This is a genomic window from Amycolatopsis sp. NPDC051061, assembly GCF_040682935.1.
Taxonomy (GTDB): Bacteria; Actinomycetota; Actinomycetes; order Mycobacteriales; family Pseudonocardiaceae; genus Amycolatopsis.
The window spans coordinates 1-55,128 of sequence record NZ_JBFBBZ010000005.1 but is presented as its reverse complement, the minus strand read 5'-3'; the positions used below and the strand labels follow the sequence as shown (position 1 = coordinate 55,128).

The following is a 55,128-nucleotide window of genomic DNA, read 5'->3' as shown; positions in this document are numbered from 1 at the left end:
TGGCCAGCGAGTCGTGTTCGATGAGCGTCTCGGCATCGACGCCGATGAACCCCCGAATCCACGGCGGCACCTGTTCACCGACGAGGAAGATGTTCAGCGCGAGCTCGACGTCCCGCTCGCCGGCCGCGGTGGTGATCTCCTCGACGTAGCCGGCCATCTCATCGCGAGTGGTCAGCACCCCACCGGCAAGGGTGACGATGTCGGCTTTCGCCCCGGCGAGCCGCCGCGCCTTGGGCCCACCGGCGGCGATCATGACGGGGGTGTGCGCGTCGCCGTCGAGCCGGCGCACGTGGTCGATGGTCTCGGAGATCGAGTCGAGCCGCTCCTGGCCGGAGCCGTAGGGCAGGCCGAGTTCTTCGGCCTGCTGCCGCATGCTGGGCAGCCCGGTCCCGAGCCCGAGCTCGAACCGGTTGCCGGTGACAACGGCGAGGCTGTGCGACTCCCAGGCCGCGGCCCGCGCGGTCCGCAGCGGGCTGGCCAGGACGAAGGAGCCGACTTTGAGCTCGGTGGTCACGGCAGCGGCAGCCGCGAGCGCGGCGGTCGGGGTGGGCAGGTTGAGGTTGTCGGGGCAGAGCAGGGTGGAGTAGCCGAGCTCCTCGGCGCGCCGGGCGGTCTGCAGCCATTTCGCGCCCCCTTCGGTCGCGCCGGCGACCACACCGAACCGGAACGCCTTCTTGGTCATCGGAGTACCCCCTGGTTGGATTGGTACTTCGATCAAACCACCGCGGAGCCCGGCAGTGCCACCGCGGCCGGCCGCGGACCGTGAGCCCGACCACGACAGCAGGTCGGATTCGCGAGCTTCGGTCGATTCGGACTCGCCGGGGCCGGCACGCGCGCAGTGGCGCCACGAGCTTGTCGGGCAGGCGGTGGAAGCGTTGAGGTTTGACAGCGCCATGGTGCGGTAGCCATGGCGGACTTGGGGCGTGGGTGTAGGCCCGTAGCCGGTGGCTGCGGGCCTTTCCCATGCGCGATTGTCTACGCCGCGAACGGCAACGGTTGGTGCAGGTTGTTGCGCCTGGGTTTTCGGCGCTTGTCGAGGAACACCGGTGGTAGAAATTCGGGGAGGCCGTCGGCGGCGATGCGGACCTGCCAGCCGGAGCGGTGCAACAGCCGGTGGTGATGCGCGCACATCAGCACCAGGTTGCCCAGCTCGGTGGGACCGCCATCAGCCCAATGCCGGATGTGGTGACCCTGACAGTGCCGGGGTGGACGATGACAGCCGGGGAAGGCACAGCCGCGGTCGCGCAGGTACAACGCGCGGCGGATTCCGGGCGGGACCAGGCGGCGTAGGCGTCCGAGACCGAGGGGTTCGCTCTTGCCGCCCAGCACCGTGGGGATGAGCATGCAGTCACACGCGTGGATCCGGGCTTCGGCCGCCGACATCGTGCCGGTGTCGCCGAGGATGGCCCGGCCAACACCCGTCTTCAGGTCCTCCAGCGAGACCGCGACCATCACGTGGGCTCGCTCGCCGGCCTGCATCGGCAAGTCCGGGGAGTTCAACGCCATGTCCACAGCGTCGGAGAAGGCATCGCCGTAGCGTTCCAGCGGGGAACGCAAGTCCGGACCCTCATCGCCGGTGCGGCGTTCGGCGAGGGAGTCCAGGAGGGCGCTGGCTCTCGCGCCGGTCTCGTCGTCGAACCTACCGTTCAGCTCCCACCCCCCGGTTCTCTTGCGCCGCAACGACAGCTCGCGGTTGGGAGTAGCAGGTTCGGCGGTCTCCGGCTCGGCGCCGTCGGGGTCCAGGTGAGCCAAGATCCGCGCACCCAACGCTGCCACCTGCTTGTGCCCGGCGTCCTCGGCGAACGTAAGCAGATGCTGCTCGGCCTCTTCGCGATGCTCGAGCGGGACCTGCGTCATCACCCCGACGATCGTGTCGATCATCGGCGTGCTCAACCGCCCATTCGAGGCAGCAGCGCCGGTAGCGGGAGCGACAGCGGGGATCGGAGTGCCGTCGAGGTTGTGGCCGGGCGTGAGGGCGCGGGCTCGTTTGACCACGGTCTCGGCGGCGGCTTTGGGGACATCGGCGAGATGCTCGAAAAGCCGTGCCACAGAACGATATCCGAAGAGTTCCATCACACCACGAGACTCAATTTCTATGAGCAGCGCACCGATCTCAGCCTCGGCAGACCGCACAACAGTGAGCAGTGCGGAGATGCGGTCGGCCAAGGCCACCGCATCCGCTCGAACTACCGCTTCGCTGTCCACACACCAAGATTACCGGCACACGAACGCATGTTCATCACACGATCAGGTGGAAGCAAGAGAGCGGCAGGGGCACCGCAGCGTGGGGAATCGGCGCTCTCGCACCGAGCGAGAAGCAACCACAAGAAGCGCCGATTTCCCACGCCCCGGCGAAGCCGTATCTTGAAAACTCAGCCCCGCTGATACTCCTCCCAAGTAACCTTGGCCACCGAAGGACCATCATCAGCCCCACGCCCGGCAAGCCCGTTCATACCCAGGTAATAGTCCCCGGTCTGATGCTGAGCACCCGAAGAAAGATCCGGATCCGAGATGGCCTCAGCATGGACGTGGTAAGCGAACCCCTGCGCCGGCGTCCGGTACCAAGCAGCGAAACCGACCTGCCGCAGCGCCTTGATGAAGTTCGTGCGGGTCGTCGACGACATGCCGGACACCGAGATGTCCATCGCGCCGCCGCCGTCGTGCGTTCCCGCCGACGCGTCGACGCCGCCGGGGTTGTACGAACCCTGCGTCAGGCTGACCGTGGTGCCGGTGAGCCTCTCGGCCTCCAGCAGCATCGCCTTGGTGCGGGTGTTGATCGTGACGCCGCGGTAGGAGACGCGGCTCCCGGCCGAAATCGGTGAGGTGACCGTGTACCGGCCTTCACCCAGCTTCTCCAGCGACGTCTTGCCCGGCAGGCCGGAAGCGTCGATCCCGGTGTACCCCAACGACTTCTGGTACTGCGAGTACGCCGTGATCGTCGTGGTACCGAAGTACCCGTCGACGTACGTCGCGGCCAGCAGCCCCTTGGCCTGCAGAGCCTGCTCGACGAGCAGCACGCTGTCGTGCGCGCCGGGCGTCTGGGTGTCGTCGGCTCGGCGCGGGTCGATCTGGGCCGCCTTCAGCACGGCCTCCATGTTCGCCGTGGGCAGCGCCGTCGTGGCCGCGGGCTCGGCCTGAGCCGGCGCGGCCACGGCGAACGCCGCTGCGGTGAGTGCCGTCAGCACGGCGGCCTTCGTGAACATCCCTGTCCTCCACTGGTCGGAATCCTTGCTCCACCAGCATCACCCGGCCCGATACAAGGACCGTACAAATCACCCGGCCCGGAAGCCGCGCAGACGCAGGCTGTTCGTGACGACGAAGACCGAGCTGACCGCCATCGCCGCCCCCGCGAGCATCGGGTTCAGCAGGTCCGCGGCGGCCAGCGGCAGCGCGGCGACGTTGTACGCGAAGCCCAGAACAGGTTGCCTTGATCGTGCGCAGCGTCCGGCGGGACAGCCGGATCGCGTCGGCCGCCGCACGCAGGTCGCCGCGCACGAGCGTGAGGTCGGCCGCTTCGATCGCGACGTCGGTGCCCGTGCCCATGGCCAGGCCCAGGTCGGCTTGGGCGAGCGCGGCCGCGTCGTTGACGCCGTCGCCGACCATCGCGACGACCTTGCCGTCCTCCTGAAGCCCGCGTACGACATCGGCCTTGTCCTTGGGCAGCACGCGGATTTCCTCTTCGACCGAGCGGGCGCAGTGGCCGCACGTCATGCCGGTAACGGTGTAGGTCGTATCTGCCATGCCCACGTATACCCTAGGGGGGTAAGGTAAGCGAGACCGGTCACGACATGTAATCCCGGTCACACCCGATCCGGTAGCCACTGGTCCAGGCGTGTTTCTTGTCGTCACGGAGAGTTCTCAGAGGGGCGCCCTGGACGTTGCCGTGCTCGTTTCGTAACCTGTTCGAGATCTCGCGGCCCCCGGTCGTCGATGAGACGGCGACGCGAGATCGCCGCCGATACCCCCTGCGGGGTACCGGACCCCATCGCGTGCTCTCCCTGTTGCGGTCGAGCACGCGCCGGACACGGGCGAGGCCCCCGACTCGCCCCGGTACCCCACGGCGGCCGATCAGCAAAGGAGACCCGCGCGAGAATGCGTTCGCATCCCGTCAAGCGCGTGGTGTCAGGTGCCCTCGCCGCAGCCTCGGTGATCACTGTCATCACCATGGCCCAGCCGACGGCCACCGCCGCCCCCATCCCCGTCCTCCAGGCCCCGCCCACCGGGTCCGACGCCCTGGCCAAGTACCGCGACCTCTCGGCCCAGGCCGAGAAGCTCAACGAAGACCTGCTCAAGGCGAAGGACGACCTGACCGCGAAGCAGGGAGAGCTCGACAAGGCCAACACCGACGTCACCGCCGCCAAGGACGCCGGTTCCCAGGCGACCGAGGCCAAGCAGAAGTACCAGACGCAGGTCGACAAGTTCGCCGGTGCGTCGTTCACCAGCGGCGTCCAGCTGAACAAGCTGTCGGCGCTGCTGGCCGGCACGTCGACGCAGGACTTCCTGGACCGCTCGGCGGCCCTCGAGGTCATCGCGACCGACAAGAACTCCGCGATGGACAACCTCAGCGGCGCGGCCGAGAAGGCCACCGCGGCGGAGAAGGCGGCGACGGACGCGGCGAAGCGGGCGACGGACGCCCGGGACGCGGCGGCGAAGCTGGCCTCGGACATCGAGGGCAAGAAGAAGAACCTCCAGGCGCAGATCGACCAGATCGAGGCCCAGAGCAAGACCCTCAGCACCGCCGACAAGACCGCCCAGAAGGACACCGGCGGCAAGGCCCCGGTGGTCAAGGCGGCCACCGCGTCCGCGCAGAAGGCGGTCGACGCGGCGCTGAGCAAGCTCGGCAGCGCGTACGTCTACGGTGCCACCGGACCGAGCACGTTCGACTGCTCCGGCCTGATGCAGTGGGCCTACAAGCAGGCCGGGATCACGCTGCCCCGGACGTCGTCGGCGCAGGCGGGCTTCGGCACGTCGGTGCCGCGCGACCAGCTGCAGCCGGGCGACCTGGTCGCGTACTACTCCCCCGTGTCCCACATCGGGATGTACATCGGCGACGGCAAGATGGTGCACGCGCCGACGAGCGGCGACGTCGTCAAGATCTCGCCGCTGCTGAAGGAGTACGCGGGAGCGACGCGGCCGACGGCCTGAGTTCGTCCGGGGATGCCCCGTTCCGGGAGGTGTAGAAATCCCGGGACGGGGCATCTTCCGTCCATGGTCGACGATTACGACGCCGCCACGGTCTCGGCGGTCGGCAAGGTCACCGAAGCGCTCGAGACGATCGAGCGGGCGCGTGGGCACCTCTATTCGTTCCACCAGCTGACGGGCAGCGCGGACCTGGCGCTGGGCGAGGCGGTGGACGCGCTGGAGAAGGCGGGCCACGAGGAGTGGGCGCGGCGGATCTCCGAGGAGCTGATCGGGCTCAACGTGGTACCCGATCGATGGACGTTCCAGCTCGTCGAGGAGTACGACGACGGCTACTACAAGGCGTGCCGTGACCTCGAGCGCTCGCTGCTGGAGTCCTTGACCGGCGGGCGCCGCCACCTGCACGAACAGCAGATGAAGGACGACCGCCGCACGCACGGCCGGGCGGGCCACGAGGCCGGCTCGCCGAGCACCCCACCGGCCGGCTCGTGACCGGCGATTGTCGGACCCTTGCGCTAGTGTGGGTTTCAAGCGAACAGGTGTTCGATTGGAGGGTGTCATGACCGATCAGGTGGAACCGAACCCGGAGAAGGACCCGAGCGACTGGACGACCGGCGATGAGCCGATGACCGGGCCGCAGAAGTCCTACCTGCAGACGCTGGCCCAGGAGGCTGGTGAAGAGGTGCCGGAGGGGCTGACGAAGGCGGAGGCGTCGGCGCGGATCGATGAGCTGCAGCAGGCCACCGGGCGGGGTAGCTGAGGGCGGCGCGTACCGGCTGGGGTCACCGATTGGGCTGCGTGAGCTGTGCCCGGCGCCACGGCTTGCTGCCGGTCTGCGTGGGTAATCCAAGACGAGATGCCCGACTCCCCCGAAGGAGGACATCCCGTGTACCTGACCGTGCTGCTCGTGACCGTCGCCGGGCTTCTCGTGCTCGGCGCGGTCGCCCTCCGCGAACTGCCGAAGCCCTATCCCCTCACCGCGAAGCGCACCGTCGTCGCGGCTTGGATGGTGGCCGCCGGTGGGGTCGGGTGGTGGGCCGCCGCCCCTGGGGCCGCACCGCTCGTCGTCATCGTTGCCGGGCTCGGTTTTCTCGCCGCCGCCCTGAATCGGGGGCCCGAACGGACTTCCTACCCGGCCGAAACTCCCTATCAGCCGCCCCGGTGAAGGAGCAGCCGATGTCAGAACCGAACGAGCAACCCGAGATCGCGCGGCCCGGCACCCCGGACCCCGGCCGGGCGGACGACAATCTTTACGGGCCCGGCGAAGGCGATCCGCCCGACAGCGCCGAAGAAACGCAGGGCTTAGGGCAAAAGGTGATCGGCGAACTCCGGGAGCGGCGCGAAAGCTGAGTCACGCCGCGGCAGGCAGCGCCGCACCGGTCACGCGGAGCAGGAACTCGGCGTTGGAACCGGTCTTGCGGAGCTGGTCGAGCAGCTGCTCGATCGCGTGCGGGCCCGGCAACGCGCGGCGAACCTCGCGCATCGCGGCCAGTTCGCCCGGGGTGACCAAGAGTTCTTCGCGCCGGGTGCCGGACGCGGCGACGTCGATCGCCGGGAAGATGCGGCGCTCGGCCGTCTTGCGGTCGAGTTTCAGCTCCGCGTTGCCCGTGCTCTTCAGCTCTTCGAAGAACACCGTGTCGGCCAGCGAACCGGTTTCCACCAGCGCCGACGCGACGATCGTGAGCGATCCGCCGCCTTCGAGGTTGCGGGCCGCGCCGAGGATGCGCTTCATCGGCTGCAACGCGGCCGCGTCGACGCCGCCGGACAGCGTGCGGCCCGACGGGCGGGCCGAAAGGTTGTACGCGCGGCCGAGGCGGGTCAGCGAGTCGAGCAGCAGCACGACGTCTTCGCCGCGCTCCACCAGGCGTTTCGCGCGCTCGACGGCGAGTTCCGCCACCGCGACGTGTTCGGCGGGCGGACGGTCGAAAGTGGACGCGATCACCTCCCCGCGCACGGTCCGGCGCAACTCGGTGACCTCCTCCGGCCGCTCGTCGGCGAGCAGCACCATCAGCCGGCATTCCGGGTGGTTGACCGAGATTCCGTGCCCGATGTCCCGCAACACCGTCGTCTTCCCGGCTTTGGGCGGGGAAACGACCAGCGCGCGCTGCCCCTTGCCCAGCGGGGTGACGAGGTCGATGACGCGCGGCAGCAGGTGCGCCGGCGTGGTTTCGAGCAGCAGTCGCTGGTCCGGGTGCACCGGGACCAGGTCGGCGAAGTGCGGGCGCGGCCGCGCCGGGTCGGCGCCGTTGACACTGGTGATTTCCTCGCCTGCGCCGGTGATTTCGTCGCCGGGACGCAGCTTGTGCTTGCGGACGACCGAAAGCGGGAGCGCGTCGTCGTCCGGAGCCGGCCGGTAGCCGGTGCGGACGAAGGGCGTTTTTCCTGACAGGTCAAGCATTCCGTGAAAAGACATGAGGGTTCTCCTGATGAAGGTCCGGCCCGCGCGGACGGCGGAGCCGGAATGAGGAAGGAGGCCGAGCGGCCTGATCCGGGGAGCTTCCTCCGGGCGGCCGAGGGGCCGACATCCGCGAGGAGCACGTCTACGTTAGCGCGACGTCACGGAAAGCACAACGGGTAAGACCCCATCGCGGTGGGTAGCTCTCCAGAGAAGCCCGAAGCACGGGGAACCGAGGCTGACGATGGGAGCGGATCGTGTATCGACATATCCCGGAACCTGACGTCGACATGGGCGAGAGCACCGACGCCGACCGACCCGGGACCACGTCCCCGGTGCGCACCGGTGCCGTGGTCACCTCGACCTTCGAAGAGCTGGCGCCGGCGCTGCCGAACGAGATGGCGGACCTGCGCCGCAAGCTGACCCGCTGGCTGGGCGAGCTCCCGCTCGACCCGGAGAGCACGCACGACATCACGCTGGCCACCTACGAGGCGCTGGCGAACGCGGCGGCCCACGCCTACCCGGACGGCCACGGCTGGGCTCGCCTCCAGGCGGCCCGCACTGGCGACGCGGTGACGGTCACGGTGACGGACACGGGCTGCGGCATCCCGGCCACGCGCCCGCGCCAGGCCGGCCGGCGCACCTCGGGCGGCCGCGGACTGGCGCTGATCGACAAGGTGACGGACCAGTCCGACGTCGAGACGAGTGGCGACGGGACGACGGTCCGCATGACCTGGCGCCCGGCGGCCCTGCGGGACGAGAACCCGTCCTGATTCGAGGCCACAGCAGACTTGCTCGAACCCTGGGGGCGCCGCCCGGCGAAGAGATGCCTACGCAGCAGGCGTTGCAGGCAGAGAGCCTTGCATGACAGCTTGCGCCGGGCGGGCGGCTGCGCAGCGGAAGTCACCTCGGCGCGACTGCCGAGGCTCACTCCCCGAAGTGCCCTACCTCACACCGCCGGAACAATCCCTCAGGCTGCTCCGGCCAGCCGAACCAGCCGGTTCCGCGGGTAGGAAACCAGCTCCCTCTCCTGATCCGTGGTGAAGATCTCGACGGAGTCTTCCAGCAACTCCGCCGAGGTCACCTGCAATTGCCACGCGGGCAGGCCCGGCGCCGGCTCGTGCCAGAACCACTGGCCCTTGGTCAGCTGGTCCGCCGGGACCGTCGCGTCGTCCGTGTTCATGTCATGAGGTTAGCCGTCACCACCGACAGTTTTCGCACTGCCTCTAGCCGTGCGCCGCGTTGATCGTGATCGTCAGCACCTGCGGGTCGCCCGCGAAGACCGCTCCACTGAAATCCGGGCCCGGGCTCACGTCGTCGTACGGGAACGCGTAGCCGCGGTTGTCCGGGAGTTTCGAATGGACGATGCGCGCGTAGTGGTTGGTCACGTCGCCGCTGTAGAAGCGTGCCGGGTCCTCCGCCGTGGGCTGGTTCGCGTTGTCCAGCAACGTCGTCCGGTTCAGGGCCGCCGCCAGGCGGGGGACGATCGCCTTGCGCACGTCGCTCGCTCCGGCAGCCAACGCGAACGGGCCGCTGTCGCAGCTCCACACGTCCGCCGTCGCCGGCTTGGCGAACGATTCGGACCCGAACACCAGCTGGTCGCCCGATACACGGCCCGTGAACGTTCCCAACCCGGGGTTCTGCGAGTCGACGACCAGGTCCGTGCCCGCGTACTTCTGCCACACCTGGTCGATGTAGCCGTCGAGGTACCCGCCGAACTGCGACGCGTGATGGTGCGGTGACAGCACGCGCAGGTTCCCGCCACCACCGGTCTGCACCAAGCCCGGCCACTCGCCGCCCAGCGCTGTCAGCGACGACGCGATCTGGTCGAGCGCACCGGCCGGCAGCCCGTCGACCGTCGACGTACCGGACCCGGACGTCAGCGAAAGACCCATCGGGATGCCCACGAAGTCGACGTAGCTGATGTTCGCGAACAGCTGCGTGTCGTTGAAGGTGAACTCGCTGAACGACCAGTTCTTGCCGAAGTTCGCGTCACCGGAGTTGAGGAAGCTCGGGTGCACCAGGTTCGGCCCCGGGTCGAGGAAGAAGTCCAGCTTCGCGTCCGTGACGACGTAGATGCGCGCGCCGCCCATCTTGGGCACCGAAACCTGTGCCCCCGAGGCGATCGGGATGGCGCAGTCCTCGGGCAGCGGGGTCGTCGGCGCCGACGGCGAGTCCGGGTAGTACGGCGTGCCGTCGGCGCGCAGCAGGACCAGGCGCCCGTCCGGCGTCGTGCCGGTGACGTACGCGTACACGGTTCCGGAGCCCGAGTTGTTCACCAGCTTGAGGCCGAACGTGTCCGGCGTCGCGGCGTAAGCGGACCGCGCGAGGGGCAGCGCGGTGGCCGTGGCGAGCGTCGCCGCCGTGAGGCTGAGGAACGAGCGACGGGAGATCATGGCGTCCTCCACGTTGAGGAGACGGATGGCAGAGTCCATAATGGACATCCGGGGACGGTTCGCAGGTATTCGTTGTGGACGTCAACAAACTATGACTCCGGTTTCGTTACCTGGCAACCCTTCGAAAGAAGGTCCAGACCACCGCCTCACCCGGCCCGCGCGCTGCCCCGGCCGGACGAATTCCAAACGGGACTCCTCCGGGACTGCCCCCGCGTACCGGGTGCCGGGGTACTTCCGGGCACATCCCTTGACTCGGGCGCGCGCGAAGAGTGACAGTGGATGGCCTCGCAGGTCGTGGACGACCCATTCCCCTCAGGAAGCGAGACCCCATGCGCACCGTCAAGCGGCTCACCGCCGTGCTCGCCACGCTGTCGTTCGTCCTGACCGCCGCCCCGGCGCACGCCGAAGCCGGGTGGACCACCGTGTTCCAGGACGACTTCGACGGCACCGCCGGCACCGGCCTCAGTGCCCAGGACTGGCTCTACGACACGGGAACCGGCTACCCCGGCGGCGCGGCGAACTGGGGCACCGGCGAGCTCGAGACGGCCACGAACTCGACGGACAACGTCTACCACGACGGCGCCGGCCACCTGGCGATCAAGCCGCTGCGCGACGCCGCCGGAAACTGGACGTCGGGCCGGATCGAAACGCAACGGACCGACTTCGCCGCTCCCGAAGGCGGCCAGCTGGAGATCAGCGCGACGCTCAAGCAGCCCTCCCCCGCGAGCGGCCTCGGCTACTGGCCGGCGTTCTGGGCGATGGGCGCCGACGCCCGCCCGGTCGGCGCGACCAACTGGCCGAGCATCGGCGAGCTGGACATCATGGAGGACGTCAACGCGCTGAGCAAGCACTCCACCACCTTCCACTGTGGACAGTGGCAGGGCGAGTGCCACGACCCGGACGGCATCACCAGCGATCTCCAGGAGTGCGCCGGCTGCCAGGACGGCTACCACACCTACTCCGTCGTCGTGGACCGCCGCGACGCCGCGGCCGAGGAGCTGCGCTTCTCCCTCGACGGCACCCAGACGTTCGCGGTGAAGCAGAACCAGGTGTCCGACGCGACCTGGAAGGCCGCCGTCGACCACGGGTTCTTCGTCATCTTCGACGTCGCGATCGGCGGCTCCTACCCGAACAAGGTGTGCGGCTGCACCTCTCCGGGTGTCGACATCACGCCCGGTGCCGAGATGAGCGTCGACTCGCTCTCGGTGAAGACCAGCGTGGGCTGACCCGTAGGCTGGGCGCCATGAAGCACGCCGTCATCGCGTCACCGATCGGACCGCTGACCCTGGTCGGCGACGGCGAGGCGCTGGCCGGGCTCTACTTCGACGGCCACCTCCGGACACCCCGCCTCACCGACCTCGGCCCCCGGGACGACGACGGCTTCGAGACGGCGAAGCGGCAGCTCGGCGAGTACTTCGCCGGCACGCGGCGCGAGTTCGACCTCGAGCTCGCGCCGCGCGGCTCGGCGTTCGAGAAGCAGGTCTGGGCGCTGCTGACGAAGATCCCGTACGGCGAGACGCGCACGTACGGGCAGCTGGCCGCCGAGCTGGGCGACCCCGGCGCCGCGCAGGCGGTCGGGAACGCCAACGGCTGGAACCCGATCAGCGTCATCGTGCCCTGCCACCGCGTGGTCGGCACCAGCGGCGGCCTGACCGGGTACGCCGGCGGCCTCACCCGCAAGCGGTTCCTCCTCGGCCTGGAGGAACCGCCCGCGGACGAGGTCGGCCGGCTGTTCTGACGACTCGCTAGCCGGCCGAGCAGGTCACGGTCGGCGCCGTCAGGTTCCCGCCGTGCTCGACGGTGAACCCGATGACGTTGCCGCTCCCGTTGGGCCGCGCGGTCAGCACGTACCCGGTGCTGTCCCAGGTCCCGGTGTAATTCCAGCTTCCGATGACCTTCTGGGGCGAGTGGAAGGTGATCGTGAGGGCCCAGTTGCTGCTCCCGGTCACCGTCACCTGGCCGTTGAAGCCGACGTTCCACTCCGCCGTCTTGGCGTAGGTCCCGGTGCACCCGCCCGGCGTCGGGGTGGTGGTCGTCGGGGTGGTGGGCGTGGTCGGCGTGGTGGTCGGCGTCGGAGTCGTACCGCCGTTCAGCGCGTCGAGCACCGCGGTGTAGGCGGCCTTCTTCTGGCCGTTGCCGTCGAACAGCAGCGGCGTGGCGGACGCCCGCCACGAGTCCGTGTCGCGGATGCCCCACACGGTCATTCCGTTGCAGCGCGCGACCGCGAGGCACGCCTGAGTGACCGTGCGGTAGTTGTTCGCCTGCGCGGTGCCCGACCCTTCGACGTCCAGCTCGGTGATCTGCACGTCCACGCCCAGGTCGGCGAAGTTCTGCAGCGTCGTCTGGTAGTTCGACGGCACCGGGCTGTTGCTGTTGAAGTGCGACTGGAAGCCGACGCAGTCGATCGGCACGCCGCGGGACTTGAAGTCCTGGACCATGCGGTACACGGCCTGGGTCTTCGCCTGGTTCCAGTCGTCGGTGTTGTAGTCGTTGTAGCAGAGCTTCGCGTTCGCGTCGGCCGCCCGCGCGGCGCGGAACGCCGCCTCGATCCAGTCGTTGCCGGTGCGCTGCAGGTTCGAGTCGCGCCGGGCACCCGAGCTGCCGTCGGCGAAGGCCTCGTTGACGACGTCCCAGGCGTAGATCTTGCCCTGGTAGTGGGTCGCGACCTGGGTGACGTGGTTCAGCATCGCCGACCGCAGCGCGGAACCCTCCATGCTCTGCATCCAGCCGGGCTGCTGCGAGTGCCAGGCCAGCGTGTGCCCGCGCAGCCGGGCGCCCTGGCTCGTCGCCTGAGCGACGATCCGGTCGGCGTTGCCGTAGCTGAACTGGTTCTGCGAGGGCTCGGTGGCGTCGATCTTCATCTCGTTCTCCGGGGTGATCATGGAGAACTCGCGGCTCAGGATGCCGGTGTAGACGCTGTCCGAGAGCTTGCTCGCCGAGACCGCGGTGCCGAAGTAGCGTCCGGTCCCGCTCGCCGCGCTGCCCAGCGTCGTGCCGGCGTCCGGCGAAGAAGACGTGGTCGACGTCGAGCCGCTGTTCAGGCCGAGGAACGCGATCGCGTACGCCACCATCCCGTTCTGCGGCAGGGCGTGCCCGGCGCCCTGGACGCTGATCCCTTCGACCGGTGCCTGTGCGCCGGTGCTGCCGTAACGCGTGCGCGTCCAGCCGGACTGCGGTGCGTCACTGGACGACGGCGTCTGGCTCACCCCGCGCAGGTTCGTCCACTGCTTGATCTCCTCCCCGAAGTTCGGGTAGCGCAGCGTGTCGTCGGCGGTGCCGTGCCACAGCTGCATCCGCGGGTACGGGCCGCTGCGCCCGCCGCTCATCTGGCGGGCCTGGTCGCCCCACTGCTGCGCGGTCTTGATGAGCTGGCCGCCCGAGCACTGGCTGTTCCAGCTCGACCCGTCGGTGGTGGCGAAGCAGCCGGCGGGCACGCCCATGAACGCCGAACCGGCGGCGAACACGTCCGGGTACTCCGCGGCGAGGACGTTCGTCATCATCGCGCCGGAGGAAAACCCGGTGACGAACACCCGCGCGGGATCGACGTTGTAGTGCTGCTTGGCGTAGTCGACCATCGACAGGATGCCGACCGGGTCGCTGCCGCCGCCGCGGGTGAGGGCCTGCGGCGAGGAGACGTCGAAGCACTGCCCGCTGCGCGTGGCTTCGGGGAACACGATGACGTACCCGTACTGATCGGCCGCGGTGACGTAGTCGCGCGCGTAGCCGTTGAACACCGCCGAGGCCGAGCCGGTGCAGTAGTGGAGGGCGACCAGCAGCGCCGGCTTGGCGGCGACGTGGTCCGGGACGTAGGCGTACATGTTCAGGTTGCTGGGGTTGGTGCCGAAGCCGGTGACGCGGGTCAGCGTGGCGGCCGACGCGGGCTGCGCCGTGACCACCAGCACGATGGCGGCGGCGATCGACAACACGGCGGCGAGGAGGGCGGTGAAGAGTCTTCGCTCTCGAGTCAATCCTTTCCGGGAGCAGGGCGCAGCTGCGACGATCGTTCGTTCGCCACCCGGGACCGGTCAATGATTTTCGGAAAGTTTCGGACCGTTCGAACTGCCGGCCAGGCGTACTGCTGAAAGGATCCGGGGATGACCGAGCTCCTCCTGGGACCGCTGCTCCGGCACGTCGACGCCACCTCGGCGACGATCTGGGTCGAGACCGACGGTCCGTGTGAAGTCCTTGTCGCGGAAGCGAAAGCGCGGACGTTCGAGGTCTCCGGCCACCACTACGCCCTCGTCGTGCTCAGCGGGCTGGAACCCGGGCGCGCCACGCCCTACGAAGTCCGGCTCGACGGCGAGCTCGTCTGGCCCGCGCCGGACAGCGACCTGCCGCCCAGCCGGATCCGGACGCTGACCCCGGGTGATCCGCGGTTCCGGCTGGTCTTCGGGTCGTGCCGCAAGCCGCGGGAGCAGGACGCCCTCGGCCCGGACGCGCTCGCCGCCTACGCCCACCGGATGGCCCGGCTCGACGAAGCCGAGTGGCCCGAGTCGCTGCTGCTGCTCGGCGACCAGGTCTACGCCGACGAAACCACCGACGCGACGCAGGAGTGGCTCGCCGCCCGGCGCGACCCGAGGGAGCCACCCGGCACCGAGGTCGCCGACTTCGAGGAGTACTGCCACCTGTACTTCGAGGCGTGGTGCGAACCGGCGGTGCGCTGGCTGCTGTCCACCGTGCCGACGTCGATGATCTTCGACGACCACGACGTCCGCGACGACTGGAACACCTCGCAGGCCTGGCGGCAGGAGATGACCGGCACGTCGTGGTGGCCGGAGCGGATCCGCGGCGCGCTCGTGTCGTACTGGGTCTACCAGCACCTGGGCAACCTCGGGCCGCGCGAGCTGGCCGAAGACGACCTCTTCCAGCGGGTCAGCACGTCCGGGGCGGACAACGCGCAGGTGCTGCGCGAGTTCGCCGACCGAGCCGACCGCGAGGCCGACGGTGCCAAGGGCACCCGCTGGTCCTACCGGCGCGACTTCGGCCCGGTCCGGCTGCTGGTCATCGACTCGCGCGCCGGGCGGATCCTCGCCGGCGGCGAACGCTCGATGGTCGGCGAGGAGGAGTTCCGGTGGATCGAGGACCAGGCCACCGGCGAGTTCGACCACCTGCTGATCGGGACGTCACTGCCGTGGCTGATGCCCACCGCGCTCTCGGCGGCGCAGTCGGTCAACGAGCGCCTCTGCGCGAGACCGGGGCTCGTCGGGCGGGTGTCCGAGTGGTTCCGGCAGTTCGCCGACCTCGAGCACTGGCCGGCGTTCCGCGAGTCGTTCGACCGGCTGACCCGGCTGATCGCCCGGGTCGCCGACGAGGACCGGGCGTCGGTGAGCGTGCTCTCGGGCGACGTCCACCACGCGTACGTCGCGCGCGCCGACCTCCCGGGGGCGCCGGTCCACCAGCTCACCTGCTCGCCGATGCACAACACCGTGCCCTGGTACATGAACCGCCTGTTCCGCGCCGGCTGGTCGCGGGGGCTGACCCGGCTGAGCGACGCGCTGGCGCGCCGGGCCGGGGTCCCGCCCGCGCCGCTGACCTGGGGTTGCGTCTCGGGGCCGCACTTCGGGAACGCCGTGATGACTTTCGACGTCGACGGGCGGCAAGCCACCGCGACGCTGCTGCGACCGGAGCACGACGGCGAGCCGATCCGGCTCACGTGAGCGTGAAGGGGGGTGCGGCGCGGCCACCCTGCCCGGCTTGATCGGCGTTAGCCTCGGATCATGACCAGGGAGAACGTGCTCGGGGAGTTCCTCCGGGCCCGCCGCGAACAGGTGGGGCCGGAAGACCTCGGCCTGCCCGCCGGCGGGGCGCGCCGGGTCACGGGGCTGCGCCGCGAGGAGGTCGCCGTGCTGGCCGGCGTCAGCACCGACTACTACGTCCGGCTCGAGCAGGGCCGGGAGCGGAACCCGTCGGCGCAGGTCCTCGACGCCCTGGCCCACGGGCTGGCCCTCGACGAGGACGCCACCGCCCACCTGCACCGGCTGGCTCAGCCGGCTCCGAGACGCCGTCGCGCGCGACGGCGGGAGCAGGTCAGCCCCAACCTCCGGCGGTTGCTGGACGGCTGGCCGGACACGCCCGCGCTCGTGCTCGGCCGCTGCCTCGAAGTGCTCGCGCACAACGCGCTGGGCGAGGCGTTGTTCGGCGGGCACACCCACAGCGGTGACCTGGTCCGGCTGGTGTTCCTCGACCCGGACGCGCGCGAGTTCTACCCGGACTGGGAGCGCGTCGCGGTGAACACCGTCGGCGGCCTGCGCGCGGCCGCCGGCATCGATCCGGACGATCCCCGGCTCATCGAGACGGTCGGCGAGCTGTCGGTCAAGAGCGCGGACTTCCGCCGGCTGTGGGCCCGGCACGACATCCGGCAGAAGACGCACGAGACCAAGCGGTTCCACCACCGGCTGGTCGGCGAGCTCGTGCTGAGCTACGAGGCGCTGACCGTGAACAGCGCGCCCGGCCAGCAGCTGGTGGTCTACCAAGCCGAGCCCGGCAGCCCGTCGGAAGCCGGGCTCGCCCTGCTCGGCAGTCTCGCCGCCGGCTGAAATACCCTTTTCTGTCATTCCACAATGGACGGAGTAGTTCGTCATGCCCGGAAAGATCGTCCTCATCACCGGGGCCAGCAGTGGCATCGGCCACGCCACCGCGCTGCGGCTGGCCCGCGAAGGCCACCACGTCGTGCTCGGTGCCCGGCGGGAAGACCGGCTGGCCGCGCTGGCCAAGGAGATCCACGACGCCGGGGGCACCGCCGACGTGCACCGCCTCGACGTCACCGACCGCGCGGACGTCGCCGCTTTCGCCGACGCCGCCGTGGCCGCGCACGGCCGGCTCGACGTGTTCGTCGCCAACGCCGGCGTGATGCCGTTGTCGCGCCTGGATTCCCTGCTCGTCGACGAGTGGGACCGGATGCTCGACGTCAACGTCCGCGGCCTGCTCCACGGGATCGCGGCCGCCCTGCCGCACTTCCGGCGCCAAGGCGGCGGGCACTTCGTGACGATCGCCTCGACCGGCGCGCACGAAGTCGTGCCGACGGCCGCGGTCTACTGCGCCACGAAGTACGCCGCGCGGGCGATCACCGAAGGCCTGCGCTTGGAGGCCGATCCCGACATCCGCGTCACGACCGTGTCGCCGGGTGTCGTCGACTCCGAACTGGCGGACACGATCACCGAACCCGGTGCGCGGGAAGCGATGCGCACCTACCGCGCGGTGACGCTCCCGCCGGACACCATCGCCGGGGCGATCTCCTACGCGATCGGGCAGCCGGCCGGCGTCGACGTCAACGAGCTCGTCGTGCGGCCGACCGCCCAGCGGTGACGGCTCAGCGTTCCAGCTCCGCGATCACCCGGGGGATCTCGGCCACCAGCTCCCGCGCCAGCAGGCCGGTGGTCCCGGTGTCCGGGATCAGCCGCTGCCCCGCCACGGCGTGGACGTGCGTCGCCCAGCAGGCCGCCTGGTCGAGGTCCGCGCCGCGGGCGAGGAAACCGCCGGTCAGGCCGGCCAGGACGTCGCCGCTGCCGGAGGTCGCCAGGCCGATGTGGCCGCTGCCGTCCCGCCAGGTACGCCCACCCGGCTCGGCGACCACGCCGAAGAGCAGCACGACACCTTCGTAGCGCTCGGCGATCCGGACCGCGGTCTCGAGGTCGTCGACGTCTTCTTCGGAGCAGCCGTCGAGGAACGCGGCCTCGGTCCGGTTCGGGGTCAGCACGAGCCGTCCCGAAAGCGGCTTCGCCAGTTCAGGCGCCCGGCTCAGCGCGCCGAGCGCGAAGGCATCGAGCACCACCCGGGCGTCCGGGGCGATGGCGGGGATCAGGCGCCGCAACAGGTCTTCGGTTTCTTCGGCGCCGGTGAGCCCGGGGCCGACCACGACGGTGCCGGCGCCCGGGAGCACGTCGGTCAGGCGGTCGACGGCGTCCCCGGCGATCGCACCCGACTCGGTCTCCGGCAACCCGAACACCGACGACTCGGGCACCGACACACCGAGCGCCCCCGCGTGCCGTTCGCTGACCGCGAGCTGCAGCGTGCCGGCCCCGGCGCGCAGGGCGGCGGTGCCGGACAACGCGGGCGCGCCCGGCACGGTCCGGGCGCCCCCGACGACGAGCACGGTTCCACGGTTGCCGGTGCCGATCCGCCTGTCCCGCAACAGGGCCGGGCTGATCGGCGCCGGGTCAGGAGAGCTGTTCGGCGGCATCGTCGTCCGTCGTCGGCGGGGTGTCGGTGGCGTGCAGGTGGCCGACCTCCTGGGCCAGCACCATCGTGAAGGCGCCGTCGCGGTCGCGCTCCCAGGACGTCACCGAGCCGTTCGGGACCTCGGTGCTGTTGGCGACACGCAGCAGGTCGGGCTCCGGCAGCCCTTCGAGGAGGTAGCGCAGCCCGAAGACGGTCATCTCGTGCGCGGCCAGCAGAACGCGCTTTCCGGAGTGCTCCGCGCTCAGCTCGTTCAGCAGGGATCGCAGCCGCAGCACGACGTCCGCCCACGACTCCCCACCCGGCGGCCGGTAGTAGAACTTGCCCAGCCGCCGCTTGCGCCGCAGCTCGTCGGGCCACCGCTCGCGGACACCGTGCGAGGTCAGCAGGTCCAGCACGCCGAGCTCGCGGTCGCGCAGCCGTTCGTCCGGGACGATCGGGACGCCGTCGGGCGCGGCCAGGCGCGCGGTGTCCCAGGCGCGGCGGTAGGTCGAGGTGACCACGAGGTCCGGCGGGCGCTCGGCGAAGAGCTCACCCGCGGCCTTCGCCTGCTCCTCCCCCAAGTCGGTCAGCGGGACGTCGGCGTCGCGTTCGGCGACGTCGATCACGTCCGCCCCCGCCGACTCCGCCTCTTCCCGGGCCACGTTCCCCGTGCTCTGGCCGTGCCGCAGCACGGCCACCCACTTCAAGTCGACACTCACGCCCGGCTGATTACCCGCGCGGACCCGCCGACGAAACCCGGGATGGTTGGGGGCGCAAAGGACTGGCGGCTAGGGTCGTTCCATGTCGCGAAGTCTCGACGCCCACGACCGGCTGCAACAGCTGGAAACGATCCTCGGCGTGCCCGCCGAGCACCTCGGCCTGGCCGAGCTGCTGGCCGAGACCCTGCAGCGGCTGCGCGAGGTCATGGAGGTCGACACCGCTACCGTGCTGCGGTACCAGCCCAGTGGCCGTCAGCTGGTGGCCTTCGCGGCGGCGGGCATCGAAGAGGAAGTCCACCAGGGCGTGCGGGTGCCGGTCGGCAGCGGGTTCGCCGGCCGGGTGGCGCTCGAGCGCGCGCCCGTCGTCCTCGACCACGTCGACGAAACCACCGTCGTGAACTCCCTGCTCTGGGAACGGGGCCTGCACTCCATGCTCGGCGTCCCGATGGTCGCCGGGCCCGAGCTCGTCGGGGTGCTGCACGTCGGATCCGTCGCGCTCCGGCAGTTCACCGAGGCCGATGTCGGCACCATGCAGCTGCTCGCGGACCGCTTGGCCATGACCATCCAGGTCGAGGCGCTCGAGGAGAACCGCACCGCCACCATGGCGCTGCAGCGCAGCCTGCTGCCCAACAGCCTCCCCGACCTGCCCGGCCTCGCCTTCGGCGCCCGGTACGTGCCCGGCGCGGAAACCGGCCTCGGCGGCGACTGGTACGACCTGTTTTCGCTCCCCGGCGACCGCGTCGGCGTCGTGATGGGCGACGTCTCCGGCCACGGGCTCGAGGCCGCCGTGATCATGGGACGGCTGCGCAGTGCCTTGCGCGCCTACGCCCTCGACTGCGAGAGCCCCGCCGACGTCCTCGCCAAGCTCGACCGTAAAGCCAACCACTTCGAGCACGGCGCGATGGCCACCGTCGCCTACGGGATCATCGAACCGGGCCGCGAGACCATGGCGCTGTCCCTCGCCGGACACCTGCCGCCCGTGCAGGCCGAACCGGACAGCGCGGGACGGCTGCTGGACGTCCCACCGGATCCCCCGATCGGGTTGACCATCGGGCAGCCCCGGCGGCGCACGACGGTGGTCGACCTGACCCCGGCCGGTGTGCTGGCCTTCTACACCGACGGCCTGGTCGAGCGCCGGGACCGGCCGGTGGACACCGGGATGGAACAGCTGGCGCGAACCCTGCGCGCGGGCGACCCGGACCGGGTCTGCGCGCAGGTGATGGCCGCGATGATCGGCAACCGGGCGGCCCAGGACGACGTCGCCCTGCTGGCCATCCGGCGCCGGGCCGTCCCGGCCGGCTGAGCCGGCCGGGACGACGCGGTCAGGACGCGGTCAGCGCCGCCTCCCGGGTCGGGAACAGGGAAAGGCTGTCCTCGAGCCCGGTCAGCTGGATCGGGCGCAACGTCGCCCGGCCGGCCGCGACGATCCGCACCGCGGTGCCGGAACCGGCGTTGCGGTGGATGGTCAGCAACGCCGTCAGGCCGGGGGAGGCCAGGAACTCCACCCGGGTCAGGTCGACCACCAGCAGCGGCGGAGCCGAGGCCAGTGCCTCTTCCGCGGCCTGCACCAGAGCCGGCGCGGTGGTCGTGTCCACGTCGCCGGCGACCTCGACGACGACCGCCCCGTCCTGCTCCGTTCGGGCGATCCTGAATTCGCCGAATGGCACAGCGGTGGCCGAGCCCTCACTGTGGATGTGCTCCGTCATCGTGTTCTTCTCCTCGCCCTCGCAGTGCCACCGGAGTGTCCGGCGGGCACGCGTCATCACGAAGGCTGTCTGCTCAACCGGGATCAATCATGCCCGCCCCCGCCGCACGCCGCCGTCTCAGCGCTCGTTCCGCTTTGCGCACCGACCGGGAACAGGGAGGATGTCGTCATGGCCGAAACGGACGCGACCGGGAAATCCCTCGGTGACGCCGCAAGCTCAGCGGGCCGGGTGGCGCTGGAAAACCGGGACGGCACGGCCGTGCTCCGGGTCGACGGCGCGCTCGACCTCGCGCTGGCACCGAAGCTGCGGCAGCTGGCCGAGCGCGCCGCGCGCTTGGCGCCCGCGGTCCTCGTCATCGACCTGACCGGGGTCACCTTCCTCGCCTCCGCCGGCATGGCCGAGCTCGTGCGTGCGCACCGCGGGCGGACGGTGTCCGCGCCGCTGCGGGTGGTGGCCACCGGGCGGATCACCCTGCGGCCGCTGGAACTGACCCGGCTGACCGACGAGTTCGCCGTCTACCCGTCGCTGTCCGAGGCGCTGGCCACCGGATGACGGCCCCGGGGTCCGACGACCTGCTCGGCGCCGTGCGCCGGGCGTTCGTCGACGGCCGCGGAGCTCCCGTCACCACCGACGTCCGTCCCCTCGAACCCGCCGAAGCGCGCGCGGTGCTCGGCGACCACGTCGCGGCCGCCGTGACGGACCGGGCGGTCCTGGCGGGCCTGGTGCCGGGCCGGGAGATCACCGGCGCGATCGCCGTTGCCGGCACCGGGCCCGCCACTTTGGTCTATACCACTGAGGAGATCGGCGGGACACTGCCGGCCGTCGCCGGTGCCGTCGACGCCGCGACCGCCCACCTGGCGGGCACCGTGCGGCGGCTGCAGGGCGAAGCCGCCGTGCTCGACGCGCTGCACGCCACCGGCCGCGAGCTGACCGCGCAGCTCGACATCGACCGGCTCGTGCAGGACGCGACCGACGCGGCCACCCAGGCGACCGCCGCCGAGTTCGGTGCTTTCTTCTACAACCTGGTCGACGAGCTCGGCGAGTCATACACGCTGTACACGATTTCGGGGGTGCCGCGGGAGGCGTTCGCGCGGTTCCCCATGCCGCGCAACACCGAGGTGTTCGCGCCGACCTTCGACGGCGCCGGCACCGTCCGCAGCCCCGACATCACGCGGGACCCGCGGTTCGGGAAGAACGCGCCCCACCACGGGATGCCGGACGGGCACCTGCCCGTCCGCAGCTACCTGGCGGTGTCGGTGCTCAGCCCGACCACCGGAGAGGTACTGGGCGGATTCTTCTTCGGCCACCCGGAACCGGACCGGTTCACGGCGCGCCACGAGTACCTCGCCGAGGGCATCGCCGCCTATTCGGCCATCGCACTGGACAACGCCCGCCTGTACGAGCGCGAGCGCACCCTCGCCTCCGAGTTGTCGCGCAGCATGCTGCCGGTCGCGCCCCCGACCCCCGGCCTCGACGTGCTCACCCGGTACCTGCCCGCGGCGACCGGGAGCAAGGTGGGCGGCGACTGGTTCGACATCATCGCGCTTCCGTCCGGCGCGACCGCGTTCGTCATCGGCGACGTCGTCGGCCACGGCGTCACGGCCGCGACCGTGATGGGCCAGGTCCGCACCGCCGTCCGCTGCTACGCGCTGCTCGAGCTGCCGCCGTCGGAGGTGCTGCGCAACGTCTCCGCGCTGACCGGCGGGCTGTTCGGCGAAAGCTTCGTGACGTGCTTCTACGCGGTCCACTCGCCCGGTGACGGCACGCTGACCTACGCCAACGCCGGCCACCTGCCGGCGATCCTGGTCCGCCCGGGCGCCGAGCCGGCGGAAATCGGCGAGGCGCTGGCGCAGCCGCTGGGCGTCGGCTCCGACTTCCCCCAGCGCGGCACCGGGTTCCCGCCCGGTGCGGATCTGGTGCTCTACACCGACGGCTTGGTCGAAAGCCGCACGCGTGACCTCACCCTGGGTGTGGAATGGCTCCTGGCGGGCATTCCCGAGGTGCTGGCCTCGGCCGACCACGGTCCGGCGTGGGACAAGCTCGTCGACGAGCTGACCCACGGCCGGCACGACGACGACATCGCGCTGATCCACGTGCGCCACCGAGGAGAGGACGGATCATGACGGACCCCCTCTCCCCGGGCGCGCCCGGGCCCCCGGCGACGTTCCACCGGCGCATGGCCGCCGTGGCGGACCGGCTGCCGGAGCTGCGCGGAGCGCTGGCGGACTGGCTGAGCACGCTCGGCCTGAGCGAAGAACGCCAGGAGGACGTGGTCCTCGCGGGCTACGAAGCGATGGCCAACTCCGCCGAGCACGCCTACCGCGACGGCGAAGCGGGCCAGGTCGACGTCCGGGCCGAGGCGCAGAACGGGCGGCTGACGGTGACGGTCACCGACTTCGGCGCCTGGCGCGCCCCGGCCTCGACGAACGGGTTGCGGGGCCGCGGCCTGCTGCTCATCGACCACCTCGCCGACCACAGCGCGCAGGTGCACCGCGAGGACGGCACGACGGTCACGATGACCTGGCTCTCCGGCGGCGCGAGCTGAAGCCTCGAGCCGGCGCCGCGTCACCCGGTCGGGTCCGGCCCGCGTACGCGGCGGCTCCCACCCCGGGCAGGTAGGCTCGACCGGGGTTCGCGTCAACTGGAGGGTGATGAGCGTCGGCGAGGAATCCGGCCAGCGCGCCGTTTTCCCGGGAACCAGCCGGATGGCGGCCCGGATGCGGGAGTTCGGCTGGGCGTCGTCCCCGCTGGGCGAACCGTCGGGCTGGCCGGCCAGCCTGACGACGGCCGTGCGGATCTGCCTCACCTCGCGCTTCCCCATGATCGTCTGGTGGGGACCGGATCTGCGGTTCCTCTACAACGACGCCTACCTGCCGCTGCTCGGCACCAAGCACCCGGCGCTGGACAAGCCGGGCGCGCAGGTCTGGAGCGAGATCTGGCACATCATCGGCCCGATGCTCGAGAGCGTGATGACCACCGGCGAAGCGACCTGGTCGGAGGACCTGCTGCTGCCGATGAACCGGCACGGCTACTGGGAAGAGACCTACTGGACCTACTCCTACAGCCCGGTGCACGACGACGAAGGCGCTGTCCGGGCCGTGTTCACCGCGGTCAGCGACACCACCGAGCGCGTGATCGGCGAACGCCGGATGGCAACCCTGCGCGAGCTCGGCGCCCGGGCCGGCATCGCCCGCACCGCCGGTGAGGCCTGCGAGCTGGTCGCCCGCGTGCTCGATCGGGCCGGCGCCGACGTCCCCTACTACGCGATCCACGTCCGCGAAGACGACGGCGAGCTCGCCCTCGCGGCCCTCACCCCCGGCAGTGCCGGGCACGCGGACGACTGGCCGCTCCGGGAAGTGCTCTCCGACGGCGTCCCGCGCACCCTGTCCGACCTGACGACGACCTTCGGCGAGCTGCCGGCGGGCACCTGGTCCACGCCTCCCGCCGAAGCGATGGTGCTGCCCCTGCTCGGCGACCGCGCCACCGCGGCCACCGGCGTGATCGTGCTCGCGGCGAGCGCCGGGCGCGCGCTCGACGAGTCCTACCGGACGTTCCTCGGGCTGGTCGCCCAGCAGACCGCGGCGCTGGTCAACGGCGCGCTCGCCTACCAGGCCCAGCAGCAGCGCGCCGAGGAGCTGACCGCGCTGGACGCGGCGAAGACCACCTTCTTCGCCAACATCAGCCACGAGTTCCGGACCCCGCTCACCCTGATCCTGGGGCCGGTCGCCGAGCTGGGAAAGACGCTCGGCGACGCGGACGAGCGCGTCCGCGAAGAGGTCGCGGTCATCCACCGCAACGCGCTGCGGCTGGGGCGGCTGGTGAACAACCTGCTCGACTTCTCCCGGATCGAGGCGGGCCGGATGCAGGCCCGCTTCGAACCGGTGGACCTCGCCGCGTTCACCGCGGAGCTGGCGAGCCTGTTCCGCGCCGCCGTCGAGCGGGCCGGGCTGCGGTTCGAGGTCGACTGCCCGCCGCTGGCCGCACCGGTGCACGTCGACCGCGCGATGTGGGAGAAGGTCGTCCTCAACCTGCTGTCCAACGCGGTCAAGTACACCTTCGACGGCGAGATCCGGGTGCGCACCGCCCTGGACGGCGAGGACGCCGTGGTCACCGTGTCCGACACCGGGATCGGGATCGAAGCGGCCGAGCTGCCCAGGCTGTTCGAGCGGTTCCACCGGATCCCGTCGGTGCGGGCGCGCTCGAACGAGGGCAGCGGGATCGGCCTGGCGCTGGTGCGGGAGCTCGTCGGCATGCACGGCGGCGTCGTCGCCGCAGAGAGCACGCCCGGCGCCGGCACGACGTTCCGGATCCGGCTGCCGCTGGGCACCGGGCACCTGCCGGCCGAACACCTCGTCCCGGAGGCATCGGCGGACGGCGTCGCCGCGGACACCGCCGAGCCGTACGTGCAGGAAGCCCTGCGCTGGCTGCCGGACGGCGAACCCGCGCCCGGTGCCGCCTCCACCCCGGTCACCGGCGCTCGCGTGCTGGTCGCCGACGACAACGCCGACATGCGTGGCTACCTCGCCCGGCTGCTGCGCGAGGACTACGCGGTGACCGCGGTGCGTGACGGCGTCGAGGCGCTCGCCGCCGCGTCCGGCGAGCCGCCCGACCTGATCATCAGCGACGTGATGATGCCGCGCCTCGACGGCCTGGGCCTGCTCGCCGAATTGCGGCGCGAACCGCGCACCGCCGCCGTGCCCGTGCTGCTGCTGTCCGCCCGCGCCGGGCAGGAGGCCGCCGTCGACGGGCTGGCCGCCGGGGCCGACGACTACCTCGTGAAGCCGTTCTCCGCGCAGGAACTGCTCGCCCGCGTCCGCACGACCATCCGGCTGGCGCGGGTGCGGACGCAGCACTCCCGGTGGCGCGCGGCGATGATCGACTCCTTGCAGGAGGGCTTCTTCGTCTGTGACACCGACGGGCGGATCGTCGAGATGAACGCCGCGTGCACCGAGCTGCTCGGCTTCGGGCCCGACGGTTTGCCCTACGCGCAGCCGTTCCCCTGGTCGCCGGGGCCCGACGACGATCCGATCGCCTTCCGGCAGGTCGCCGACGCGCTGCGCCGGTCGCGGACCGAGCCGTCCGGCAGCTTCGTGCTGCCGCTGCGGCATCGGGACGGCCACCGGGTGTGGGCCGCGATCGCGTACAACGAACTGCACGACGACGAGGGCCGCCGCCGGCTCGTCGGCACGATCCGCGACGTCACCGCGGAGCGCTACGCGGTGCAGCGGGAAAACGCGCTCGCCGCGATCAACCAGCGGCTCGCCGGGGTCAGCGGGGTGCCGGACGTGCTCCGCACCGCGCTGGACCTGCTGCGCGAGCTGTGGCAGGCCGAGCGCGTGCTCGCGGTGACCTGGCCGCGCGACGGCGAGCCGGAGCTCACGTCCACCGGCCCCGGCGACCGGCGGTGGACGGACCTCGCCGCGCCGCTGCGCGAGACGCTCGACCGGATCCGCTCGCTCCCGGCGTTGCACGCGACGCCGGCGGAGGGCGGGGCCGGCACGACGCTGGACCACCCCGGCGGCCGGCTGACGCTCTGGGTGGAGCCGGACCCGCGCCGTCCGCTCGGCACCGAGGACCGGACCCTGCTGGCGCTGCTGGCCGGGACGCTCGCGCACGCCCTGCGCCGCGCCCACCGCGACGACCGGCAGCGCGAGGTCGCCATCGCGCTGCAGCGCTCGATCCTCGGCCCGGCCCTGCTGCCCGACGGTTTCGCGGTGCGCTACGAACCGGCGAACCCGCCCCTGGAGGTGGGCGGCGACTGGTACGACGTCGTCCCCTTGGCCGGCGACCGGATCGGCATCGTCGTCGGCGACTGCGTCGGCCGCGGGCTCACCGCGGCCGCGGTGATGGGCCAGCTGCGCAGCGCCTGCCGCGCGCTGCTGCTGGAGGCCAACGGCCCGGCGCACACCCTGACCACGCTCGACCGCTTCGCCGACCGGCTGCCGGGTGCGTTGTGCACCACCGTCTTCTGCGGCGTCCTCGACCCCGCGACCGGGACGCTCACCTACAGCAGCGCCGGGCACCCGCCGGCCACGCTGGTGCACAGCGACGGCTCGGCGGAGTTCCTCGACGCGGGCGGCAGCGTGCCCCTCGCGGTCCGCATCCCCGCCACGCGCCCGGAGGCCACGGCGGTCGTCCCGATCGGATCACTGCTGATGCTCTACACCGACGGCCTCGTCGAGCGCCGCCGCGAGTCGCTGGACGACGGCATCGACCGGGCCACCTCGGCCGCCCACGACGCGTGGGACGCCGACCTCGCCGACCTGGCGACCACGCTGATGGGCCGGCTCCGGCCGGCCGACGGGTACGAGGACGACGTCGCGCTGCTGCTCTACCGCCGGTCGGTGCCGCCGCTGGAGCTGGACTTCCCGGCGCACCCGGACAGCCTCGCCTCGACGCGCCGCTGGCTGCGCGCGTGGCTGGGCACCGCCTCGCTCGGGGACGACCTCGCGCAGGACGTGCTCGTCGCCGCGGGCGAGGCCTGCGCGAACGCCGTCGAGCACGCCTACCCCGAGGACGCCGGGGCCGCACACCTTTCGGCTCACTTCGCCGGTTCGCGCCTGGTCATCACGGTGACCGACCGGGGCCGGTGGAAGCAGCCACCCTCGGACAACCACGTGCTGCGTGGCCGCGGGACGCCGATGATGGAGGCGCTGGCCGACGCGGTCACGCTCCGGCACGACGCGGAGGGCACCACCGTCACCCTGGAATGGAGAATCGGTTCTTGACGACGGCACTCACGCTGATCACCTCCACCGGCGACGACGGAGACCGGATCCTGACCGTCTCCGGTGAGATCGACATGAGCAACGCGACCGACCTCGGCGTGGCCCTGGACCGCGAGCGGGCGGCCGGCACCGCCCTGACGGTCGACCTGACCGGCGTGACCTACGTCGACAGCGCGGGACTCGCGGTCCTGTTCGACCGGGCCGCTTCCGGCGACCTGCGCCTGACCGCGCCCCGCCTGCTCGACCGCGTCCTGCGCGTCTCCGGCTTGGCCGAAGTCGCGAAAGTGCTGATCCGCTGAGGGGTTGGGCGCCCCGCCACCGGGTAAGCGGCCTCCAGCGACGGTCGCCGGGTGGGTTGTGCTGCCGGCTGTCGCCAGGTGACCCCGGCGTCCAACCCACGACGTTCAGCAGCGAGCGACGAGCCGGGGCCACCGCACCTCCCTGGCGCACCGGCGGGGCGCGGGCCGCGGGTATGGTCGCCCACGAGCCGGGACGGAGGTGACCGCAGTGACGGGTGAGCCGATCCCGCCCGAGCACCTCGACGAGCTGACCGCGGCGCTGGCGGACCTCACGGGTGCCCTGGAGACCGAACCCTCCGAGCAGGAGATCCTCGAGGCCGTCTGCGCCGACGCCGTCCGGGCCGTGCCCGGGGCCGACCTGGCCAGCATCACCGCGATCCGCGACGGCGAACCGGAAACCGCCGCCTCGACCGACGACCGCGCCGTCGAGATCGACCGCGTCCAGTACGCGGCCGGCGAAGGCCCGTGCCTGCGCGCGGCCGAGACCGGCGAGATCGTCCGGCTGCCGCTCGCCACGGCCGGCGCGCAGTGGCCCGAGTTCACCAAGCACGCCCTGAGCCTCGGCGTCGGCAGCTACCTCGCCGCGCCGCTGCGCGTCGACGGCAGCCTCGGCGGCGCGCTCAACCTCTTCGGCTACGGCGACCACGGCTTCGCCGAGACCGACTCCCGGCTGCTGGCGCTGTACACCACGATCGTCTCGTTCGGGCTGCGCACCACGCGCCGCTACCGCCGGGCCCGGCAGCGCGCCACCGAGCTCGAGACGGCGATGAGCTCGCGGGCGGTGATCGAGCAGGCCAAGGGCATACTCATCGCCGTGCACGGGATCACCGCCGACGAGGCCATGAAACGGCTGATCGCGGAGTCGCAGCACAGCAACGTGAAGCTCCGCGACGTGGCCATCCGGTTCGTCGAAAGCCTGTCGGCCGGCTGACGCTCAGGCGGTGCGGCGGGCCGGGAACGGCCAGGTCAGCGTGATCACCGTGCCGTCGTCGGTCGAGCGGAGGTCCAGACCGTCGACCAGCGCCTGGATCAGGCGCAGGCCGCGGCCGCCGTCGGATCGCTCCGCGAGCGTGGCCCAGCGTCCCTGGTCGGCGACGGTGACGATCAGCACGTCCTCGTCGATCCGCGCCCGGATGTCGATCAGCCCGGGCCGGCCGCGGTAGGCGTGGTCCAGGACGTTCGCCATCGCTTCCCAGCAGGCCAGGACGACGTCGTCGGCCTGCCGGCCGACCTCGTCACCGGCGCGTCTGCGCAGCCACGACACGAGGTGCCGCCGCAGGCTCGGCAGCGTCCGTGGCGAAATCGTGCCGCGGTACCGCCAGCCGTCCGTTCCGTGCTCTTCCACGTTCACCTCCCCGGGGGACTGTGGGTTTGCTACCCACCGGTTCGCGTTCTCAATCACGGGTAACGGCTTTCCCTGCTGCGTTCGGCTCTGGTGCACCGCGGGCCGGCGTGATCGGATGTGCGGATGACTCGGTCGACGTCGTCCGTGGTGCTGTGCGCGGTGCTGGCCGCCGCCCTCCTCCCGGCACCCGCAGCCGCCGCTGCCCCGGCTCCGGGCCCCGGCGCCCTCTCGCACTTCGGCCTGGCCCGCAAGGACTGCCTGGGCACCGCGCGGAACACGACCAGCAAGGCGTGGTTCACGGTCGCGGGCGGCGTGCTGTCCGACGTCTACGCACCGGTGATCGACAACACGAACGTCGAGACGCTGCAGTTCGCCGTCACCGACGGCCGCACGTTCACCGACCTGCAGGCGCGGGACATGACCTACACGGTCCGCACCAGCGCGGGCGGGATGGCCTGCGAGGTGACGTCGACCCCTCGCAGCGGCAAGTACCGGCTGGTCACCGACTACCTGACCGACCCGGCCCGGACCGGCGTGCTCATCCGGACGCGCCTGGAACCACTGCGGGGATCCGGGAACGACCTCCAGGTCTACGTGCGGTTCGACGCGAGCGTCAACGGCAACGGCGGTGGTGGCCCGGCGAACGGCGGCGGGGACACCGCGACCGTCGACGCGGCGACGAGCGCGCTGGTCAGCGCCGACCCGAACACGGTGTCGAGCGCACCGGCCCGCGACTACGGCACCCCGCTGGCCGCCGCGCTGCGCGCCGACCGCCGGTTCCTCAGCACTTCCAGCGGGTTCGCCGGCACCGACGGCGACGGGCTGGCCCAGCTCGACCGCGACCACCGGCTGACCGACCGGACGCCGTCGGCGGTGAACGGCAACGTCGTGCAGACCGCGCAGCTGGACCTGCGGCCGCACCGGCCGGCCGTGCTGGCGCTGGGTTTCGGTGCGGACGCGCGCGCGGCGGTCCAGACCGCCGGGGCGAGCCTGCGGACGCCGTTCGACCAGAGCTACCGGGACTACGCGCGCGGCTGGCGCGACTACGACAACGGGCTGATCCCGTTGCGGGGCAAGGAGTCGGACGCTTACTACCAGTCGGCCAACGTCCTGAAGGCCAGTGAGGACAAGACGTTTCCCGGCGCGGTGGTCGCGTCGCTCGGTAGCCCGTGGGGGCAGGCGGTCTCCGCGGGCGACGCGCCCGGCGGCAAGCCGGTCTACTTCGGGTCCTACCGCGAGATCTTCGCCCGCGACCTCTACGAAAGCTTCTCGGGCCTGCTCGCCGCCGGTGACCGCGAAACGGCCCGGGCGAGCGTCCGGTGGTTGTTCGGCCGGCAACAGCAACCCGACGGCCGGTTCCCGCGCAACTCCATGCTGAACGGCAAGAAAGCGCCCGACTCCGGCGGTGACCAGCTCGACGAGAGCGCGTACCCGATCCTGATGGCGTTGCAGGCCGGGCTCGACCGGGACCGCACCCTCTACACCGACCACATCCGCGCGGCCGCGGACTTCGTCGTCGCGCACGGCCCGGCGTTCGGCTCCGAGCGCTGGGAAGAGCAGGGCGGCTACTCCCCCTCGACGATCGCCGCGGAGATCGCCGGGCTCGTCGCCGCCGGCGTGATCGCCGACCGCAACGGCGACCCGGCGCGCGCCCGCGTCTACCGGGCGACCGCCGACCACTTCCAGCGCGGCATCAAGGGCTGGACGGTCACCTCCACCGGACCGTACGGCGGCCGGTACTTCCTGCGCCTGACCAAGAACGGCGATCCGAACTCGGAGTGGATCTACAACCTCGGCAACGGCTCGGTCGACGCCTACCAGCGCGCCGTCGTCGACGCCGGGTTCCTGGAGCTGACGCGCCTCGGCGTGCTGCCGGCGAACGACCCGGACGTCACCGCGTCGCTCGGCGTCGTCGACCGCGTGCTCAAGCGGGACACTCCGACGGGCCCGGGCTGGTACCGCTACGGGACTTCCACGCCGGGCAGCGAGGACGGCTACGGCGACTGCTACGAACCGGACCCGACGAACTGCGCGCCGACCGGGGCGCCGTGGCCGGGACCGAACACCGGGTCCGGACACCTCTGGCCGGTGCTCGCCGGCGAACGCGGCGAGCAGGCGATCCAGACCGGCGACCGGGCCGGGGCGGCCGCGCTGCTGCGCGCCATGCGGGCCCAGACCGGCGGCACCGGGCTGATTCCCGAGCAGGCGTGGGAAAACCCGGCGGTGCCGGCCTCGCCGTACGGCTCGGACCCGCGCACGGCGTCGATCGGCTTCGCCCCCGGGCAGCCCGCCGGTTCGGTCGCGCCGCTGAGCTGGGCGCAGTCGCAGTCGGTGCGCCTCGCGCGGGCCCTGGCCGACGGCCGGCTGCCCGAGCAACCCGCCGACGTCCGCGCCCGCTACGTCACGCACGCCCCACCCGCGGCGCTCGCGGTCACTCTCGACGTCCCGGCGTCGGTGTCGACCGCGACCGCGGCGGTCACCGGCACCGCGCCCGCCGGCAGCCGGGTCGACCTCGCCGTGTCCGCCACCGACGCCGGGACGACTTCCGTGCTGTCGACCCGGGCTTCGGCGGCGGGGACGTTCAGCGCGACGGTGCCGACGCCGCTGGGCGCGAACGTCGTCACCGCGACCGCCACTTCCGGCACCGGGACCGGCTACGCGCAGAAGACGATCAGCTCGGACTTCGTCACCGGCACGGTCCTGCTCGACGCGGCCGACCCGGACGGCGACGACAACGGGCCGGGCACGTTCACCTACCCGACGGCGGGCGACTTCCACGCGGGCGCGTTCGACCTGCAGCGGTTCCAGGTCATCGACTCGGGCACGAACCTCGTCTTCCGCGCGCAGATCCGTGACCTGTCCCCGACGTTCGGCTCGCCGCTGGGCGCGCAGCTGCTGACGATCTACGCGCACGACCCGGCCGCGACGACGACGTCGACCGCGGCGCCGTTCCCGAGCCGGGCGTACTCGATCGCCGCGCAGGACGCGTGGAGCCGGCGCATCGAGGTCCAGGGCTTCGCCGACCCGGCACTCGTCGACGCTTCGGGTGCTTCGCTGGCGACGCCGTCTGTGCAGGCTTCGCAGGCGACGCGGTACATCACGGTGAGCGTGGCGAAGTCGGCGTTCGGGACGCCGGGCGCGGGCTGGACGTTCGCGGTCGTGCTGACCGGGCAGGACGGCAACTCCTCCGACCAGGCGCGGCCGTTCACGCCGACGGCGGGGCAGTACACGTTCGGCCTGTGCGCGGCGGCCGGCACGGCGCCGATCTGCGCGGCGGACCCGGCGACGGCCCCGAAGGCGCTCGACGTGCTGACGCCGTCCGGAGTGGACCAGGCGGCCGAGCTGGATCCGACCCGCGGGCCGGTCGCGGTGCGTGGCGTGCCCGTGGGGTGATCTGACAGGCTCGAAACCGTGATCGACGACTTCGCGAAGCGGTACCTGCACGACGACCTGCGGGAAATCCGCGAGGTGCTGGTCGGCAAGCTCGACCGGCTCAGGGAATACGACGTCCGCCGTCCCTTGACCGCGACGGGTACCAACCTGCTCGGCCTGGTCAAGCACCTGACGCTGACCGAAGCGCGGTACTTCGGCGAGGTGTTCGCCCGGCCGTTCCCCGAGCCGATACCGCGGTGGGACGACGCGGGCGCGCGCGGCACCGACATGTGGGCGACCGAGCACGAGACGCGCGAGGAGATCGTGGACCGCTACCGCCGCGCCGGGGAGCACTCCGACGCGACGATCGACGCTCTCCCCGTCGACGCGCCCGGCCACGTGCCGTGGTGGCCGCGGCCGGATGTCCTGCTGTTCAACGTCATGGTGCACGTGCTCACCGAGACCACCAGGCACGCCGGGCACGCCGACATCCTGCGGGAACAGCTGGACGGGGTGACCAGCGCGCCGAGCCGTGACGCGGATTTCTGGACGGCCAGGCACGCCGAGATCGAGTGGGCCGCCGCGGCCGCGGCCCAGCCGTAACACGCACGCGGGCGGACGACACGACGGCTGGCGCCGTGTCGTCCGCCCAATCACGCGTGTCGACCCTCCAATCACGCGTGTTGTCCACTGTGGACCGGTCAGCGACGGCCGCCGTGGTCGTCGCCGGCTTCGTGGTGCCGGCCGTGGTCGTCGCCCGGCTCGGCACCGTGGCCGCCGTGGTCGTCGCCGAGGTCGTGGGTGCGCGCCGGGTACGTGCTCGGCGCGGACCGGGTCGGGTGCGTGCTCGGGGCCGGGTAGCTCGCGCTCGGCGACTCCCTGACTTCGCTGCTACGCGTGGTCTCCGTGCCGGCCGAGGTGGTGGCCGAGGTGCCGGCCGAGGGCTCGCTCACCGCGGTGGCCGGCACCTGCGTGCCGTCGTCGGCGCCGGACTGCGCCAGGGCCGCCGTCGTCCCGCCCACCGCGAGCACCGCGCCGGCCGCCGCGATCACCAGAATCTTGCGCATGTCTGCTCCTTCTCGTTCTCCGACAACGAAAGAAGCATCACGCGCCGGGCGATAGCGGCGCGCTGCGCGGGGATTAAGGCATCCCTAAAGCCTTCCCGAGGTCCAGCACGATCCGGGCACCCGTCCCACGCGTGACGGCGAACTCCCCGCCGGACGCGCGCGCCGTCTGACGGGCGATGTCCAGCCCGAGCCCCGTCGACCCGGCACCACTCGCGCCTCGCGAAACCTCGTCGAAGCCCGGGCCCTCGTCCGACACCTCCAGCCGGGCGCCGTCCGGCGTCGCCGTGAGCCGGATCGCGTAAGCGGTGCCCTCCGGCGTGTGCGCGAAGACGTTGCCCAGCAACGCGTCCAGGCACGCGGCCAGCTCCGGCTCGCCGACCGCGACCGGCAGCGGGCCGTCGTCGAGCGAGACCGTCACCGCGCGGTCCTGGTCCTGCGCGAGCACCGACCAGAACCCGGCCCGCTCACCGACGACCACCGCCGCGTCGCACGAACCGGGCGCCGAGTCCCGGGCGCGCGCCTGGTCGATCAACGCGGTGACTTGCCGCTCCAGGCTCTCGGCGTGGCCGGTGATCCGCTCCGCCTCGGCCGGATCCCGCAACGACTCGGCGTCCAGCCGCAGCACGGTCAACGGCGTCCGCAGGCGGTGCGAGATGTCGGCCACGGCCTCGCGTTCCTGCCGCACGAGGTCCCGGATCCGCGCGGCCAGGAGGTTGAGCGCGGCGGCGACCGACCGCACCTCCCCCGGCCCGCCCGGGCGCGCCCGCGCGTCGAGGTCCCCTTCGGCGAGCCGGCGCGACACCGCGGCGAGCTCGTGGACCGGCCGCACGATCGACCGCGCCAGCCGGTCGGCGACGAACACCCCGAGCGCCAGCAGCACCACGCCCAGCCCGGCCAGCACGAGCCAGGCCGCGCCCAGCCCACGGGTCAGCTCGGCGCGGTCGACGAAGGCCCGCACCACGGCGGTCCCGCGCGGCAAACCTTGGACCGCGACGAGGATCTCGCGACCATCGGCGTCCTCGACGGTCAGGCTGCTGCCCTGCGCGGCGGCCAGCGTGACCCCCGGCGTGCGCGGGGTGGGCGCGCCGAGCACGGTGCCGTCCGGCAGGAACACCGTCACCGGGTGGCCCCCGCATTCTTTCGGGGGTTCCGGGTGGCGGAGCTCCCGGCCCGGGGTGGCGCCCTGGTTGGTGCAGGTCGTGTTGAGCTGGTCGACGGCCGGCCGCAGCGCCGCCGCGTCGGACGTCGCCACCAGGGACGTCAGCGACTGCGCCTTCGCCGTCGCGGCGGTGACCGCGCGGTCCGCGGTGACCGACCGCAGCAGGATCGCCAGCGGCACCAGGAACGCGACGAGCACCAGGCTCATCGCCGCCGCGACCAGCACCGCGAGCCGCTTCCTCACGCTTCGCCCCCGGGCGCGGCCAGCCGGACGCCGACGCGCCGGACGGTGTGCAGGTACCGCGGCTCCTGCGCGGTCTCGCCGAGCTTGCGCCGCAGCCACGACAGGTGCACGTCCACGGTCTTGTCCGCGCCGGCGTACGGCAGCTTCCAGACGTCGGCGAGCAGCTCGCGCTTGCTGACCACGGTCCCGGCCCGGCTCGCGAGGTAGTGCAGCAGGTCGAACTCGCGCGGCGTGAGGTCCAGCGGCGCACCGTCGAGGGACGCCTGCCGCGTCCGCGCGTCGACCGACAGGCCGCCGACGACGACCGGGGCCGTCGTCTCTTCCGGCTCGGCCCGCCGCAGCACCGCGCGGATCCGCGCGTCGAGCTGGGCGCCGCCGAACGGCTTGACCACGTAGTCGTCGGCGCCGGCGTCGAGCAGCCGGACGATCTCCTCCTCCGCGCCGCGGGCGGTGACCACGATGATCGGCACCGCGCTGACCGCCCGCACCATCCGCAGGACCTCGCGGCCGTCGAGGTCCGGCAGGCCCAGGTCGAGCAGGACGACGTCGGGCCGGTCGGTGACGGCCACCTGCAGCCCGGCCATCGCGGTCGGCGCGGACGTCACCGTGTGCCCGCGCTCGCCCAGCGCGCGCAGCACGGCCGTGCGGATGGTCGGGTCGTCCTCGACGAGCAGCACGGTCGCCATTCCGGGGAGGCTACACACGCGAAGCCGCTTCGCCGGGCGCCTGGCGAACGCTAAGGACGCCTTAGCCGCGCTTTAACCCGCCCGGATGGCACAGTGGACGGGTGACCAGGCGTGGACTGTTGATGACGGCGGGCTGGCTGCTGGCCGCCGTCATCACCGCGGGCGCCGGCACCGTGGCCCTCGACGTCGTCGGCGCCGGCATCCTCGGCCCGCAGAACCAGCCGCTGTCCCAAGACGATGTCGCCCGCGCGCTGGAAACCGTGCCGACGACCACGACCCCGGTGGCTCCGACCCCGACGTCGTCGAGCGCCCCGGCGCCGCGCGGCCTGACCGTCCCCGGCGGCAGCGTCGTCGCGAAGTGCACCGGCGACCAGGTCGAGCTGATGTCGTGGAGCCCGGCCCCGGGGTACCGCACCGACGACGTCTCGCGCGGCCCGGCCGCCACGGCGTCGGTGAAGTTCAAGGACGGCGGGACCGAGAACCTGACCGTCGTGACGTGCCGCGACGGTGAACCGCACGCCGAAACGGTCGCCGACGAGGGCCACCACGGACGCGGCTAGCGCGGCAGCCCGGCGTTGAGCCGCGCCAGGATGCCGTAGGGGAACGGCAGTTCCGGCGCGCTGACGGCGGTCAGCCGGTCGAGCTGGGCGGCGGTGAGGTCGAGTTCGAGCGCGCCGAGGGTTTCGGCGAGCTGCGCCGGTGACCGGGCGCCGATCAGCGGCGCGGGCATCGCCGGCCGGCGCGTCACCCAGTGCAGCGCCACCTGGGCCGGGGTCGCGCCCGCCTCGGCCGCGACCTCGCGGACGACGTCCAGCACCGCCCAGCGGGTCTCCGGCAGGGACCGGTAGGGCGCGCCCTCGGCGAGCCGTCCCTCCCCGGCGCCGTCGCGGGTGTACTTGCCGGACAGGAACCCGCCGCCGATCGCGCCCCACGGCTGGACCGCGATGCCGAACTCCCCCGCCAGGGGCACGTACTCGGGCTCGATCGCCCGCTCGACCAGGGAGTACTCCAGCTGCAGCGCCGTCACCGGCGGGCCGCCGAGCATGGCGGCCTTCGTCGCGTACCAGGCCGGGACGTCGCTGAGCCCGACGGCACGGATCTTCCCGGCGCGCACGAGGTCGCCGAACGCCGCCATCACCTCCTCCGCCGGGGTGAAGCCGTCCCAGACGTGCAGCCAGTACAGGTCGACGTGGTCGACGCGCAGCCGTCGCAGCGACGCCTCCAGCGAGGCGACCATGTTCTTGCGGCCGTTGCTGCGCCGGCGGGGGTCCGACCGCGGTTCACCGCCACTGAAATCGGGCCCGGAGTACTTGGTGGCGAGGACGACGTCGCCGCGGCCGACGTCGCGCAGGAACTCGCCGACCAGTTCCTCGCTGCGGCCGGCGCTGTAGTTGTCCGCGGTGTCGACGAAGTTGCCGCCGCTCTCGACGTAGGCGCGGAAGATCTCGCGGGAGGTGTCGTCGTCGGCGCAGAAGGAGCCGGTGCCGAAGGTCATTGCGCCCAGCGCCAGCGGCGAGACCCGCAGCCCGGAACGGCCAGCGGCCGGTAGTCGTCCAATCGTGTCATGTCCCCGAGCGTGCAACCCGGAGCGCGGTCCGGGTCAAACCCGATCGAGGGCATTCGGGCAACTTCGGGGAGAAAACGAGCCATCCTCCCGGTGAGCCCGGAATGAACTCCAGGGGTGCGCTAGCCTGGCCCGATCATGGGGCCCGGGGCCCCGCACCCCCGGCGTGGCGAGGAGTCGAATTCGTGCAACCGAACCTGGGGCCAGGTGAAGACTTCGAGCTCCTGCTCGAACGGCAGGTCCGGGACATGCAGTCGAAGGCGGCGGCGCTGAACGAAGCGCTTACCGCCGCCGGCGCCACGGTCCGCTCCCGCGACGGGGCCGTCACCGTGACGCTCGCGCCGAACGGCGCGCTCACGAACCTCGAGCTCGGACTCCGGGCGTGCGAGCTCGGGCCCGCGCGGTTGACCGCGGCGATCATGGGCACGGTGCGCGAAGCCCAGCGCCAGACCGCCCGGACCGTCGCGGACTCCTTCGCCACCATCAACGGCGACAGCGAGTCGACCGACATGGTCCGGTCGTTCCTGCCGCCGGACCCGCCGCCCGACGGCGACTTCGCGGCGCCGGAGAGCGCCGAGCCCGAGCGGACCCCGCCGCCGGCCGCTCCCCCGGCGCGTCCGCCCGCGCGGCCGGCCGCCGGGCCAGCCCCGCGTCGCCGTCCCCCGGCTGAGGACCACCCCGACGACGAATCGAACCCCTGGTGAGCGGCAGCGGCTTCAGGGTCGATTCGGAGCCCCTGGCCGACTTCGGCAAGCACCTCGACGAGCTGCAGAGCAATCTGCAGGGCACGGCCGACCTGGTCGGTGGCATGACCTGCGACCCCGGCATGTTCGGCATCAACCCGGCGTGCCAGCTGATGGCAGCGGGCGCGAGCACGTGGACCGACAAGGCGCACCACCAGTTCGGCGACTACGCCAAGACCATCGGCGAGTTCTCCGACAAGGTCGCCGAAGCCGCGAAGCGTTACCAGTCGGGCGAAGAAGACGCCGTCGACTCGATCGTGAGGTTCGAATAGTGGGCGACGACTACAAGAGCAAGGACGTCGGCCTCCACGGCTCCGAACTCTTCAACAGCGACAACGCCTCGGCCGGCGCCGGGTTCTTCGAGGCCGCGATCGGCCTGGACAAGGCCGTCAAGGAAAACGACCAGGTCGCGATCGGCATCGGCTCGGCGGGGTTGGCGCTGGAGACCATCGGTCTCGTGCTGGACCCGATCGGCAGCCTCCTCACCGCCGGGATCGGCTGGCTCATCGAGCACATCACGATCCTGCGGTGGCCGCTGGACATCCTGATGGGCGACCCCATCGGCATCAGCGCGGCCGCCGAAGCGCTCTCGGCCGAGAAGAAGAAGCTGGAGCAGTGGTCGACGGACCACCAGTCGGCGATCGAAAAGCTCATGAAGGATTGGTCCGGCAACGCCGCGGACCAGTTCAAGAAGGACATGGACGCGGTCACCGAGCAGCTGAACTCCCTCGGCGGCTACCTCGACCAGGCCGGCAAGAACATGAAGATCGCCGGCGGCATCGTCGGCGCCTTCCGCGGCATCTTCCGCGACCTGATCGCGATGCTCCTGGCGACGATCATCAAGGGTGCCCTGATCGCGGCGGCGCTGGCCCCGGTGACGTTCGGCGCGTCGATCGCGATCTTCGTCGGCACGACGATCGGCACGGTGGCCACGGCGCTGGGCAAGATCGGCGCGAAGCTCGTCCAGCTGGGCCGGAAGCTGGGCGACCTGGTGAAGGCGCTGGCGAAGATGGGCAAGGCGGGCGACGAAATCGCGGGGGCGAAGCCGCCGACGAGCAGCCTGACGCCGACCCCGACCCCCAAGCCGGACGCGACCCCGCTGCCGAAGCCGGACGCGACACCCGAGCCGAAGCCCGACACGACACCGTCGTCGGCCACGCCGGATCCCAAGCCCGAGCCCAAGCCGGACCCCAAACCGGAGCCGAAGCCGGACACCACCCCGTCCTCGGCCACACCGGAACCCAAGCCCGAGCCCAAGCCGGACACCACCCCCGAGCCGAAGCCCGAGCCCAAGCCGGACACCACCCCCGAGCCGAAGCCCGAACCCAAGCCGGACACCACCCCGTCCTCGGCCACCCCGGAACCCAAGCCCGAACCCAAGCCCGACACCACCCCCGAGCCCAAACCGGACACGACGCCCAAGCCGGAACCCGCGCCGTCCTCGTCCTCGGCCACCCCGGAACCGAAGCCCGAACCGAAGCCGGACGCCACCCCGGACCCCAAGCCGTCGTCGGCCACTCCGAATCCCAAGCCGCCCAAGACGTTCACCGACAAGATGACCGCGGTCATCAAGGACAAGCTGTCCAAAGTGGACGGTGTCACACCCGAGATCATGCAGAAGTTCGACAAGATCAACAACTTCTCGGTCGAGCAGCTCGGCAAGCTCTTCGGCAAGAAAGGCGCCGAGAAGTTCGAGTCGGCCATCAAGATGATGACCGACCCGTGGTTCGGGAAGTCGGGCCTGGCCGGCAAGACCGTCGTCGACATGATCAAGGGCGTGCCCGCCAGCATCAAACCGGACACCGGCGGGGACGACGACTAGTCACGGGTCCGAAAGGATCACCGCCCGGGACGCGAGGTGCAGCGCCAGCCTCTCGTCCGGGCGGGACAGGTCCACCCCCAGCAGCTGCTCGATCCGCGTGATCCGGGCCGCCACGGTGTTGCGGTGCACGCCCAGCACCGTGGCGGTCTCGGCGAGCGATGATTCCGCGTCGAGGTAGGCCGCGAGGGTCCGGACCAGGTCGCCCGGCGCCGAACGCAGCGGCGCGACCAGCGCCCGCGCCGCCGGCTCGAACGTGTCCGTGCGGGTCCACTCCAGCAGCAGCTGGGCCATGCCGAGCTGGTCGACGTGCAGGAAGTGGCCCGTCTCGGGCCGGGTCGCGGCGAGGCGGGCGGCGTCGAGGGCTTCCGCGACGGTCGCCGCGAGCCCTTCCGGCCGCGGGTGCGGCCGCCCCACCCCCATGTGCGCGCCCAGGCGCAGCGCCCGGTGCGCCGTCTGGAGCCGGGTCGCCAGGGAGTGCACCCGTTCCGCCGTGGGTTCGTGGTCGAAGGTGACCCAGCCGGTCCAGCCGTCGCCGTGCTCGACGACGACCGCCTCGACGTCCAGCGCCCGCATGACCTCCTGCGTGCGCGCCACGGTGTCGACCGTCGCGGGGACGCCGATGTGCAGCCCGACGTGCCAGCCGCCGAGCCGCCAGCCGGCGTCGGCGACGCGGCGGCGCAGGTCCGCGCCCGGCTCGGTGTCCAGGCGCAGCAGGTCACCGAGCAACGCCGTGCGCGAGCGCGCGTCCCGTTCCAGCTCGAGCCGGTTGGCGAGCAGCCAGCGCTGCAGCGCCCCGGCGGCCACGGCGAGCGCCGGCGGGACGACGTCGGCCCGCGCGGCCTCGGTCCCCCGCAGCTCGGCTGCCAGCCACATCGCCGGGCGCTGCAGCAGCACCGGGTGGGCCAGGAAGACGCTGCCGTCCGCGTCGGTCCGCTGCGGCACGGCCTCGTCCAGCCGGACGCGCCCGGTCACTTCGCCGGCCAGCGGCGCACCGCGGTCGTCGAGCACCGCGACGGGCGACCGCAGCAGCCGCCGCAGCAGCGCGACGACCTCCTCGGGCGGCCGCGGCCGGTCACCGAGGGCGCGGTGGGTGGCCAGCAGCAGGTCCGCCCGGTCGAGCTCGGGCGCGGCGAGCAGCAGCCGCGCCTCCACGAGCAGGTCGAGCGGCGGCCCGGCGGCGCTCAGCAGCGGCACGGCCAGGCGGTCGGCGAGCAGGCGTGACGCGCTGAGCGGCTCGATGCCCGGCAGCAGCACCCCGGTCGCCCCGGCGTCGGCACACCGCCGGAGCAGCGCGTCGATCTGCCAATCCGTCGCGGCCACCGGCCACACGACGACGACCAGCTCTCCGGCCGCCGGCGTGCGGGAGGCGTCCGAAGTGGCCTGAACCGTCGCGAGTGGACGATCGAGCCCGGCCGCGCCGGCCAGCAGCCGGACGTGCTCCGCCCATCCGGGAAGGGCGAGCACCCGCCGCAAGGTCACGGCCACCCCACCGGATCGCAGTCGATGCCGTACGCGCGCGGCCGCAGCACCGGGAGCCGCCGCGGGTCGGTCCAGAACGGGGCCGAGGCCAGCCGGACCACGTCGACCTCCAGGCCCGTGCGGATCGCGTCGCACGGCACCGGCACGCCCGTGCGGTGGTCCAGCACCGACAGGATGTCCGGGGTGGACGCCACCGGCGTGCCGTCGCGCAGCGCCAGCAGGTACTCGTTCTCCATCTCCAGGCGCAGCAGCTCGCCGTCGCGGTGATCGGCCAGGATGACGCTGCCGCGGCCGAACCCCGGGTTGCCGAGCTGCCCCGGGCCGACGTGCCGCGCCACCTCCAGGACCCGCCCGCGGGCCAGCACCGTGCCGTCGAGCGCGGCCTCCAGCCGGTCGCGGGCCGGGCTCTCCCCCGCCGCGAGGACCCGGCGGCCGAGCGCCAGCGCGGCACTCGTGGTCCCCGGGATCGAGCACGCGGCCAGCTCGCCGGCGGGGATCGGCGCGAGCGCGAACGCCGCCCACCCGCCGGAGCCGGCGACGAACGCCCGCGCGCCGCGTTCGACCGTCGCGTCCGAGCCGGCCGCCAGCAGCATGACCTGGCCGCTCTGTTCGGCCAGCGCGGCCGGTGCGACGCCGCGGCCGGTCGCCGCGACCGCCAGCTGGTCGAGCCGGGGCAGGCCGCGGCCGGAGAGGTCGGCGTCGGCGTAGTCGAGGCCGAGTTCGCCGGCGACCGCCAGGGGCATCAGCCCGTTGAGGCCGCCGATCTCGATGGACATGACCGCGTCGGCGCGCTCGCCGGTCCAGCGTTCGACCGCGGCGACGGCGGACGCGAACTCGTCCCCACCCGGCAGTTTCTCGGTGAACGCGGCCGTCGCGCCGACGACGCCGACCGGCACCACGCGGGCGCCCGGCGGCAGCTCCGCCACCGGCCGCACGTCCGGCTCGTGGCCGCGTTCGAGGACGCGGCGCAGCAGCACCGCGGCGGTGGCGGTGTCCCCGCCGCCGCCGGACCCGAGCAGCGCCACCCCGCGTTCGAGGGCGGCCACGTCACCAGCGGTGATGCGCATGACTGACCACAGTAGACGAGCTCAGCGCAGGGCGTAGCCACCGTCGGGGTAGAGCGTCGACCCGGTGGTGTAGGTGCTGCCGAACAGGTACAGCACGGCATCGGCCACTTCGGACTCCTTCCCGACGCGGTGCAGCAGCGTGTCCGCGCGGTACTGCGCGAAGCTCGCCTCCCGCACGTCCGCCGGGCGCCCGGCCCAGAGGTCGCCGTCGATCGTCCCCGGCGCGACGACGTTCACCCGGACCGGCGCCAGCTCGACCGCGAGCCCGCGCCCGAGTCCTTCGACCGCCGCGTTGCAGGCGACGTACGCGGGTGCCGCCCCCGGCGGCCGGACGCTCGCCGCACCCGACATCAGCGCAGCGAGTCCTGGTCGGTGCTGTCGACGACCTGCCAGGTCCCACCGACCTCCTTCGCCGCCGTCGACAGCTTCTCCGGCGTCCGCCCTCCGAGGTGGACCGACGCACCGGAAGCGGCGGCCCGCCGGGCGACCTCCAGCCCGATGCCCGACCCGCCACCGATGATCACGACGCGCTTCCCGGCCAAGCTCACGCGATCTCCTCGACGGGGACGAAGGGATGCGGCAGTCCGAACGCACCCGGGCCGAAGATGTCGAGGGCCTCCGGCGTCCGCATCAGCTGCGGGGTCGAAATGCCGACGACGGTGACGCGCTGGCCGTACCGCAGCGTCTCGGTGGTGATCGGCTCGGCCGTCGACGCCTCCAGCACGCAGATCAGGTCCGGCACCACGCACCGCACCTCACCATCCACAGTGGCCAGCAGGTTCTCGTTCTGGAACAGGATCTCCAGCTTGCTCGCGCCGTCGAACGACACCGCCGCCGCGCGCCCGCGCGCGAAGCCCGCCTCGGTCCGGCGCTCCACATCGGACACCTTGCCGCGGAACAGCACCCGGAGGTGCTGGTACGGCGTCGAGCGCAACGCCGAAGCCAGCCGGTCGACCGGATCCTCGTTGCGCGAGCGGGCTTCGCGAATCGTCCGGCCGACGGTCAGCGCCAGCGAAAGCGTTTGCGGCACGGCGGTCCGCTTGACGTCGGCGCCGCTCATCGCGTACTCGGCGATGTGCGCGACGCCGCCGAGCCGGATCGTGACGCCGCGGGCCAGCCACTCCATCCGCCGGTTGTCCGCGCCGGTGTCGATCACCGTGGTCTCGCCGCGTTCACCGCCGATCGCCATCGGCGAGCCCGGGATACCGTATACACCGAACGTCTCCATCTGCAGCTCCGGGAACGCCCGGCCCATACCGTCGGCGTCGACGACCGGCAGGCCGAGCCGCGCGCCGACCAGCAGCGGGATCATCGAGTTGATGCCGCCGCACTCGATCGGCATGGTGGCGTCGGCCCGCTTCCCGAGGTGCTTCTCCAGCGTCCGCAGGGCCAGCACCGGCTCGGAGCCGTTGGGCAGCTTCTCGTGCACCACGGTCGGCGCACCCATCTGCGCGGTCGGGATCACCAGCGCGTCGTCGTCCACTTCGGACGGATCCAGGACGGTGATGGGCCCGTGCTCCCGGATGGCCTCGCGCACGAGCAGCCGGCCGACGTAGGGGTCGCCGCCCCCGCCGGTGCCGAGCACCGCGGCGCCGCGGGCGAGGTCGGGCAGGTCGGCCTCGGTCAGGGTCCAGCTCACCCGGCCACCCCGATCGGGTCGATGTCGTAGCCGAAGTACCGCGGCCCGGCGAGCGCGATGCCCTCCGGCGTGTGCCAGCGCGGGTCGGCGGGCGCGGCGATGACCGTGACGCGCTGGCCGAACCGCAGGCCTTCGGTCGTCACGGCTTCCCCGGTCTCGCGTTCCAGCGTGCAGATCAGATCGGGCACCGACGCCTCGACCACGCCGTCGCGCTCGGCCACCAGGTGCTCGTTCTGGAACCGCAGCACCAGTTCCGCGCCGGTGTCACCGTCCATTCCGGACAGCCGGGCTTCTCCGCGGGCGAACCCGGTGACGGTGCGCCGGGCGACGTCGACGACCTTGCCGGAAAACAGCCGCCGCCCGCCCAGCCGCTCGACGACCCGCGCGACCGGGTCGGCGTGCGCCGCGCGCGCGGCCCGGACCAGCGCGCCCAGCTCGGCGCACAGGCTGAGCGTGCCGGCCACGAGCGACTCCCGGGCCTGCGCCCCGGACATCGCGTAGTTGCTGATCATCGCCGAACACCCCATGTCGATGGTCGCCGACCGGGCCAGCCGCTCGGCCCAGCGATTGTCGACGGTATCCAATACTCCGCGGTTGCCCTTTTCGTCGGCGATGGACATCGGCGTGGCGCGGATTCCATACAGTGTGGGAAGTACCATCTGCAGCTCCGGGAACGCGCGGCCCATCCCGTCGGCGTCGACCAGCGGCAGGCCGAGCTGCGCGGCCGCGACGACCGGGATGAGCGAGTTGACCCCGCCCGCCTCGGCGCACGCGATGTGCGTCAGCTCCTTGCCGAGATAGCCGGCGAGCGTGCGGGCCGCGAGCCCGACCTGGTCGGCCGACGGCAGCTTCTCGACCATCACGGTCGGCGCGCCCATCATCGCCACGGGCAGCACGACAGCGTCGTCGGCGAGGTCCGCCAGGGGGACCAGCGGCACCGAGCCGTGCGCGCGGACCGCCGAAGCGGCCAGCAGGCGGCCGATGTACGGGTCTCCCCCGCCGCCGGTGCCCAGGATCGCCGCGCCGCGCGCGATGTCGTGCAGGTCGTGCTCGGTGATCTCGCGCATCACGCCCCCAGCTGCAGGTCGCCGACGGCCTTGGCGCGGATGCGCGTGGCGTTGCCGGGCAGGTACGGGATGGGCACCTCGTCGAAGTCGACGATGCCGACCGACGCCGGCGAGGCTCCGGCGGCGACCGCACGATCGATGGCTTCCTGCTTCGCCTCCTCGACGACGGCGTCGCGGCGGCCGGGTTCGATCACGTAGACGCGATCGACCTCACCGCCGATCTGCGCGATGGCCGCACCGATCGCGTTGGCCACGGCATAGTTCTCCGGCCGGTGCACGGCGCCGCACCCCGCCAGTTCGTCCGGCAGCAGCACCGAACCGCCGCCGACCGCCACCACCGGCAACGGCTCGGCCGACGTCCGCATCCGTTCGACCACATCGGACACGTCGGCGGCGATCTTCTCGAGCGCCGCCCGGACCAGCGAGCGGTCCAGGTGCGCGACCAGTGACGCGTCCCCGATGTCCGCCCGGCCCGCGGCCACCGCGATGTCGGTCGCGGTCAAAGTGTCCCCGCCGAAGACGAGGGCCTTCGACGTCAGCTCGTAGCCGACCGAATCCGGGCCCACGGTGACGTTCCCGCGCACCCGGCTGCCACCGCCGATGCCGATCGACAGCACGTCCGGCATCCGGAAGTTCGTCCGGATCCCCGCAACGCTGACATCGGTGGTCGCCTCACGGGGGAAGCCTTGCCGCAGGACGCCGACGTCCGAAGTCGTGCCACCGACGTCGACCACCGCGCAAGTGTCCAAACCGGACAGCACGGCCGCGCCGCGCATCGAGTTCGTCGGCCCCGAGGCGAAGGTGGCCACCGGGTAGCGGCGGGCGAAGTCGACGTCCATCAGCGTGCCGTCGTTCTGGCTCAGGTACAGCGGCGCGGTGATGCCCGCGCCGGTGACCGACGCCGACAGCCCGTCGACGATGTGCGCGGCCAGCTCGCGCAGCGCCGCGTTGATCACCGTCGCGTTTTCCCGCTCCAGCAGGCCGATCCGGCCGATCTCGTGGGACAGCGAGATCGCGACGTCCGGCAGCTGCGCGGCGATGATCTCGGCCGCGCGGGTCTCGAACTCGGCGTTGACCGGGGAGAAGACCGAGGTGATGGCGACGCTGCGCACCCCGGCCTCCCCCATGTCGTCGGCGGCCTTGCGCAGCTCGCTTTCGTCGAGCTCCGCGATGTGGCGGCCGTCGAACTCGTGTCCGCCGTGGACGAGGTAGCTGCGCCCCGACACCGCGTCGACGAGCCGCTGCGGCCAGTCGACCATCGGCGGCAGCGACGCCCCGGCCGGCAGGCTCAGCCGCACGGCCGCGGTCGGCGCGAGCCGGTGGGCCTCGACGAGGGCGTTGATGAAGTGCGTGGTGCCGATCATCACCGCCCGCACCGCCGCCGGGTCGAACGCGCGTTGCCGCTGCAGGCCGTCGATCGCGGCGACGATGCCCGAGGTGACGTCCGCGGTCGTGCTGGTCTTGACCGAGGCGAGCACCTGACGGCCGTCGAGCAGGACAGCGTCGGTGTTGGTGCCGCCGACGTCGATGCCGATGCGCACGAAGATTCTCCTTAAGCAGACTGGACGGCGGGAGCGGTCTCGGCGGTCCGGCTGCTGCCGAATCCCCGCACCAGGCCGAGCTTCCCGGCGACGACGTACAGGACGAAGGCCACGACGAGCGAGTTGATGCTCGGCAGGCCCCATTCGACGAACTCGCCGAAGAGCGCGGCGGCGATCCAGACGACGAGCGTCGCGGGCACCCACGCCGGCGCGTCCTCGGGGACGGTGCCGCGCGCCCGGGCGGATTCCAGGTCACCGCGCCACTTCTTCACGACGAAGTACTCGGCGACCATGATCCCGGCGATCGGCGGGAACGCGACGCCCAGCACGGTGAGGAAGTCGGTGAACTTCGCCAGGATCCCGGCCGCGGCGAGCAGGCTGCCCGCGACACCGAGCACGGCGGTCACCAAGCCGCGGTGGGCCTTGCGGCCGGACACCGTGCCGATGAAGTTCACGACACCGAGGCCCGACGAGTACAGGTTCCAGTCGTTGATCTTCATCGTGCCGGCGATGACGATCAGCAGCCCGATCCAGCCGACCGACGACGTCACGATGGTGGTGATCCCGGCGCTGCCGACGGCGTGCGCGAGCAGGACGCCGGACAGGCCGATGACGTACTCGCCGAGCGTGATCCCGACGAGCGTCTGCTTGACGACGTCGGCGGTGGTGCGGTTGAAGCGGGTCATGTCCGGGGTGATGACGGCGCCGACGATGAAGCCGCCGGCCACCAGTGTCGTGCCCTGCAGCAGGCTCAGCGACGGCCCGGGCGGGGCCGAGGAGACGAGCGCGCCGAGGTCGTGGCGGGTCAGCTCCGAGATGATCGACCAGCCGACGAGGACGAGGAACGCCGGGACGGTCAGGTACGCCGTCCAGGCCATGGAGTGGAAGCCGCGCACGACGATCGCGGTGACGAGCAGGCCGAACACGAGCGCCCAGCCCCACTCCGGCAGGCCGCCGATGAGCGACACGAGACCCTGCGCGGAAACGGCGGACTGGATGCCGAACCAGCCGATGAGGCTGATCCCGATGGCGAGCCCGATGAGCGCCGAGCCGCCGCGGCCGAAGCCGGTCCAGCGGGCGATCATGGACGTGGACAGACCTTCGCGGACGCCGATGACGCCGACGAGGATCGTGATGAGCTCCAGGATGACCGAGCCGAGGGTGAAGGCCAGTACCGCGGTCCAGAAGCTCATCCCGAAGCCGACGGTGGCTCCGAGCAGGAACTGGGACAGGGCGGACACCTGGCCGAACCGCTGGACCGCGACCGACCACCACGAGTACCGGGCGTGCTCCGGCACTCTGGTGAGGGCATAGTCATCGACACCGACTGTTGAGGCCACGCCGACCTCCTAATCCGGGAAGGGGAACGGTTCCCCGCACCGTAAGCAGCGGTCCCGGCGGCGTCACCGTGCGATGTGCACAGTCCCTGCCTGACGACTGTGCATTCAGCCCAGGGGGTCCAGCCCGGTCAGCGTGACACTTTCCGCCCAAAGCCGCCCGGCGGCCGCGTCGTCGGTCAGGTTCGTCCAGCGCTCTTCGAGGCGGGGGCGGCCGCGCAGGCCGAACACGCGCGGGCCCCACAGCTGCCCGCCGGTGACGTCCGGGCCGAGCACCGCGCGGACCGCCGGCCGCGCGCCGGCGTCCTTGCCCTGCAGGAGCGCGCGGGCGGGCAGACCGCACAGCCATTGGCCGGCGGTGCGGACATGCACCGGTGGCCGCGACGGCGTCAGCGAGTCGAGCGCGCCACCCGGGTGGGCCACCACGCTCAGCCGCTTCGAACCGGCCTCGCGCAGCCGCCGGTCGAGTTCGACGGCGAAGAGCATCTGGGCCGCCTTGGACCGCTCGTAGGCACGCTTCGGCTGGTAGTCGCGCTCGCTCTGGAGGTCGGCGAAGTCGAGGCTCGTGGACTTCGCCGCGAAGCTGCCGGTGGTGATGATGCGCGCGTCCGGTGCCAGCCGCGGCATCAGCCGGGCGACCAGGGCGAAGTGGCCGAGGTGGTTGGTGCCGAACATCAGCTCGTGGCCGGCGGACGTCTCGCGGCGAGGCGGGTGGTCCAGCATGACCCCGGCGTTGCAGACGACGGCGTCGAGCTCGCCGGGGTCGACCGCTTCGAGCGAGGCCAGGTCGGCGAGGTCGAGCCGGACGTGCTCGACCTTCGCCCCGGCGACCCGTGAGCGGATGGCGGTCCGCGCGGCTTCCGCCTTCGCCGGGTCGCGGCTGCCGATCACCACCTCCGCGCCGGCCGAAGCCAGCTGTTCGGCGGCGAAGTAGCCGATCCCGGCGTTGCCCCCGGTCACCAGCACGCGCATGAACGTCCCCTCCCCGTGCCAAGCTGTCCCGCATGGAGAACGCTACCGGCTACCGGCGGTCGGCCGGCTCGGCCCGCGGCGAGACACGACGCCGGGAACTACTGGCGAGGATCACCGACGACGTCGCCGAGAACGGTCTCGTCGACTTCTCGCTGCGGCGCGCGGCGAGGTCGGCCGGTACCACGCACAAGGTGCTGCTCTACCACTTCGAAAGCGCCGAAGACCTGCTCCGCCAAGTGGTCTTTTCGTTGCGTGAGCGGCGGATCGGCAACGCGCTGACCGCGGTCGCCGCCTCGTCGTCGTCGCTGGCCGACCGGGTCCGCGCCGCCTGGGTGAGCCTGCGCGACGAGGAGTCGGAGCTGCGGCGGGTCCTCGACCAGGCGATGGGCCTGGCGATGTACGACCCGGGCCGGTACGCGGCGCTCGGGCGCGGCGCGTCCCAGCAGTACCTGCCGACGCTGGTGTCGTTCTGCCCGGCGGACTGGCCGGAGCAGCGGAAGTCCGAGGTCGCGTCGATGATCCTCGCGACGCTGCGCGGCTTCCTCGTGGACCTGCTGACCAGCTCGGACGGTGACGGCGCGGCCGCCGGGTTCGAGGCACTGCTGCGGGCGGTCGAACGGGAGGAAGCGGCTTCCTGACGTCTCGACAGTTTGCGAACCACGTGGTTCACTTCCGGCATGCGGATCGAGCTGACTGCGGGAACCGTCGAGTACACCGACACGGGCGGGCCGGGCCCGGTCGTCGTCTTCGTCCACGGCCTGCTGATGGACGGGACGCTGTGGGACGGGCCGGTCGCCGAGCTGGCCGGCCACCGGTGCGTCGTCCCGACCCTGCCGCTGGGCGCGCACCGGGTGCCGATGCGCGAAGACGCCGACCTTTCGATGAGTGGCATCGCCGCACTGCTCACGGAGTTCGTCGAGCGCCTCGACCTGCGGGACGTCATCCTCGTCGGCGTCGACACCGGGGGCGCGCTGGTGCAGCTGCTGATGGCGGACGGCGCGCCTCGGGTGAGCGGCGTGGTGCTCGGCTCGTGCGACGCGTTCGACAACTTCCCGCCCGGGCTCACCGGCAAGACGCTGGTCGCCACCGGAAAGCTGTCCCCTGGACTGTTCGGCGCGTTCATGCAGCAGATGCGGCTGCGCCCGGTCCGGCGGCTCCCGATCGCGTTCGGCTGGCTGACCAAGCGCGGTGACGCGGCGACGGCCCGCTGGATCCGCCCGCTCCTGGCCGACGCGGCGATCCGCCGCGACACCGTCCATGTCCTGCGGGCGGCGGGCGCTTCGCCGGACTTCCTGCTCGAGGCGGCCGAACGGCTGCCGAGCTTCGACCGGCCGGTGCTCCTGGCCTGGGCGACCGAGGACCGCGTCATGCCGCTCGACCACGGCCGGCGGCTGGCCGCGTTGCTGCCGAAGGGAAAGCTCGTCGAGGTGGCCGACAGCTACACGCTGATCCCGCTGGACCAGCCGGCGGAGTTCGCGCGGCTGATCAAGGAGTTCACAGCCGGCTGAGGCCGTGGAGGATGCGTTCCATCAGCTCGAGGCTCGGCCGGTTCCCCGATCCCTTCCGAGCGGTGTGCACGGCGACGATCCCCCGGTCCGCCAGGTCGGACAGCAGGACCCGCGCCACCCCCAGCGGGATCCGCCGCCGCGCCGCGACTTCGGCGACCGACTGCGACGTCCGGAGCAGCGCGCAGATCTCCGACTCCTCCGTCGTACTCCCCCGTACCACCGCCCGCCCCCGCTGGGTGATCGACACGAGCGTCTCGATCGGGAGGTCCCGGGTCGGACGCGTTCGGCCATGGGTGCGGAAGTACGGGCGGACCATCCCCGCCCCGCCTTCTTCGAGCACGGACCCCCAGTGCACAGCCAGCTCCTCACGGCGATTAATCCTTGTCGGCGATTATTTGACCTAATGATCGAGTAGGCCGCAATCGACCGAACAGAGCAACGCCGGAAAAACAGCAGGTCAGCCAGCCAATGGCGGTGCGGTACTGCCCCGAAGGACTAGTTGTGTCCCGAGAATCGACGGCGATGTCGCGATTTTTCCACCGGACAATCGCGCGAGCAGGAGGCGGCCGGCCCGCTCGCCGAGCTCGGCCACGGGCTGCGCGACCGTGCTCAGCTCGAGCAGGCCGGCGAGGTCGTGGTCGTCGAACCCGAGCACCGAGACGTCCGCCGGCACCCGCAGCCCCGCCCGGCGCAGCGTCCGCAACGCCCCGAACGCCATTTCGTCCGACGCGGCGAACACCGCGGTCGGCCGGCGGGACAGGCCGAGGAGAGCACTCATCGCCCGCTCCCCGCCCGCGACGGTGAACCCGCCCCCGGTCTCGAACGCGGGATCCGGCTCGCGGCCGTCGTCCCGGCACACCGCGTGGTAGACCTCGCGGTAGGCCGCGAGCCGCCGCAGCGGCGTCGTGAACCCGAGCGGGATCGGGGCGCTCTCGCCGATGAACGCGATTTCGCGGTGACCCAGCTGGACGAGGTGGCGCATCGCGGTCACCGCGGCGCCGTGGTCGTCGATCCCGACGGAGTCCCCGCCGGGTTCCTCGGTGCCGATCGTGACGAGCGGGACGTCGAGACCCAGCAGCAGCTCGCGTTCGGTCTCCGCCAGCGGCAGGGAGAGCACGAGCACCGCGTCGACGCGGCGGCGCAGCGGCAGGCCGGCGAAGAACCGCTCGCGGCCCGGACCGTCGCCGAGGTTGTAGAGCAGCAGGCTGATCCCGGCGTCGCGCAGCACCCGCTCGACCCCGGAGATGAGCCGCGAGAAGTACCAGCGGTCGACGTAGGGCACGATCACGCCGACCGTCCCGGTCCGGCCCGTGGCCAGGCTCGACGCGGCGGGCGAGATGGCGTAGCCGAGCTCCGCGGCGGCCGCGAGCACCCGCGTCCGCGTGCGGACGGCGACGCCCGGCAGCCCGCGCAGGGCCCGCGACACGGTGGCCGCCGAAACGCCCGCCAGCCGCGCCACGTCGTCGAGCTTCTCCGGCATCTCCTGCCCCATTCGTTGCAAGCGCTTGCAACCATCCGAGTTTCTGCCATTGACACTGCCCTTGATCAAGGCTAATCATCAATGCAAGCGCTTGCAATACTCCGCCTGTCCGGCAAGGAGGCCGACATGCGCCTGCTCCTCCCCGTCACCGGCGCGGTCCTGCTGGCCGCGAGTGCGCTCACCGCGTGCTCCACGGCCGGCGGCCTGACGATCAACCTGTACATCTCGCCGGAGGACCACCTGCAGACGGTGGTCGACCGGTGCACGCAGGAGGCCGCGGGCCGCTACAAGATCGTCTACAACAAACTGCCCCGCGGCGCGGACGGCCAGCGCGAGCAGATGGTCCGCCGGCTCGCCGCGGGCGACACCTCGCTGGACGTGCTCGGCCTCGACGTCACGTGGGTGCCGGAGTTCGCCGAAGCGGGCTGGGCCGAGGAGTGGACCGGCGCGAGCGCGGCGGCGGCCACGCGGGACGTGCTGCCCGGGCCGCTGGCGACCGCCAAGTGGAACGGAAAGCTGTACGGCGCAACGAAGAACACGAACGTCCAGCTGCTCTGGTACGACGACCGGATCACGCCGTCGCCGCCGAAGACGTTCGACGAGCTCATGACGCGGGCGCAGCAGCTCAAGGCGACCGGGAAGCCGTACCAGGTCGTGTTCACCGGCGCGCAGTACGAAGGCCTGGTCGTCTTCTACAACACGCTGGTCGCCTCGGCGGGCGGCCACATCCTGTCCGACGACGGCAAGTCCGTGGTGATGGACGACGGCGCGGTCCGCGCGCTGGAACTGCTGAAGCAGCTCACGACGGCGGGGATCACGGACCCGTCGCTGACGAACCAGAAGGAGGACGAGATCCGCCAGGCGTTCCAGCGCGGCCAGGCGGCGACCGAGCTGAATTGGCCGTTCGTGTATGCCTCCTACGCCAAGGAAAAGCCGCAGGACCTGGCGCACTTCAAGTGGACGCGCTACCCGTCGGTGGTCGCGGGCCGGCCCAGCCGGGTCACGATCGGCGGGTTCAACCTGGCGGTATCCACGTATTCGCAGCACAAGCCGGAGGCGTTCGAAGCGGCGTTGTGCCTGCGGAACGCGACCTCGCAGAAATACCAGGCCCTGGTCGACGGTATCCCACCGAGCATCGCATCGATCTACCGCGACAACGCGCCCTTGGATCCGGCGAAACCGGCGGACCCTCGGTCAAACCCCACAATGGCCGACCAGTACCCGATGAAGGGCGACATCCAGGCGGCCCTGACGGACGCGGCGGTCCGCCCGCTGACCCCGGCGTACCAGAACCTCTCGACGGTGATTTCGAAGGTGCTGTCACCCCCGGCGGAGATCGACGTCCAGGCCACGGCCGACGAGCTGCGCGAACGGTTGACGGACGCGCTGAACTCGCGGGGCATCATCCCGTGACCCGGTCGTGAGTGGGAAACAGTGTTCCCACCCTGTTTCACCCTCACGACCGGCGCGGCGGGTCAGAGACGGATGGGCTTCTTGTTCATGAATTCCTCGATGCCCAGCGGCCCCAGCTCGCGGCCGATGCCCGACCGCTTGATGCCGCCGAACGGCAGGTCCGCCTCCGAGCCGCCCGACTTGTTCAGGTAGACCATTCCCGCCTCGATGCGGCGGGCCACCCGCACCGCGCGTTCGCGGTCCGTGCCGAACACGCTCGCGCCCAGGCCGAACGGGGTGTCGTTGGCCAGCGCGATCGCCTCCTCCTCCGTCTCCGCGCGGAACACCAGCACCACCGGGCCGAAGATCTCCTCGTGGTACGCCGCCATCTCCGGCGTCACGTCGGTGAGGACCGTCGCCTCCAGGTACGCGCCCGGGCCGGGGACCCTGCGGCCGCCCGCGCGCAGGGTCGCGCCTTCGCGGATCGCCGTCTCGACCTGGGCCGCCACCTCGTCCGCCGCCGCGATCGAGGCCAGGGGCGGCAGCGTCGTCGCCGGGTCGGCCGGGTCGCCCGGCACGTAGTACTCCGCGACGCGCTTGGCCAGCCGGTCCACGAACTCGTCGTAGAGGCCGCCCAGCACGATCATCCGCTTGGGCGCGTTACACGACTGGCCGCAGTTGCGCATCCGGGCGGTCGCGGTGACCTTGACCGTCTCGTCCAGGTCGTCGGTGTCCAGCACGATCAGCGGGTCGGACCCGCCCAGCTCCAGGACGCACTTCTTGAGGTTCCGTCCGGCTTCGGCCGCGACGGAGATCCCGGCCTGCTCGCTGCCGGTCAGTGAGACACCGACCAGGCGCGGGTCGGCGAGCATCCACGGGACCTGCCGGCTCGACGCGAACACGTTCACGTACGCGTCCTCGGGCACGCCCGCGTCCCGCAGCACGCTCTCGATGGCCGCCGCCGAGCGCGGGCAGATCGAGGCGTGCTTGAGCAGGATCGTGTTGCCCAGCACCAAGTTCGGCGCGACGAACCGGGCGACCTGATAAGCCGGGAAGTTCCACGGCATGACGCCGAGCAGCGCCCCGATCGGCTCCTTCGTCAGCACGGCTTCCCCGCCGCGGATCGGGATCGGCTCGTCGGCCAGCAGATCCGGGCCGCGGTCGCCGTAGTACCGGAAGATGTCGGCGACGACGCCGACCTCGCCGCGGCCTTCGTTGATCCGCTTGCCCATCTCGAGGGTCATGATCGCGGCCAGCTCGTCCGCGCGTTCGGCGAACAGCTCCGCCGCGCGCAGCACGATCGCGGCCCGCTCGGCGACCGGCCGGGCGCGCCAGGCCGCGAACCCGCCGTGGACGCGGCCGATCGCGGCGCGGACCTCGTCGTCGGTCGAGTTCGGGATCTCCTCCACGAGTTCACCGGTGGCGGGGTTGGTGACGGAATACATGGCGGTCTCCTCTGCCCAGGCGGCCTACTGAGGCTACTGCATACTGTATACACCATGGCATCAACGATCGACACCCGCGCGGCGGTACCCGTCAGCGCGTGATCGACTATCGTTCCCCCATGACGCTGGAGATCACCGGCGGATCCTCTTTCTCCGCCCTGGCAAGGGAAACCGGTCAGTGGACCCGCCGCTACGCAGGGGGCGCGGTCACGTTCGGCTGCCCGGCGCGCTCGCCCGAACGCGCGCCGCGTGTCTGGAGCAGCCGCGGCCTGGGCCTGCCGAAGTCCGAATTGCCGGGGTTCGCCGCGCAGCTGCGCCGCGTCATGAAGCACGAGACGTACTGGATCGCCCGGGCCGCATGCGCCGATCGCCGCGCCGGCGACGCGACACGCTGGTCACCAGGACGCTACGACGACGAAGACGGCTTCGTCTACTTCACGGGCCCGTGCACGCATGGTGATCCGTGGCCGGGATACCGGCCCGCGGAAGAATTCACGATCACGCTCCCGCACGTCCGGGGACTGCGGATCCGGGTGGCCGCCTACCTGGCCGGATGACATGAAAGAGCAAGGCCGGGTAGTTAGGGCGGTGTGGGTCGTGTCAAGGGGCTTGTCGCGGCGTCGGTGACGGTCACGTCGATGACGACTTTCAGGCAGGCGCG

General features: G+C 71.9%; 55 protein-coding genes and 1 pseudogene (1 of these 56 only partly in view). 28 read left to right on the top strand and 28 right to left on the bottom strand.

The features are described 5' to 3' along the window. The 4 genes and pseudogenes from AB0N03_RS08380 to AB0N03_RS08365 form a co-directional block, all read right to left on the bottom strand. On the bottom strand, positions 1-682 hold the 5' portion of the coding sequence (locus AB0N03_RS08380) for an LLM class flavin-dependent oxidoreductase (protein WP_364367332.1). The gene continues 137 nt to the left of window position 1, outside the view; only the first 682 of its 819 coding nucleotides appear in the window; its start codon is at positions 680-682; the stop codon falls past the left edge of the window. 293 nt (positions 683-975) lie between these two features. Then, positions 976-2,205: a DUF222 domain-containing protein gene (locus AB0N03_RS08375; protein ID WP_364367330.1), complete on the bottom strand. Its 1,230-nt coding sequence runs from the start codon at positions 2,203-2,205 to the stop codon at positions 976-978. Positions 2,206-2,372: 167 nt separating this feature from the next. Next, positions 2,373-3,203 carry a peptidoglycan-binding protein gene (locus AB0N03_RS08370; RefSeq protein WP_364367327.1) on the bottom strand — a complete coding sequence of 277 codons (831 nt, stop codon included), beginning with the start codon at positions 3,201-3,203 and terminating at the stop codon, positions 2,373-2,375. A gap of 69 nt (positions 3,204-3,272) precedes the next feature. Beyond that, positions 3,273-3,666, bottom strand: a pseudogene (locus tag AB0N03_RS08365) (HAD-IC family P-type ATPase); the annotation flags it as partial. Between the two features lie 426 nt (positions 3,667-4,092). Between AB0N03_RS08365 and AB0N03_RS08360 the strand changes: the two are divergent. From AB0N03_RS08360 to AB0N03_RS08340, 5 genes are all read left to right on the top strand, one after another. Further along, entirely contained in the window at positions 4,093-5,145 is a 1,053-nt protein-coding gene (locus AB0N03_RS08360; protein ID WP_364367324.1) for an NlpC/P60 family protein, read from the top strand. A 63-nt stretch (positions 5,146-5,208) separates the two neighbouring features. Further along, positions 5,209-5,631: a hypothetical protein gene (locus AB0N03_RS08355; protein ID WP_364367321.1), complete on the top strand. Its 423-nt coding sequence runs from the start codon at positions 5,209-5,211 to the stop codon at positions 5,629-5,631. A 67-nt stretch (positions 5,632-5,698) separates the two neighbouring features. Further along, the gene (locus tag AB0N03_RS08350) at positions 5,699-5,899 is read left to right on the top strand and encodes a DUF3072 domain-containing protein (RefSeq protein WP_364367318.1); all 201 of its coding nucleotides are present in this window, start codon (positions 5,699-5,701) and stop codon (positions 5,897-5,899) included. Positions 5,900-6,025: 126 nt separating this feature from the next. Further along, on the top strand, positions 6,026-6,304 hold the full coding sequence (locus AB0N03_RS08345) for a hypothetical protein (protein ID WP_364367315.1): 279 nt from the start codon (positions 6,026-6,028) through the stop codon (positions 6,302-6,304). 11 nt (positions 6,305-6,315) lie between these two features. Beyond that, positions 6,316-6,489 carry a hypothetical protein gene (locus AB0N03_RS08340; protein WP_364367313.1) on the top strand — a complete coding sequence of 58 codons (174 nt, stop codon included), beginning with the start codon at positions 6,316-6,318 and terminating at the stop codon, positions 6,487-6,489. Between the two features lies 1 nt (position 6,490). Here AB0N03_RS08340 and rho read toward each other — a convergent pair whose 3' ends face one another. Further along, the gene (rho, locus tag AB0N03_RS08335; RefSeq protein WP_364367310.1) at positions 6,491-7,552 is read right to left on the bottom strand and encodes a transcription termination factor Rho; all 1,062 of its coding nucleotides are present in this window, start codon (positions 7,550-7,552) and stop codon (positions 6,491-6,493) included. Positions 7,553-7,824: 272 nt separating this feature from the next. Between rho and AB0N03_RS08330 the strand changes: the two genes are divergently transcribed. Further along, positions 7,825-8,307 (top strand): ATP-binding protein, encoded by a 483-nt coding sequence (locus tag AB0N03_RS08330; RefSeq protein WP_364367307.1) that lies wholly within the window; start codon positions 7,825-7,827, stop codon positions 8,305-8,307. 197 nt (positions 8,308-8,504) lie between these two features. Here AB0N03_RS08330 and AB0N03_RS08325 read toward each other — a convergent pair whose 3' ends face one another. Both AB0N03_RS08325 and AB0N03_RS08320 read right to left on the bottom strand, forming a co-directional pair. Next, a complete protein-coding gene (locus AB0N03_RS08325; protein WP_360681344.1) occupies positions 8,505-8,717 on the bottom strand; it encodes a hypothetical protein in 213 nt (70 codons plus the stop codon). Between the two features lie 43 nt (positions 8,718-8,760). Continuing rightward, a complete protein-coding gene (locus tag AB0N03_RS08320) occupies positions 8,761-9,930 on the bottom strand; it encodes a glycoside hydrolase family 64 protein (RefSeq protein ID WP_364367304.1) in 1,170 nt (389 codons plus the stop codon). Between the two features lie 329 nt (positions 9,931-10,259). Between AB0N03_RS08320 and AB0N03_RS08315 the strand changes: the two genes are divergently transcribed. Both AB0N03_RS08315 and AB0N03_RS08310 read left to right on the top strand, forming a co-directional pair. Further along, positions 10,260-11,156, top strand: coding sequence for a glycoside hydrolase family 16 protein (locus AB0N03_RS08315; protein WP_364367302.1), 897 nt, complete (start codon positions 10,260-10,262; stop codon positions 11,154-11,156). A 17-nt stretch (positions 11,157-11,173) separates the two neighbouring features. Next, positions 11,174-11,668, top strand: coding sequence for a methylated-DNA--[protein]-cysteine S-methyltransferase (locus AB0N03_RS08310; protein ID WP_364367300.1), 495 nt, complete (start codon positions 11,174-11,176; stop codon positions 11,666-11,668). Positions 11,669-11,675: 7 nt separating this feature from the next. Here AB0N03_RS08310 and AB0N03_RS08305 read toward each other — a convergent pair whose 3' ends face one another. After that, positions 11,676-13,856, bottom strand: a complete 2,181-nt coding sequence (locus tag AB0N03_RS08305; protein WP_364367297.1) for a PHB depolymerase family esterase — start codon at positions 13,854-13,856, stop codon at positions 11,676-11,678. Between the two features lie 168 nt (positions 13,857-14,024). On the opposite strand from AB0N03_RS08305, the gene AB0N03_RS08300 reads away from it, so the two are divergent. From AB0N03_RS08300 to AB0N03_RS08290, 3 genes are read left to right on the top strand one after another with little or no spacing between them, the layout of a single operon-like run. Beyond that, on the top strand, positions 14,025-15,587 hold the full coding sequence (locus tag AB0N03_RS08300) for an alkaline phosphatase D family protein (RefSeq protein WP_364367294.1): 1,563 nt from the start codon (positions 14,025-14,027) through the stop codon (positions 15,585-15,587). Between the two features lie 60 nt (positions 15,588-15,647). Beyond that, on the top strand, positions 15,648-16,466 hold the full coding sequence (locus tag AB0N03_RS08295) for a helix-turn-helix transcriptional regulator (RefSeq protein WP_364367292.1): 819 nt from the start codon (positions 15,648-15,650) through the stop codon (positions 16,464-16,466). Between the two features lie 43 nt (positions 16,467-16,509). Continuing rightward, a complete protein-coding gene (locus AB0N03_RS08290; RefSeq protein ID WP_364367290.1) occupies positions 16,510-17,235 on the top strand; it encodes an SDR family oxidoreductase in 726 nt (241 codons plus the stop codon). 4 nt (positions 17,236-17,239) lie between these two features. Here the strand turns inward: AB0N03_RS08290 and AB0N03_RS08285 are convergent, their stop codons facing one another. Both AB0N03_RS08285 and AB0N03_RS08280 read right to left on the bottom strand, forming a co-directional pair. Then, on the bottom strand, positions 17,240-18,109 hold the full coding sequence (locus AB0N03_RS08285; RefSeq protein ID WP_364367287.1) for an NAD(P)H-hydrate dehydratase: 870 nt from the start codon (positions 18,107-18,109) through the stop codon (positions 17,240-17,242). Further along, positions 18,087-18,806 (bottom strand): histidine phosphatase family protein, encoded by a 720-nt coding sequence (locus AB0N03_RS08280; protein WP_364367285.1) that lies wholly within the window; start codon positions 18,804-18,806, stop codon positions 18,087-18,089. Before AB0N03_RS08280 ends, AB0N03_RS08285 begins: the two co-directional genes overlap by 23 nt. 82 nt (positions 18,807-18,888) lie before the next feature. On the opposite strand from AB0N03_RS08280, the gene AB0N03_RS08275 reads away from it, so the two are divergent. Next, positions 18,889-20,109 carry a GAF domain-containing SpoIIE family protein phosphatase gene (locus AB0N03_RS08275; protein ID WP_364367282.1) on the top strand — a complete coding sequence of 407 codons (1,221 nt, stop codon included), beginning with the start codon at positions 18,889-18,891 and terminating at the stop codon, positions 20,107-20,109. 19 nt (positions 20,110-20,128) lie between these two features. On the opposite strand, the gene AB0N03_RS08270 is transcribed toward AB0N03_RS08275, so the two are convergent. Continuing rightward, positions 20,129-20,512, bottom strand: coding sequence for an STAS domain-containing protein (locus AB0N03_RS08270; protein ID WP_364367279.1), 384 nt, complete (start codon positions 20,510-20,512; stop codon positions 20,129-20,131). Positions 20,513-20,680: 168 nt separating this feature from the next. On the opposite strand from AB0N03_RS08270, the gene AB0N03_RS08265 reads away from it, so the two are divergent. The 6 genes from AB0N03_RS08265 to AB0N03_RS08240 all read left to right on the top strand — a co-directional run bounded on the left by AB0N03_RS08265 (position 20,681) and on the right by AB0N03_RS08240 (position 28,470). Then, a complete protein-coding gene (locus AB0N03_RS08265; protein WP_364367276.1) occupies positions 20,681-21,064 on the top strand; it encodes an STAS domain-containing protein in 384 nt (127 codons plus the stop codon). Beyond that, the gene (locus AB0N03_RS08260) at positions 21,061-22,635 is read left to right on the top strand and encodes a GAF domain-containing SpoIIE family protein phosphatase (protein WP_364367273.1); all 1,575 of its coding nucleotides are present in this window, start codon (positions 21,061-21,063) and stop codon (positions 22,633-22,635) included. The genes AB0N03_RS08265 and AB0N03_RS08260 overlap by 4 nt, the downstream gene beginning before the upstream one ends. Further along, positions 22,632-23,057 (top strand): ATP-binding protein, encoded by a 426-nt coding sequence (locus AB0N03_RS08255; RefSeq protein ID WP_364367270.1) that lies wholly within the window; start codon positions 22,632-22,634, stop codon positions 23,055-23,057. The genes AB0N03_RS08260 and AB0N03_RS08255 overlap by 4 nt, the downstream gene beginning before the upstream one ends. Before the next feature lie 106 nt (positions 23,058-23,163). After that, positions 23,164-27,240, top strand: a complete 4,077-nt coding sequence (locus tag AB0N03_RS08250) for a SpoIIE family protein phosphatase (protein WP_364367267.1) — start codon at positions 23,164-23,166, stop codon at positions 27,238-27,240. After that, entirely contained in the window at positions 27,237-27,539 is a 303-nt protein-coding gene (locus tag AB0N03_RS08245) for an STAS domain-containing protein (protein WP_364367264.1), read from the top strand. The genes AB0N03_RS08250 and AB0N03_RS08245 overlap by 4 nt, the downstream gene beginning before the upstream one ends. Before the next feature lie 208 nt (positions 27,540-27,747). Beyond that, positions 27,748-28,470, top strand: coding sequence for a GAF and ANTAR domain-containing protein (locus tag AB0N03_RS08240; protein ID WP_364367261.1), 723 nt, complete (start codon positions 27,748-27,750; stop codon positions 28,468-28,470). Positions 28,471-28,473: 3 nt separating this feature from the next. Here AB0N03_RS08240 and AB0N03_RS08235 read toward each other — a convergent pair whose 3' ends face one another. Further along, positions 28,474-28,884, bottom strand: coding sequence for an ATP-binding protein (locus AB0N03_RS08235; RefSeq protein WP_364367258.1), 411 nt, complete (start codon positions 28,882-28,884; stop codon positions 28,474-28,476). 123 nt (positions 28,885-29,007) lie between these two features. Between AB0N03_RS08235 and AB0N03_RS08230 the strand changes: the two genes are divergently transcribed. Continuing rightward, entirely contained in the window at positions 29,008-32,277 is a 3,270-nt protein-coding gene (locus AB0N03_RS08230) for a glucodextranase DOMON-like domain-containing protein (RefSeq protein ID WP_364367256.1), read from the top strand. Positions 32,278-32,295: 18 nt separating this feature from the next. Then, positions 32,296-32,859, top strand: a complete 564-nt coding sequence (locus AB0N03_RS08225) for a DinB family protein (protein WP_364367253.1) — start codon at positions 32,296-32,298, stop codon at positions 32,857-32,859. Between the two features lie 98 nt (positions 32,860-32,957). Here AB0N03_RS08225 and AB0N03_RS08220 read toward each other — a convergent pair whose 3' ends face one another. The 3 genes from AB0N03_RS08220 to AB0N03_RS08210 form a co-directional block, all read right to left on the bottom strand. Continuing rightward, complete coding sequence (locus AB0N03_RS08220; RefSeq protein ID WP_364367250.1) at positions 32,958-33,323, bottom strand: hypothetical protein; 366 nt, start codon at positions 33,321-33,323, stop codon at positions 32,958-32,960. Positions 33,324-33,396: 73 nt separating this feature from the next. Then, positions 33,397-34,725: a HAMP domain-containing sensor histidine kinase gene (locus AB0N03_RS08215; RefSeq protein ID WP_364367248.1), complete on the bottom strand. Its 1,329-nt coding sequence runs from the start codon at positions 34,723-34,725 to the stop codon at positions 33,397-33,399. Further along, positions 34,722-35,411: a response regulator transcription factor gene (locus AB0N03_RS08210; RefSeq protein WP_364367245.1), complete on the bottom strand. Its 690-nt coding sequence runs from the start codon at positions 35,409-35,411 to the stop codon at positions 34,722-34,724. Before AB0N03_RS08210 ends, AB0N03_RS08215 begins: the two co-directional genes overlap by 4 nt. Positions 35,412-35,512: 101 nt before the next feature. Here AB0N03_RS08210 and AB0N03_RS08205 point away from each other — a divergent pair, with 101 nt between their 5' ends. After that, positions 35,513-35,971 (top strand): hypothetical protein, encoded by a 459-nt coding sequence (locus AB0N03_RS08205; RefSeq protein WP_364367242.1) that lies wholly within the window; start codon positions 35,513-35,515, stop codon positions 35,969-35,971. Here the strand turns inward: AB0N03_RS08205 and AB0N03_RS08200 are convergent. Continuing rightward, a complete protein-coding gene (locus AB0N03_RS08200) occupies positions 35,968-36,906 on the bottom strand; it encodes an aldo/keto reductase (protein ID WP_364367240.1) in 939 nt (312 codons plus the stop codon). The two genes, AB0N03_RS08205 and AB0N03_RS08200, sit on opposite strands and share 4 nt — an antisense overlap. 254 nt (positions 36,907-37,160) lie before the next feature. Between AB0N03_RS08200 and AB0N03_RS08195 the strand changes: the two genes are divergently transcribed. The 3 genes from AB0N03_RS08195 to AB0N03_RS08185 are packed head-to-tail and all read left to right on the top strand — an operon-like array spanning position 37,161 to position 39,540. Continuing rightward, positions 37,161-37,679: a YbaB/EbfC family nucleoid-associated protein gene (locus tag AB0N03_RS08195; protein WP_364367237.1), complete on the top strand. Its 519-nt coding sequence runs from the start codon at positions 37,161-37,163 to the stop codon at positions 37,677-37,679. After that, the gene (locus AB0N03_RS08190; RefSeq protein ID WP_364367234.1) at positions 37,676-37,990 is read left to right on the top strand and encodes a hypothetical protein; all 315 of its coding nucleotides are present in this window, start codon (positions 37,676-37,678) and stop codon (positions 37,988-37,990) included. The genes AB0N03_RS08195 and AB0N03_RS08190 overlap by 4 nt, the downstream gene beginning before the upstream one ends. Next, on the top strand, positions 37,990-39,540 hold the full coding sequence (locus tag AB0N03_RS08185) for a WXG100 family type VII secretion target (protein WP_364367231.1): 1,551 nt from the start codon (positions 37,990-37,992) through the stop codon (positions 39,538-39,540). Before AB0N03_RS08190 ends, AB0N03_RS08185 begins: the two co-directional genes overlap by 1 nt. On the opposite strand, the gene AB0N03_RS08180 is transcribed toward AB0N03_RS08185, so the two are convergent. The 9 genes from AB0N03_RS08180 to AB0N03_RS08140 form a co-directional block, all read right to left on the bottom strand. Further along, positions 39,541-41,019 carry a helix-turn-helix domain-containing protein gene (locus AB0N03_RS08180; protein ID WP_364367228.1) on the bottom strand — a complete coding sequence of 493 codons (1,479 nt, stop codon included), beginning with the start codon at positions 41,017-41,019 and terminating at the stop codon, positions 39,541-39,543. It abuts the gene before it with no gap. Beyond that, the gene (locus AB0N03_RS08175; protein ID WP_364367225.1) at positions 41,016-42,086 is read right to left on the bottom strand and encodes a DUF917 domain-containing protein; all 1,071 of its coding nucleotides are present in this window, start codon (positions 42,084-42,086) and stop codon (positions 41,016-41,018) included. The genes AB0N03_RS08180 and AB0N03_RS08175 overlap by 4 nt, the downstream gene beginning before the upstream one ends. A 21-nt stretch (positions 42,087-42,107) precedes the next feature. Further along, the gene (locus tag AB0N03_RS08170) at positions 42,108-42,437 is read right to left on the bottom strand and encodes an SDR family oxidoreductase (protein ID WP_364367222.1); all 330 of its coding nucleotides are present in this window, start codon (positions 42,435-42,437) and stop codon (positions 42,108-42,110) included. Next, positions 42,437-42,634 (bottom strand): SDR family NAD(P)-dependent oxidoreductase, encoded by a 198-nt coding sequence (locus AB0N03_RS08165; protein ID WP_364367219.1) that lies wholly within the window; start codon positions 42,632-42,634, stop codon positions 42,437-42,439. Before AB0N03_RS08165 ends, AB0N03_RS08170 begins: the two co-directional genes overlap by 1 nt. After that, on the bottom strand, positions 42,631-43,725 hold the full coding sequence (locus AB0N03_RS08160) for a DUF917 domain-containing protein (RefSeq protein ID WP_364367216.1): 1,095 nt from the start codon (positions 43,723-43,725) through the stop codon (positions 42,631-42,633). The genes AB0N03_RS08165 and AB0N03_RS08160 overlap by 4 nt, the downstream gene beginning before the upstream one ends. After that, entirely contained in the window at positions 43,722-44,792 is a 1,071-nt protein-coding gene (locus tag AB0N03_RS08155) for a DUF917 domain-containing protein (RefSeq protein ID WP_364367213.1), read from the bottom strand. Before AB0N03_RS08155 ends, AB0N03_RS08160 begins: the two co-directional genes overlap by 4 nt. Then, complete coding sequence (locus AB0N03_RS08150) at positions 44,792-46,333, bottom strand: hydantoinase/oxoprolinase family protein (protein WP_364367210.1); 1,542 nt, start codon at positions 46,331-46,333, stop codon at positions 44,792-44,794. The genes AB0N03_RS08155 and AB0N03_RS08150 overlap by 1 nt, the downstream gene beginning before the upstream one ends. 11 nt (positions 46,334-46,344) lie before the next feature. Then, complete coding sequence (locus AB0N03_RS08145) at positions 46,345-47,673, bottom strand: cytosine permease (RefSeq protein ID WP_364367207.1); 1,329 nt, start codon at positions 47,671-47,673, stop codon at positions 46,345-46,347. A 105-nt stretch (positions 47,674-47,778) separates the two neighbouring features. After that, on the bottom strand, positions 47,779-48,642 hold the full coding sequence (locus AB0N03_RS08140; RefSeq protein WP_364367205.1) for an SDR family NAD(P)-dependent oxidoreductase: 864 nt from the start codon (positions 48,640-48,642) through the stop codon (positions 47,779-47,781). 32 nt (positions 48,643-48,674) lie between these two features. Between AB0N03_RS08140 and AB0N03_RS08135 the strand changes: the two genes are divergently transcribed. Together AB0N03_RS08135 and AB0N03_RS08130 are read left to right on the top strand one after the other, a co-directional pair. Further along, on the top strand, positions 48,675-49,280 hold the full coding sequence (locus tag AB0N03_RS08135; protein ID WP_364367203.1) for a TetR/AcrR family transcriptional regulator: 606 nt from the start codon (positions 48,675-48,677) through the stop codon (positions 49,278-49,280). 39 nt (positions 49,281-49,319) lie between these two features. Continuing rightward, a complete protein-coding gene (locus tag AB0N03_RS08130) occupies positions 49,320-50,150 on the top strand; it encodes an alpha/beta hydrolase (protein WP_364367200.1) in 831 nt (276 codons plus the stop codon). Here the strand turns inward: AB0N03_RS08130 and AB0N03_RS08125 are convergent. Beyond that, a complete protein-coding gene (locus AB0N03_RS08125; RefSeq protein ID WP_284742609.1) occupies positions 50,137-50,505 on the bottom strand; it encodes a DUF742 domain-containing protein in 369 nt (122 codons plus the stop codon). The genes AB0N03_RS08130 and AB0N03_RS08125 overlap by 14 nt on opposite strands. A 102-nt stretch (positions 50,506-50,607) precedes the next feature. After that, positions 50,608-51,630, bottom strand: coding sequence for a LacI family DNA-binding transcriptional regulator (locus tag AB0N03_RS08120; RefSeq protein ID WP_364367197.1), 1,023 nt, complete (start codon positions 51,628-51,630; stop codon positions 50,608-50,610). Positions 51,631-51,756: 126 nt separating this feature from the next. Here AB0N03_RS08120 and AB0N03_RS08115 point away from each other — a divergent pair, with 126 nt between their 5' ends. Further along, positions 51,757-53,043 (top strand): ABC transporter substrate-binding protein, encoded by a 1,287-nt coding sequence (locus tag AB0N03_RS08115; protein WP_364367194.1) that lies wholly within the window; start codon positions 51,757-51,759, stop codon positions 53,041-53,043. 62 nt (positions 53,044-53,105) lie between these two features. On the opposite strand, the gene AB0N03_RS08110 is transcribed toward AB0N03_RS08115, so the two are convergent. Further along, complete coding sequence (locus AB0N03_RS08110) at positions 53,106-54,467, bottom strand: NAD-dependent succinate-semialdehyde dehydrogenase (RefSeq protein ID WP_364367191.1); 1,362 nt, start codon at positions 54,465-54,467, stop codon at positions 53,106-53,108. Positions 54,468-54,586: 119 nt separating this feature from the next. Between AB0N03_RS08110 and AB0N03_RS08105 the strand changes: the two genes are divergently transcribed. After that, positions 54,587-55,024, top strand: coding sequence for a hypothetical protein (locus AB0N03_RS08105; protein WP_364367188.1), 438 nt, complete (start codon positions 54,587-54,589; stop codon positions 55,022-55,024). Positions 55,025-55,128: the final 104 nt, after the last annotated feature.

What these genes read in the sequence shown, in the direction of transcription:
- AB0N03_RS08315 (WP_364367302.1), top strand. Translation starts at nt 10,260, where the DNA reads ATGCGCACCGTCAAGCGGCTCACCGCCGTGCTCGCCACGCTGTCGTTC.
- AB0N03_RS08200 (WP_364367240.1), bottom strand. Translation starts at nt 36,906, where the DNA reads ATGACCTTCGGCACCGGCTCCTTCTGCGCCGACGACGACACCTCCCGC.
- AB0N03_RS08210 (WP_364367245.1), bottom strand. Translation starts at nt 35,411, where the DNA reads ATGGCGACCGTGCTGCTCGTCGAGGACGACCCGACCATCCGCACGGCC.
- AB0N03_RS08330 (WP_364367307.1), top strand. Translation starts at nt 7,825, where the DNA reads ATGGGCGAGAGCACCGACGCCGACCGACCCGGGACCACGTCCCCGGTG.
- AB0N03_RS08325 (WP_360681344.1), bottom strand. Translation starts at nt 8,717, where the DNA reads ATGAACACGGACGACGCGACGGTCCCGGCGGACCAGCTGACCAAGGGC.
- AB0N03_RS08155 (WP_364367213.1), bottom strand. Translation starts at nt 44,792, where the DNA reads ATGCGCGAGATCACCGAGCACGACCTGCACGACATCGCGCGCGGCGCG.
- AB0N03_RS08255 (WP_364367270.1), top strand. Translation starts at nt 22,632, where the DNA reads ATGACGGACCCCCTCTCCCCGGGCGCGCCCGGGCCCCCGGCGACGTTC.
- AB0N03_RS08115 (WP_364367194.1), top strand. Translation starts at nt 51,757, where the DNA reads ATGCGCCTGCTCCTCCCCGTCACCGGCGCGGTCCTGCTGGCCGCGAGT.
- AB0N03_RS08120 (WP_364367197.1), bottom strand. Translation starts at nt 51,630, where the DNA reads ATGCCGGAGAAGCTCGACGACGTGGCGCGGCTGGCGGGCGTTTCGGCG.
- AB0N03_RS08320 (WP_364367304.1), bottom strand. Translation starts at nt 9,930, where the DNA reads ATGATCTCCCGTCGCTCGTTCCTCAGCCTCACGGCGGCGACGCTCGCC.
- AB0N03_RS08275 (WP_364367282.1), top strand. Translation starts at nt 18,889, where the DNA reads ATGTCGCGAAGTCTCGACGCCCACGACCGGCTGCAACAGCTGGAAACG.
- AB0N03_RS08140 (WP_364367205.1), bottom strand. Translation starts at nt 48,642, where the DNA reads ATGCGCGTGCTGGTGACCGGGGGCAACGCCGGGATCGGCTACTTCGCC.
- AB0N03_RS08265 (WP_364367276.1), top strand. Translation starts at nt 20,681, where the DNA reads ATGGCCGAAACGGACGCGACCGGGAAATCCCTCGGTGACGCCGCAAGC.
- AB0N03_RS08135 (WP_364367203.1), top strand. Translation starts at nt 48,675, where the DNA reads ATGGAGAACGCTACCGGCTACCGGCGGTCGGCCGGCTCGGCCCGCGGC.
- AB0N03_RS08105 (WP_364367188.1), top strand. Translation starts at nt 54,587, where the DNA reads ATGACGCTGGAGATCACCGGCGGATCCTCTTTCTCCGCCCTGGCAAGG.
- AB0N03_RS08110 (WP_364367191.1), bottom strand. Translation starts at nt 54,467, where the DNA reads ATGTATTCCGTCACCAACCCCGCCACCGGTGAACTCGTGGAGGAGATC.
- AB0N03_RS08310 (WP_364367300.1), top strand. Translation starts at nt 11,174, where the DNA reads ATGAAGCACGCCGTCATCGCGTCACCGATCGGACCGCTGACCCTGGTC.
- AB0N03_RS08360 (WP_364367324.1), top strand. Translation starts at nt 4,093, where the DNA reads ATGCGTTCGCATCCCGTCAAGCGCGTGGTGTCAGGTGCCCTCGCCGCA.
- AB0N03_RS08220 (WP_364367250.1), bottom strand. Translation starts at nt 33,323, where the DNA reads ATGCGCAAGATTCTGGTGATCGCGGCGGCCGGCGCGGTGCTCGCGGTG.
- AB0N03_RS08270 (WP_364367279.1), bottom strand. Translation starts at nt 20,512, where the DNA reads ATGACGGAGCACATCCACAGTGAGGGCTCGGCCACCGCTGTGCCATTC.
- AB0N03_RS08300 (WP_364367294.1), top strand. Translation starts at nt 14,025, where the DNA reads ATGACCGAGCTCCTCCTGGGACCGCTGCTCCGGCACGTCGACGCCACC.
- AB0N03_RS08230 (WP_364367256.1), top strand. Translation starts at nt 29,008, where the DNA reads ATGACTCGGTCGACGTCGTCCGTGGTGCTGTGCGCGGTGCTGGCCGCC.
- AB0N03_RS08355 (WP_364367321.1), top strand. Translation starts at nt 5,209, where the DNA reads ATGGTCGACGATTACGACGCCGCCACGGTCTCGGCGGTCGGCAAGGTC.
- AB0N03_RS08250 (WP_364367267.1), top strand. Translation starts at nt 23,164, where the DNA reads ATGAGCGTCGGCGAGGAATCCGGCCAGCGCGCCGTTTTCCCGGGAACC.
- AB0N03_RS08340 (WP_364367313.1), top strand. Translation starts at nt 6,316, where the DNA reads ATGTCAGAACCGAACGAGCAACCCGAGATCGCGCGGCCCGGCACCCCG.
- AB0N03_RS08285 (WP_364367287.1), bottom strand. Translation starts at nt 18,109, where the DNA reads ATGCCGCCGAACAGCTCTCCTGACCCGGCGCCGATCAGCCCGGCCCTG.
- AB0N03_RS08370 (WP_364367327.1), bottom strand. Translation starts at nt 3,203, where the DNA reads ATGTTCACGAAGGCCGCCGTGCTGACGGCACTCACCGCAGCGGCGTTC.
- AB0N03_RS08295 (WP_364367292.1), top strand. Translation starts at nt 15,648, where the DNA reads ATGACCAGGGAGAACGTGCTCGGGGAGTTCCTCCGGGCCCGCCGCGAA.
- AB0N03_RS08170 (WP_364367222.1), bottom strand. Translation starts at nt 42,437, where the DNA reads ATGTCGGGTGCGGCGAGCGTCCGGCCGCCGGGGGCGGCACCCGCGTAC.
- AB0N03_RS08175 (WP_364367225.1), bottom strand. Translation starts at nt 42,086, where the DNA reads ATGCGCATCACCGCTGGTGACGTGGCCGCCCTCGAACGCGGGGTGGCG.
- AB0N03_RS08260 (WP_364367273.1), top strand. Translation starts at nt 21,061, where the DNA reads ATGACGGCCCCGGGGTCCGACGACCTGCTCGGCGCCGTGCGCCGGGCG.
- rho (WP_364367310.1), bottom strand. Translation starts at nt 7,552, where the DNA reads ATGTCTTTTCACGGAATGCTTGACCTGTCAGGAAAAACGCCCTTCGTC.
- AB0N03_RS08350 (WP_364367318.1), top strand. Translation starts at nt 5,699, where the DNA reads ATGACCGATCAGGTGGAACCGAACCCGGAGAAGGACCCGAGCGACTGG.
- AB0N03_RS08290 (WP_364367290.1), top strand. Translation starts at nt 16,510, where the DNA reads ATGCCCGGAAAGATCGTCCTCATCACCGGGGCCAGCAGTGGCATCGGC.
- AB0N03_RS08130 (WP_364367200.1), top strand. Translation starts at nt 49,320, where the DNA reads ATGCGGATCGAGCTGACTGCGGGAACCGTCGAGTACACCGACACGGGC.